Origin of the sequence: Cytobacillus oceanisediminis (genome assembly GCF_003182355.1) — a bacterium.
GTDB classification, from domain to species: Bacteria; Bacillota; Bacilli; order Bacillales; family Cytobacillaceae; genus Cytobacillus; species Cytobacillus oceanisediminis_A.
In genome coordinates this window covers 57,672-115,342 of sequence record NZ_QGTW01000016.1, presented here as the reverse complement: position 1 = coordinate 115,342, position 57,671 = coordinate 57,672, and the positions used below count along the sequence as shown (strand labels likewise).

The following is a 57,671-nucleotide window of genomic DNA, read 5'->3' as shown; positions in this document are numbered from 1 at the left end:
GCCGATCCCATCGTATAAGCTTTTAATGCTTCGGAAAGTGAGATCCTTTCATGTGGATGCCATACCGTTTTTCCGCTACTGTCGATTCTCGTTACTGCACGATAGATTTGCAGAAGTGGATTAAGGACATCAATTGGGAAGTCCGTTCCAAATGCTAATTTCGCCCCAGCTTTTTGTAATGTATGAATCGAGAAAACATGCTTTTCTCGTTCAGTACCAATTTGTTCGGTGTAAACACCTCTTTCGGACATCGCTAAGTGATCTGGCTGCATCGAAGCAGTAACACCAAGCTCTTTGAAACGATGGATATCATCAGGATGAATCACTTCAATATGTTCCACAGAATGCCGTGAATCTCTTGGACCGTTCGCCTGCTGTGCCTCCTCATAGGCATCTAGAGCAAGACGAATCGCGCCATCCCCAATCGCATGAAAACGAATGCTGAAGCCCTCTTTATCTGCATCAATGACCCATTTTTTTATCATTTCAGGAGGGAAAGACGTATCTCCGCGTGTTTCTGGTTGATCCGCATAAGGTTCAAGTAAATAGGCAGTACGTGCGGTAATGACTCCATCGATAAATTGTTTCAGTCCTGAGACACGGAGTTTATCCGATTGATACCTCTCTCGCAATTGTTTGGCATACTCAAGATCGCCATTTAAAGCAGGCCATAAATGAATACGCATTGTTAATTTATCTTTGTCTTCAAATTCTTTGAAAACATGGAGAGATTCTATTGTTTTTAAACCATGTAAGTCATGAACTGCCGTTACCCCTAAGCTTGCTGCGTATGCCAAGAAATTAGAGAAGACTTCATTCTTTTGTGTACTTGAAAAGTTAAATGCATAGCGGACAACTCCATCCATTGCTTTTTCATATAAAATACCATTTGGTTCTCCATTTTCGTCTTTTCCAATAGTTCCATAAGAAGGGTTTTCCGTATTACGAGTAATATTTGCAATCTCTAATGCTTTCGTATTTACCCATGCATAATGACCTTCAGCGTGAAACATGATTGCTGGGCGGTCAGGAAGGATATGATCCAATGACTGGCGGTTCGGTAATTGTTGTGTATCCCAATATCCTGCATCCCAGGTAAATCCGATTACCCATTGATTTTCCGGTTTTGATTCGGCGAATTCGCGAATCATTTCTAGCGCTTCCTCTTCTGAACGAGCCGCGAACAGATTGACACTATTGAGGGAAACGGCACCTTGCATAATATGAAGATGGAAATCATGGAATCCCGGCATAATTAATTGGTCATTAAATTGATAGATTTTTGTATTCTCGCCTGAATAAGGTTTAATCTGCTCCTCAGAACCAATCGCAATGATTTTGCTGCCCTTAACCGCAATAGATGCAGGCTCCGGTTGATCAGAAAGCCCTGTAAATACAGTATTACTTGCAATAATCATATCAGCTTTTTGTTGGCTCATTATTAATCCATCCTCTCATATATGTATATAAATTACGTTTGATTTCTCAACATTGGATCCCGTTAAACCCTTGGTTATCAGCATATTGAACAGGTTATACATCTGAAAATCCCTTCTCTCATTTATATAAATTAACTCCCTTATTATTGAGCCTCTTTAAAAGAAAGCTCAGGGGGCGGCTGTCTAAACACTTTCGTTAAGTTTAATAGATAGATAAATCCGATAAGCAGCCAAATTCCACCTAGTAATAGTGAATGTTTATCCAGTTCTATAAAAAACAATCCAATGAGTGCTGCACCAATAAGCGGGATAATCAAATATTGAATCGTGCCTTTAAAAGACCTTTGTTTCTTTCGGAAAAAATAGTGAGCAACAACTGAAAGGTTCACAAAGAAAAAAGCGAACAACGCCCCAAAACTAATAAGGGATACGGCTGTTGTTAGATTTAGGAAAAGGGCACTTAACGAAACTACACCAACGATTAAAATATTGACTACAGGTGTACGATATTTTGGGGATACATAGCCAAAGATTTTTTTCGGCAATACACTTTCCCTCCCCATCGCATACAAAATCCGAGATGCGCTCGTTCCGGATGCAACGGCAGAAGCAGTGGTAGTCGCTAGACCTACTACTATAAATAAACTCGAAAAAATGTTTCCACCGATATACATTGCAATCTCTAAATAGGCGGATTCAGGATTTTTGAAAGACTGAAAATCCGGAAAAATAAGTTGTGCAAAATAAGAACCTGTGATAAACAAGAATCCACCAATCAACGTTATGAGATAGATTGCTTTTGGTAACGTTCTCGCAGGATCCTTTGTCTCTTCTGACAATGTTGTTACTGCATCAAAGCCTAAAAAGCTAAAACATAGAATAGGGACAACAGATAGAAGAGCAGATACATTAACTTCAGAATCAAGGAAGGGAACGGTTGAAAATAATACTCCTGCTCCTCTTCCTGCAAGAAGCCCTTTAATCGTCAAAACAAAAAATAGTACAAACAATAAAATTTGAGAGAGAAGCATGTACGTATTAAGTTTCACTGCTAATTTAATGCCTAGAATATTGACAGCTGTAATAAACGCACTGAATCCTATGATCCAAACAAACATCGGAATGGATGGGAAATAAGCCTTCAATGCAATTCCGAGGATTAAGGAACTGATCATCGGACTTAATATATAGTCAATGATGATTGTCCAACCAACGATAAACCCAATATGTGGGCTTATTGATTTTTGCGTAAACGTATAAGCTGCCCCTGCATTCGGAAATGCTTTCACCAATTGAGCATAGCTATAAGCTGTAAATAACATGACAACTAACGCAATCGCATAAGCGGTTGGCATCATCCCGTTTGTACTGTGTACAGCAACCCCATATGTTGAGAAAAACGTTTTTGGAGCCATGAAAGCCAATCCGAAGAAGATGACAGGCATTAAAGTAAGAGAGCGCTTAAGTGTTGGTGCATTTGTTTTTTCCATTAATCAGGCCTCCTTGTAAATTGTTTGTGGCTAACGATCCGTAGTAAAAATTCATCAATGAATATCTCACACAAAATTGGACTATTCTGAATATCTTTTATGGAATTCTATTTATATCTGGTAATGGAAAAGTTATTCTTCTCTGGGCTCCTTTTGTTTTTAAGGGTAACCAACATAAAAAGCATTTAATTGAACGGCAACAGTTCCAGTTATTGCTGAATGACTTGTAACCGCTCTCAAAATTCGGTTTTTAAGTACTGAAATGGCTGTCCTCTGATCAGCCGCATCAGCAGGAGTTGGTAATGAAGAGTAAGAAAAGGTAAAGGACACCATCGTAACGACCCTGCGATTTTTCGAATTTTAACATATTGCAACAACAAACTCACTCCTTTTAACATAATGATTTCTTTTCAAATAACACCTTGCTGTTTTCCATTCAAGAAAAGCTTCACTCCACCAGTGAATGAATCTATTATAAAGTCTCGTCTAACTCCAGAGTAAACCGTTCCCATAAAAAAAACAGCCACGAAATGATAACGCTGTCATTTCGTGGCTATTTGCTAGTTTACTTTCTCTTGAATTGGAATTTGTATTTCATAATAAGCTTCATCATATTTATCAGTCAGTGAAACGTCAACCTGCATAATTCGAAGGGCGTCGCCGATAATAACGTAGCCATGAGTATCGCAATAATGGAGTAGCTTTTTAAGCTGGGGCAGCATTTTCTCCCTTACGAGTCCTCCATGGTAGGAACATATGAATAGCCCTTTTTCTATTTTTTGCGTTGGTTGCTTAGACTCTTCATCCTGCACAAGAATGAATACTTGAGATTCATATGCACTTAAGTTACGGGGAAAATCAGATGATTGACGAATTTCATCAAAGTATTCTTTCTTGATAAAATCTCCAAATTTATTGCTTGCCAATACTGGAATGGTACCACCAATCCTGTTTTCGAGATCCAAAAACCCAAAATAAAGATTTTCTTTATCCTCCCAGCTTACCGGTCTGTCAAACTGAATGTAGTCCCGTTCTTCAAAATGTTTAATCACGATATCAGCATTCCTGTAACAGTTTGTGAAATTTTCAATATTGTTTATTCGGGCCATCAAAGTATTATGGATATCTTGCAATTCCTTTATTTTTCCCTGTATATTAACCATTGACTTTTGAAGTAATTGAACCGATTTTTTGACATTGCGATTCGATAGAAATTGCTTGATTTCTTCTAAGGAAAAACCGACCCTCCTTAATTCCTTTATTGTTCCGAGAACTTCATACTGATAAATGGAATAATAACGATAGCCAGAATCCGGGTCAATGTGATACGGCTTTAGCAAACCAATTTTATCGTAATGACGCAACGTATCTACCGTTACGCTTCTTAACTTCGCCATTTCTCCTATACTCAGCTTATTTTGCATGTTTTTTCTCCTTCTAACCAACACTGATATAAAAGTAATGATTATGCACTCTTCATGTTTTTAACTACTGAGAGCATTACTAATAGTTTCAATAGTAGAATCCTACCTGACAACCTCCTTAAAAACAATAGATTTCCAGCCAGATTCCTATTAATTCAAAATGCCCCATACAGTCTTAGCATTTTATTTTTTTTATTCCCTTTTTAATAGGAGAAGGTAACGGAAGCATTTCCTTTTGTAATAGAGAGCCATATGTGTCGACACGACGGTCCCTAAAGAATTGTAGGATTTTCCTCGTATTTTCAATTTCTTTTAAATCAATCTCTTGAACGATAATTCCTTCTTCATCATCAAGTGAAGCTAGAATATTCCCTAATGTATCGCTAATAAATGACCCACCGTAAAAATTCATGTCCTTTTCCTGGCCTACTCGATTTGTCGCAGCAACAAATACACCATTAGAAATACCATGAGCTGAAATTGCCTTTTCCCAGGATGATCTTGTTGATATTTCAGGATGATCTGGCTCTGAACCAATAGCAGACGGATAGAATAATATTTCAGCCCCTTGTAGGCTCAAAATTCGAGCAACCTCAGGGAACCATTCGTCCCAACAAATTCCAATCCCTATTTTTCCATAAGTAGTTTCATAGACAGGGTATCCAGTATTGCCAGGAACAAAATAATATTTTTCATGATACTGTGGGCCGTCTGGAATATGATTTTTTCTTGTAATACCTAAACATTCCCCATCAGCATCAAATACTGCTGCACTATTAAAATAAATACCTGCACCTGCTCTTTCGTAAAAAGGAACAATCAAGACAATCCCTAATTCCTTTGCCAATTCACCCATTTCAGCTAATGTACCGCTATCTACATCTTCAGCTAAATCATAATTTTCCACATTGACCGTTTGTGGAAAATATTGCGAAGAAAATAATTCCTGTAAGCAAACGATTTGTGCCCCTTTATTTACTGTTTCTTTTATTTTCCCTATCGTTTTTTGAATATTTTGTTCAATCAATTCTCCGCAATGAATTTGAATAAGACCAACTTTTACTTTTGACATTTTCTCACTACCTGCCTTATATATTTTTTTATCTTATACAGTTGGGACGACCTGGTTTTCATATACAACCTTTCCATCCATAATCGTCATTTTCACTTCAGTCTCAAGAATTTCATCTGTTGATATGCCAAATAAATTTTTATTTAATACTACGATATCCGCTAACTTCCCTTCTTCCAATGTGCCTAATTCTTTTTCTCTAAAAGATCCAAATGCCGGAGTAGCCGTGTAGTATTTTAACGCTTGTGCTAATGTAACTCCTTCCGACTTTTGCCACGCCTTCCCAGTTAAATCTTTTCTGGTTATTGCCTGATAAATACCCATCATAGGGTTTAGAGGTACTACAGGAAAATCCGTACCAAAGGCAGCTTTTGCACCAGTATCTACTATTGTTTTAATAGGGTAATAGAGAGGTTGTTGATTTTCACTAATTCTAGCTGTATATGCATCACTTTCCATTAATTCAATATGTTTGGGTTGAAAGGAAGCGATTACACCTAATTCCTTAAAGCGATGGACATCGTCTGGATGCAATACTTCCACATGTTCAATGACATGTCTAGCATCTCTTTCCCCATTTTCGTTTCTCGCTTCTTCAAATGCATCTAATGCTAAGCGGACAGCACCGTTACCAATAGCATGGAATCGAATTTGGAATTTTTCCTTATCGGCCTTTTTTACTAATTGTTTAATACCTTCAGGTGGATAGGTGGTTTCACCTTTTGTTTCCGGACGGTCTTTATATGGATCTAGTAAAAATGCAGTATGGCTTGTTACAACTCCATCTATAAATTGTTTTAATCCAGCGAAGGTAAGCTTATCTGATTGGTAATTTATTTGTAAATCCTTTGCTTCAGCTAAATCCATTTTTAACTCTGGCGAAAAGTGGATCCTAGTTGTAAGTAACCCTTCTCTATCAAATTCCTTAAAAATTTCAAGATCGTCTAATGGATTTGGCGCAATTTTTGCTCCGTATAAATCATTAACGGATGTGATTCCTAATTTTTTTGTTTCATTAAGAAAGCCTTGGAATAGTTTTAAACGTTTTTCTTTCGGTATTTTGTATGCATGTTCTGTTGCATACCCAATTGCATGTTCAAATAGAATGCCTGTTAATTCCCCATTTTCATCTTTTCCAATTTCTCCATACTCAGGAGCTGGGGAGTCCTTCGTTAAATGAATCATTTCTATTGCTTTACTATTGATCCATGCGTAATGCACTTCTGCGTTGAATAATAAAACAGGACGATCATTAATATATTTATCTAATGTAGTTCTATGTGGCAGCGCTTTCTTTCTCCAACTGGTATGATCCCAGCCAACCCCTAATATCCATTCATCACTCGGTCTCGTTTCTGCAAAATTAGCTACTATTTTAGCTGCATCTTCTTCTGAAGCAGCATCAAATAATTTGGCACTATCCTTCTGTAAAATGCTCCCCATCATTATGTGCATATGAAAATCATGAAATCCCGGAATAATTAGTTCTTCTTCCATGTCAAACACTTTTGTTTGATCCCCAATGAATGACAATATTTCTTCTTTAGAACCGATCTCAATAATTTTATTATCTTTAATAGCGATAGTTGCTTTTATAGGCTCATCTTGTAGCCCAGTAAAAACATGTTGACTAGAAAGAACGATGTCTGCCTTTACCATTTTTTACCCTCCTTGGTAGATCTAGCTTTTATGCTTGAATTTCATTTACCTCCGCATTATCAATAGAAAGCTCTGGCGGCCGTTTACTAAACATTTTCGTAGTTGAAAGGAGCATGATGAAACCAATTCCAAGCCATCCTAGTCCGAGTAAAAGTGCCTTTAAATCAAGACTAGTCCATAACCAAATTGTGAAACTAGCACCAATCAGTGGCAAAATTAGATATTTTAATGTGCCAAATCCGTTTCTCTGTTTCTCTCTAATAAAATAATGAGAAATAACCGAAAAATTAACAAATGTAAATGCAACAAGCGCTCCAAAATTAATAAAGGATGATGCTGTCACTAAATCAACAAATAAAGCAGATAAAGCAAAAATACCCACTAAGATAATGTTGTGTGATGGAGTTCGAAATTTTGGATGAATATGACCAAATATTTTCTTAGGAAGAACTCCATCTCTCCCCATCGCATACAAAAGCCGCGAAACACTTGCGTGAGATGATAAACCAGATGCCAGTCCCCCTGTAATATATCCTGCTAGAAAAATAGATTGAAATAAATTACCCCCGACGTATATTGCAATTTCTAAGGCAGCAGAATCTGGATCTTTAAAGGCTTGAAAATTTGGGAAAACAAGGTGACTGATGTATGAGATGGTGACAAACAGAACTCCTCCTATTAATGCGACGAGGAAAATAGCCTTTGGTATTACTTTTTTAGGATTAATGGTCTCCTCTGAAAAAGTAGTAACAGCATCAAACCCTAAAAAAGATAAACATAAAATAGAAGATCCTGCTAATACTAAAGATAGTGATATTTCTTCATTCACAAATGGAGAACTCATAAATAATGTTCCGGAACCCATTCCGTTAACTAACCCTTTAATTGAGAGGAATGTAAATATAACTATTATTAAGAATTGACAGGCAACTAATAATAGATTTATCTTTGTTGCTATTTTAACTCCGATTATATTTACAATGGTAGTTAAAATTACAAAGGCAATTAACCAGACGGAAAAAGGAACAGATGGAAAATATGCGTTTAAGTAAATAGCGATTAGTAATCCATTAATCATTGGCAAAAATAAATAGTCTAGTAGGATAACCCAGCCTACTAAGAATCCAATATGAGGATTAAAAGCCTTTTGAGAATAGGTATATGCAGAACCGGCAACAGGGAAGGCTCTAACCATTTGACCATAACTATAGGCTGTAAACAACATACCAACTAAAGCAATAATATAAGCAGCTGGTACCATGCCATTTGTTATTTCTGCAACAACCCCATAAGTAGAAAAGACTGTTGTAGGTGCCATATAAGCCAATCCAAATAGCACCAAAGGAAATACTGTTAACGAACGTCTTAATTTTGCATTCTCCATGTATCACTCCACCCTTAATCGTATTTAATTAACTAATATGCAAATTTCATACCAAGTGGGGATTGATTATATAGTGATTGAATTAAAGCGTTTTTTTAATAGTTGTAAAATACAAAACTTTTAATTAATTCATAGTTTTATGCAATATTACATAAAATATGTAATATTGCATAATTAGTCGTTAGAGATGGGTTTTAGATTTTCTATACTAGTCTATTTCCTTATAAACAGCCCGTTTGCGGATGATTTTATCGACATTAATATGTTAAAAATTACTGACCCCTTCCTGAATTAGAACCTCTGTTATTTGCATAAGAAAAGGTCCAATTAAGTTGCCTCTATGGGAAATCAACAATATTTCCATTTTCAAATGCCTTCAATTCAAGTTCAATTTTGAGTAAATCTAGGTTCTTTTCCAAAAGATCACTACCTTTATAAATTAATTTTCATAATATTAAGATGCCATATATTACTCCAACAATGACAACACCGCCTAGACGACTTTTAATATTAAATTACAAGTATATTCGTCCTCTAATGGCTGCCTGAAATTAAGAAGGTAGGACTTTACACAGTTTTTTCTTCAACAAGATAAAATTGTTGAAGAAAAAACCCCAACCTCTCAGTAATATTAATGAGAAATTGGGGTTTTAATAGTAAAAATCCCTTAACTTTTTGCAAATCCGTGTTTTACTGGCGGTACCCCATTATGCGTTTAGTGCGTCAAAAAATGGGCCCGAATTAGAAGAAAGAGTACGACATCATCTTAGGCTAACAAATGATTCCTGGAGAGTATATGTAAGGTAATAAAAGTAAAAAGGTCAATGGATGTATTTATATCGTACAGTCTATTCAGAAAGGAAAACAATTGAATTTTTATCTAAATGAATCAAAAGATAAACAAGCAGCCAAGCGCTTTTTTTCAAGAAATCCTTGGCTGCTTCTTATATTTGTAACTAATAGATTATTCCGCGCTACGTTTAGGTAGGACTCCGCCTCAAAACAAGTCCAAACCTATGGATATATATTTCACTTCTAAAAACTCTTCGATCCCGTATTTGCCACCTTCACGACCGAGGCCGCTTTCTTTATAGCCGCCGAATGGAACTTGAACAGCTGAAGGCAAAGCGTCATTAAGCCCAATAATCCCGTACTCAAGCTGCTCTGTGATTCTATAGGAACGATTTAAGTTTTCTGTATAAACATACGCTGCCAACCCGTAACAAGAATCGTTAGCTCGTTCAATGACTTCCTCTTCCGTTTTGAAGATCGAGATTGGTGCCAGTGGCCCAAAAATTTCATCCTTCATACATTCCATATCGTCGTTAATATCGGTCAATATTGTAGGGGCAAAGAAATAGCCGTTTTCTTCAGCAGGTTTAAGTCCACTGTAAGTGATCCTTCCACCCTTTTTAATTGCATCATTGACAAGTCCCTCTACTTTTTTATATGCAGGTTTATCGATTAATGGACCGATATCCGTTCCCTCTTCAAGTCCGTTCCCGACCTTAAGCTTTTCTAATTCTGCTTGGAAAAGCGTTATAAATTCTTCTGCAATCCCTTCTTGTACATAAATTCGATTGGTACAAATACAGGTTTGACCGGCGTTACGAAATTTCGATTGAACAAGTCCTACAGCTGCTTTTTCTAGATTTGCATCATCCATAACGATAAATGGTGCATTTCCGCCAAGCTCAAGTGATACCTTTTTTACATTTTCAGCAGCTCCGCGCATCAGTGTTTTCCCAACCTCTGTCGAACCAGTAAAGGTAATTTTCGTTACTCTAGCATCCCTCAGCCACACTTCACCAATTTCTGATGCCCTTCCGGTAATTATATTTAACACACCCGCAGGAATCCCTGCTTCATGGGCAAGCTCCACCATTTTCAAAGCCGTAAGAGGGGTTTGGTTTGCTGGTTTCACAACAGCCGTACACCCTGCAGCAAGCGCTGGAGCTACTTTTCTAGTAATCATCGCTGCTGGGAAGTTCCACGGAGTAATCGCGGCAACCACACCAACTGGTTCTTTCCTAACTAATATTCTTTTATTAGGGTGAGAGGCTGGAATGGTTTCACCGTAAATCCGTTTGCCTTCTTCTGCATACCAAGAGATAAACCCATTCGCATACTGGACCTCTCCAAGAGCCTCATTTAATGGTTTTCCTTGCTCAATCGTCATGATCCTAGCAATGTCATGTTTGTTTTCTTCAATTAATTGGTACCAATTCATGAGGAGTTTATAGCGCTCATCCGCTGTTTTCTTGGACCAGGCTTTGAAAGCCTTGTGGGCAGCATCGACAGCCTTCTCCGCTTCATAAGCACCACCTGTTGGCACAGCACCAACAACTTCCTTTGTAGCCGGATTTATAATTTCGGTATAAACTTCATAATCATTTCCAACCCATTCTCCGTTAAGATACATGGGATAGATTTGAAACTTTTTCTCTACTTTATCCATTTCATTACCTCCCAGCAGATACGACATGATCATTCATCAAAACTGCTTCAAACGCTTCTTCAAGAATTTGCAATCCTTCTTCAAGCTGATCGTCCGATATCGTTAACGGCATTAGAATGCGAATGACGTTACCATAAAGCCCGGCACTAAGTAACATAAGCCCCCGTTCCCCTGCAGCTTTTACAATTTTCCCAACCGTCTCCTTATCAGGAGTTTTCGATTGTCCGTCTTTGACAATTTCCATCGCGCACATCGCACCTAAGCCTCGTACATCTCCAATGCATTCGAAGCGCCCCGCTAAAAACTGCATTTTTTCAATTACCCTATCTCCCAATATTCTTGCTCGATCATTGAGATTTTCACTCTCAATGATATCTAAAACAGCCAATGCTGCCCGGCAGCCGAGAGGGCTTCCTGAATAGGTTCCACCAATTTCTCCAGGCTCAACAGCATCCATAATTTCTCCCCTGCCAATCACACCACTAATTGGCACACCCGCTCCCATAGATTTTGAAATCGTAATTAAATCAGGAACGACATCAAAATGTTCAATCGCAAAATACTTTCCAGTCCGGGCAAATCCAGTTTGAATTTCATCGGCAATAAACAAGATTCCATGCTGACTGCAAATTTCTCTAACCCTTTGAACAAAGGCGATGTCAGGAACTATAAATCCGCCTTCCCCTTGAACAGGTTCCATCACGACGGCTGCTATCGTCTCTGGGGCCACTTCAGCTAGTAAAAACTGCTCAAATTGATCAATGATCATCATACTATATTGCTGTTCGGTCATTCCTTCAGGGCGTCTATATACATATGGATATGGTGCCTTATAGACCTCTGGTGCAAATGGGCCGAAACCGAACTTATATGGTTTTACTTTACTTGTCATTGTCATAGTCATTAAAGTCCGGCCATGGAAGCCCCGGGTAAATGAGACGATTCCTTGGCGTTTTGTATATTTCCTAGCAATTTTCACTGCATTTTCAACGGCTTCAGCACCACTGTTAAAAAAAGCAGCCTGTTTATCAAAGTTTCCTGGAGCAAGCTTACAAAGTCTTTCAGCTAAATTAATGTATGATTCGTACATCATGACGTTAAAGCACGTGTGAATAAATTGACTTGTTTGCTCTTGAAGCGCCCTTACTACCCGTGGATGCGTATGCCCGACGTTTAAAGTACCAATCGCACCAGCAAAATCAATGTACGAATTTCCATCTACATCCTCAACAAGGGCCCCTGCTGCTTTTTTCACAAAGGAATGGCAATTATTGCTGATTCCTTTTGGTACATATTTATTTCTCCGCTCCAACAGTTCTTTTGATATCGGACCAGGTAGATGTGTTTGTTGTTTAATAAATTTCTTTTCCACTTTCATGCTCCTCCTAGTTTTGATTCATCTTAAAAATAATCGTTATTTTTTCACCTGTGATAACACTTGTTTAAATGTGCTAACCACTTTATCTACTTCTTCATAACTAATTGTTAAAGCAGGCTCGATACGAATGGTCTTCGAGTTGATCAAGGTTCCGGCTACAAGGATACCGTGATCAAACATCCCTTTTGAAACCTCATAACCGATTTCATCTTCATGGAATTCAATCCCAATCATCAGTCCTTGTCCGCGAATTTCAAGAACCTTATCCTCTTGACCTTTAGCCGCCTCTTTTAACTCTTGAAGGAAGTATTCACCAACCTCTGCAGCCCGATCTGGTAATTTTTCCTCAAGCAAAACTCCAATCGTTGCAATCGCCGCGGCGCATGCAAGTGGATTGCCACCGAAGGTTGTTGTGTGCATAAACGGATTATCAAACCAGCTATTGAATACATTTTCTGTCGCTACAACAGCACCAGCAGGCATGACGCCGCCGCCAAATGCTTTTGCCAGACAGATAATATCCGGAACAACGTTATACAATTCCGCTGCGAACATTTTTCCAGTCCGTCCCATACCCGTTTGTACCTCATCAAAAATCAGCAAAGAACCGTATTGATCACATAGCTCCCTAACTTCTTTTAAATAGTTTTCTGGAGGAAGAATGATTCCGCCTTCACCTTGAATCGGTTCAAGAATAACGGCACCCACATCTTCGCCAACTGAAGAGCATACCTCAAAAGTTTTTTTCATCATATCGATATCCCCGAATGGGACATGGCGGAAGCCTGGAATTAACGGAAGGAAAGGTTTACGGAACATACCTTTTGCCGTTCCAGATAACGCGCCTAAGCTTTTCCCGTGGAAAGCGCGAGTAGTCGAAATAAAAGTTGTCCGCTTACTGTACATTTTGGCAAGCTTTAATGCTGCCTCAACACTTTCTGTTCCACTGTTTGTAAAAAAGGCATATTTCAAATCGCCTGGAGTAATCTCACCTAAAATTTTAGCTAGCATGGCTCGAAGCGGATCAAGTAAATCTTGACTATGAAGAGCCTGGCGTTTCAATTGATCAGTAACTGCCTTTACCACTTTGGGATTTCGGTGCCCGACATTATAAATGCCAAAACCACCCAGACAATCGATATATTCCTTGCCATTTACATCTTTAAAACATGATCCATTATCTGACCATTCCACCGCAGCAAATTGACCATCCTTTGTTACCGTTTTACGATAAGCTAGAAATCCAGGATTGACGTTCTCACGAAAGCCCTCGACCGTTTCCTTTGTAATCCATGCAGCTTCTTCTTGATTTATTTCCTCTTTTTCTATTAAACTCAAAACCTTATTAATGTATTCGCTCACGTTTTGATACTGCTTATTCTTAAATTCTTGTTTTAAATCGATACTCATGATTTTGTTCCTCCTGAAAAAATAAATTTTGAAATTTGATAATTGCCGGGCGCAAGCACCCCAACGGCTAGTGTACTTCCCTAAACAGGCGCTTCCGGTTTTCTACTTTGAAAACCATCCTATTGGCTCTACCTTCAAATTGATATTAATTTGTTTAATTTCCTGGAATTCCTCAAGACCAAATGTTCCAAGGCTGCGACCAATTCCACTTTGCTTATAGCCACCCCACGGTGCTTCATTATAAGTAGGATGATAGGAATTAATCCAAGTAATCCCGGCACGAAGCTTTTTAATGACGCGAAGACCTTTTGCACCATCATTGGTAAACACACCACCAGCAAGCCCAAAAACAGTATTATTCGCAAGCTTTACGGCTTCGCTTTCATCCTTGAACTTCTGAATGACAACGACCGGGCCAAATATTTCTTCCTGAACAATTCTCATGTCTTGTTTCACATCAACGAATACCGTTGGTTCAACAAAGTAACCATTTTCTAATCCATTTTTAACAATTCGATTTCCACCACATGCAAGCGTTGCACCTTCCTGCTTACCAATCTTAATGTAGGAGAGAACCTTTTCAAGATGCTCTGCACTTACAAGCGGGCCCATCTCGGATGAAGGATCATTTCCGGGTCCTACTTGAATTCTCTTGGCCCTTTGGACAAAACGTTCCACAAATTGATCATATATCTTTTCTTCGACAAGGATTCTTGAACCTGAGGAACAGACCTGACCTGCCCCAGAATAGATTCCAAATAAAGCATAATCTACCGCGGTTTCAAAATCAGCATCGGCAAAAATGATATTGGGTGATTTCCCGCCTAATTCTAGAGAAACCTTTTTCATTGTGTGAGCCGCAGTCTTCATGATATGCTTTCCAGTTTGCGTCCCACCCGTGAAAGAAACCATGTCTACTTCTGGGTGGGAGACGATTTCATTTCCTACAACGGAACCCGCTCCCATAACCATATTGGCTACCCCTTTTGGCAAGCCCACTTCCTCAAAAATTTCAAATAGCCTTTTCGGAGTAACTGGAGTAACCTCAGACGGTTTATAGACAACCGTATTCCCGGCTGCTAAAGCGGGCGCGAGCTTCCATACACTCATTAACAGTGGATAATTCCATGGAACAATAAGGCCACAAACTCCAACAGGCTCACGGACAACCATTGCTTGCATCGGATCTGTAACATGGTAGGTCTGGCCATCAGGTTGTGTAATCATTCCCGCATAATAGCGGAAACATGCGGCTGCATCACCCACATCATAGCCCGCTTCTCGTAAGGTTTTTCCGTTATCCATGGTTTCAAGCTGAGTCAATTCATCAGCATAATCATCAATTTTGTCAGCTATTTTTAATAAGTAGGAGGCCCTTTCCTGCGCTGAAATGCCTGACCAAACACCCTCTTCGAAAGCTCTACGGGCGGCAAAGATGGCCGTGCGGGCATCGGAAACTGTTCCTTCAGGTGCATAGCAAATGATTTCACTATTTGCGGGATTAATTACCGGACGCGTTTTATTATTTTCAGAATCTCTCCACTCGCCATCAATATACATCTTAAGGTTTGTAACAAGTTTTTTTATCTCTGCCATTTACTTATCCTCCTTATATTTCCTTACTTGCTATTAGATAATGCAAAAAGTGTGCCAAGTTTAAAAGATTGCTAACTCACCAGTTTCCCTTAATCTTTTTAACAAAAGTTATTCATTTTTGCATAACTCTATTTCTCTGTGCATAATAAAAAAAAGCTGTTTTAGGTCGAGGCGGTCCAAAACAGCTTTTTTATAAAAAGGTAGACAAGTTTTCGATTTAAATATTTTTCTCACCTAATATCTTCTGATATTTTCTACTTACTTAGCTTTTACAGCTTTTGTGATTATTTTGTATTGATTAAAAAGCCAGAAGACCTTCTCTTTGAATATAGCCTGATAGTTTGCCATGTTCATCCCTTATGATTTAAAAGGTCCCCAATGATTTGGAATAAAATAGGTATGGAGATATGCTGGCTGAGATATCTGATTCTTTCTATTGATATGGCATGTTCAAGCAAAAATTCAACCGAAAAATTTTGTTTTTCCAATCTTTTAAAGCAAATAATTATTTAAAGCAACAAAGGCAAATAATTTATCGTGTTTTTTAAAAATAAAAAGGGTTCTTCTAGATTGTTGAGGGTTAATCCTATAACTTCCTCTTTTTCAACCACTGAGACTGAAGTAATCGGTTAATTTTTTCTTCTGCGACGGAAAACATAGTTTACATTCCCTTTAAACCCTCTCACTATAGCTATTTTCGGAACCTTTTAAATAATAAAAGAAGATGGACGTTCCATCTCCTTTTCTAAGGGCTAGTCACTGCCAGTAACAAATAGGTCCTCCTTAATATATGCAAGGATCATTCCAGGAATAACGTAATCCCCTTCTTGTACTGCAAGTGATTCTACTTCTCCACTCAAACCCATTTGTATCTTTTCTAGGTTGCCTTCTTCCGTTTTAATCTGAAATAATGTTTCCCACTCATAAATTCTTGTATCACTTTTAATCGAAACCTTTTCAACCTTCCCGTAAACAGGACTTACCACTTCAAAATACATGAAATTCCCCCTCATTTTATTTTAATATTGTTCCTTAAAAGGTCGTGTTTCTAAAACAAGTCCAAAGAACTCTTGGAATTCCGGGATGTCCCCTACTTCAATTCCTAGTCGTTCGACTGCCATTATTAACACCTCATTTTTCTTGTTATTAAAGGTGATAGCAAGTTTAGTGCCAACTTTCTAAAATCGCTTCCAGTAGCTTTATTCAGGATAATTGGGCAAAACCGTTTTGGGATTATGAATAAATGACTAGAATTTTTCAATTTTGCATTATTTCGAAAAAGATAAATGCATCCTACTTTGAATTAGAATGCATTTTTCACTATATATCTTTTAAATTTCTGCTTCTTCACTTACAAATTGAGGAGGTGCTGCTCGAAAGGCCTTTGTGAGATAGACTAAGTAAACAAATCCTACAGCAAACCAAGCGATCCCCATGATGATGGAACTAACGTTAAGATTGATCCACAGGATACCAATCGAACCGGCTCCCAGTAATGGCATAATTACGTAATTAAAAAACCCCTTGGGATTCCGGTGCATTTTTTGACGGAAGGCAAAATGACCAATAACGGAAAGATTTACAAACGTAAACGCCATCAATGCGCCAAAATTAATTAATGAGGCTGCTGTCACTAAATCAAAGAACCAAGCAGATAAAGAGATGACTCCGACGATTACAACATTAATCGCAGGGGTTCTCCATTTTGGATGGACATATCCAAACCATTTCTCCGGAAATACTTTGTCACGTCCCATTACATACAACAGTCGCGAAACACTTGCATGTGAGGCAATTCCGGAGGCTAGCGTATTCACAAATGTTGTACATAAGAAAATCGATTGGAACAGCTTTCCACCGACATAAAGAGCAATTTCCGGCAGAGCTGCGTCAGGTTCCTTGAACCTTGATATATCTGGAAAAAATAATTGAATAAAAAACGATGTTGTGATAAAAATAAGCCCGCCGCATAAAGCTGTAAGCATAATTGCTTTTGGAATCGTCTTTTCTGGATTGGGTGTTTCTTCAGCTAGAGTCGTAACCGCATCAAAACCGAGGAAAGAAAAACAAAGAATCGTTGCACCTGTAATGAGAACAGGTATGTTCATCCCTTCAACAAAAAACGGCTGTAAACTTAAAACTGTGCCTGTTCCCTCACCGGCATTTAACCCTTTTACTACAAGGATAATAAAAACGATCATGATGAGAATTTGAATAAGAACAAATAATGTATTAAAATTTGCCAGAACTTTTACACTTCGCAGGTTTAAGAAGGTAACAATTCCCACAAACACTAACACCCAAATAAAATCCGGAACGGACGGAAATAAAGCATTGAGGTAAAGTTTTGTCAACAGAGCGTTAACCATTGGCAAAAGTAAATAATCAAGTAGCGAAGACCAACCAACTAGAAAACCGAGATGCCTGTTCATTGCTTTTTGAGTATACGTATAGGCTGAGCCTGCCTGAGGAAAAACCTTTACTAGCTTCCCGTAGCTAACAGCAGTGAATAGCATCCCTATTAATGCAATAATATAGGCTGTTGGAACATGACCTTCCGTTATACCAGAAACAATTCCAAATGTGTCAAATACCACCATTGGCGTCATATACGCTAACCCCATGATAACGATTTGCCACAGATTTAACGATCTTTTCAGCTTTACGCTATTCTCCACATATCATTCCTCCCCTTATTTTAAACCGCTTTCATTTCGAGACAGCCCCTTGGTCTTCTTAAAATTTTTACTCCCTCCTTTTTTGAAAATTCAGTATGTATACCTTGCAATTTTTGTGCCAAACTATAGCACTTCTAAAACTTCTGCTGTTTTGTTCAATTATCATTTGGAAAGGGCTAGGGTGAGTAGTTTATAAAATTCGGAAGGTTTCGGATTATTCATCCGCGCATACATTATTCCATATTAAATAGAATTTATAAAAAAAGCGGAAGAGCCCTTCTAGCGACGAATGGACTGGACCCTTCTACTGAGATTTAAAATCCCCGAAATGCCTACACAGAAGCCTATTTGAATTTATGCGTTCAGAAAATGAGGCAATAAAATCAAATTAACAAAAAAAAACACGATTCGGTGTTGGCTTATCTTAGGAGATGGTCGAAGTACACCAGCCGGTGGGCAATTTTCAAAATTTAATTTAAAACTTTCTTATCTACTAGCAAAGTCCTCATAAATTCATTTGGCACAAAACTTGCATTATTACTTTTGAAAATAAAAATTGGGGGAATTAAAATGCAATATCCATTATCACCAGATGTTAAACCAGAATTTTGTACGACCGGAACTTTTATGAGGTTACCATCTCAACGTGAAGATGCTAAACTGGCCATCGTCGGGGTGCCATTTGATACAGCAGCCTCCTTCCGTGTCGGAGCCCGGTTTGCACCACAAGCCATTCGTCAAGCTTCAATGACCTTATTTCCTTATCATCCGACACACAAGGTTTATCCATTTGAGGATTGTAATGCCATTGATATTGGTGATGTATCCGTCATCCCGCATAATATCCATCGAAGCTATGAAATAATTGAAAAAGTAATGATGGAATTGATGGAGAAAGGAATTATCCCGATTGGACTTGGAGGAGATCATTCCGTAACATTAGCCCATCTTCGTGCTGCTGCTAAAATACACGGGCCTGTAGCCTTAATCCATTTTGATTCCCATACTGATACATGGGATACGTATTATGAAGAAAAATATTGGCATGGTTCGCCATTCATTCGTGCATATGAAGAAAATTTACTCATACCAGATAAAGTTTTTCAGGTTGGAATTCGCGGAACACTTAATCATCCAGGTGACATTGATGCAAGCACGGATTTAGGATACCATGTGATTACAACACCGGAACTAAAAGAACGCGGTATGGATAGTGTTATTAAGGAAATGAAGGAAAAAATCGGTGATACTCCATGTTTCATAACCTTTGATATCGATTTTGTTGACCCATCATGTGCACCTGGAACAGGAACACTTGAGGTCGGTGGTTTAAATAGCTTTGAAACCTTGCAAATCATCCGCTCTTTAACAGACTTTAATTTTGTCGGCTTTGATTTGGTCGAGGTTTTACCTTCCTATGATCCAACTCAAATTACTTCCTTACTTGCAGCTACGATCATACATGACTTTGCCAGCCTTGTAGCACTTAAAATTAATAAGGATTCATTAATCAACATTTCTGATAAATGATTCCTTCTAAAAGGCAAAAAGCAGTGAATTCCGATTTTTTCAGGAATTCACTGCTTTTTTGTATAAAATCCACCTTTTTTAGCAATGGAAGTTATTAATATTGTCCTGCACAGGTGCGAAAAAATTGGATTTTCATACGAGCAATTTTTTTTTAATAGCTCCATAAGGTCATACTTATCAATTAATCCGCATAGTAGTGCTCTTGCTGACAGATAGAATTAACCCATCAACTTCTTCAAGCTGTTCTACTTTTTTATCACAACGCTTCTGCCCTGGACTACTCAATGTAGCAGGCATCTCACTTACTGCATTTTAGAACAGCTATTTTCACCAATGTTTTACTCCTTACCAGCCACGTTCCTGCATACGAGCTCCAGGAGCAAGCGTGGAAATTTCAATTCCTTTCATTGGATCACCAATGTCCTTAGAAAGGTTCGCAATCAATTCATAATCTTGATAATGAGTAGTTGCTTCTACAATTGCACGGGCAAATTTCGTTGGGTTTTCAGATTTAAAAATACCCGATCCAACAAACACACCATCAGAGCCAAGCTGCATCATTAGTGCAGCATCAGCTGGAGTGGCCACACCACCAGCAGCAAAATTAACGACTGGAAGTTTTCCAAGACGTTTAATTTCTAGTAATATTTCATAAGGAGCCCCAAGAAGCTTAGCTTCTGTCATAAGCTCGTCCTCATTCATACCAATCACTTTCCGTACTTGTCCATTTACTTGGCGAATATGACGAACCGCTTCAACAATATTACCTGTTCCCGGTTCTCCCTTTGTACGAAGCATAGATGCACCTTCTCCGATACGACGTGCAGCCTCTCCTAAGTCACGGCAGCCGCAAACAAAAGGAACTGTATAGTCTTTTTTATTTAGGTGGTACTCTTCATCAGCTGGTGTTAAAACTTCACTTTCGTCAATGTAGTCTACGCCCATAGCTTCTAAAACACGTGCTTCCACAATATGTCCAATACGAGCTTTAGCCATTACAGGGATTGAAACAGCCTTAAGTACCTCTTCAACTATACGAGGATCAGCCATTCTCGCAACCCCGCCGGCTGCACGAATATCAGAAGGCACTCGTTCTAATGCCATAACTGCTACCGCACCTGCTTCTTCAGCAATTTTAGCCTGTTCAGCATTGATAACGTCCATAATAACGCCACCTTTTTGCATTTCTGCCATTCCTCTTTTTACTCGATCTGTTCCTGTTTGCATGGAACTTTTCCCCCTTAAACCTGGCTGATTATTATTTTTGTCAATTTTGTACACCGCCCTATTACCACCCATAATTTTATTTAACTATGTTAGTAGAGCGGTGTATGCATGGTTTCCAATTACAAAACATGATATAACGAGAAAAATTAAGCTTTTACCTGTGACAAAACCTCTTTAAAGGATCTAACGACTGTATCGACTTCTTCATAACGAATTGTTAACGCTGGCTCAATACGAATCGTTTTAGAGTTTATAAGAGTTCCCGCTACAAGAATTCCCCTATCAAACATTCCCTTTGACACTTCATATCCAATTTCGTCCTGATGAAATTCTATCCCAATCATTAGCCCTTGACCACGGATTTCAAGAACTTTGTCTTCATGTCCCTTCGCAGCATCCTTTAATTCCTTCAAGAAATATTCCCCTACTTCTTCTGCTCTTTCAGGTAATTTTTCTTCAAGAAGAACACTTATCGTTGCAATGGCTGCAGCACAAGCCAATGGATTTCCCCCAAATGTCGTCGTATGCATAAATGGATTAGAGAACCAGCTTTTAAATACATCTTCTTTTGCAACAATGGCTCCTGCTGGCATAACCCCGCCTCCAAATGCTTTAGCAAGACATAATATATCTGGAACAACATCATATAAATCTGCTGCAAACATTTTTCCTGTTCGGCCCATTCCTGTTTGAACTTCATCAAAAATAAGTAAAGCACCAAATTTATCACACAATTCTCTGACTTGTTTTAAGTAGTTTTCCGGTGGAAGAATGATACCACCTTCGCCCTGGATTGGCTCTAAAATGACAGCGGCAACATCTTCACCAACTTGGGAACAAGTTTCGAACGTCTTTCTCATCATGTCAATATCCCCAAACGGCACATGGCGAAATCCAGGTATTAGAGGAAGAAATGGCTTTCGGAACATCCCTTTTGCTGTTCCTGATAAGGAACCTAAACTTTTACCATGAAAAGCGCGCGTCGTGGAAATAAAGGTTGTTCTTTCACTGTACATTTTTGCAAGTTTTAATGCTGCCTCCACACTCTCTGTTCCACTGTTTGTAAAAAAGGCATATTTCAAATCACCAGGGGTAATCTCTCCTAAAATTTTAGCCAGCATGGCTCGAAGCGGATCAAGTAAATCTTGACTATGAAGAGCCTGGCGTTTCAATTGATCGGTAACTGCCTTTACCACTTTTGGATTTCGGTGCCCGACATTATAAATGCCAAAACCGCCAAGACAATCGATATATTCCTTGCCATTTACATCTTTAAAACATGATCCATTATCTGACCATTCCACCGCAGCAAATTGGCCATCCTTTGTTACCGTTTTACGATATGAAAGGAATCCAGGATTTACATGTTCCCGAAAACCCTCCACTGTTTCTTCTGTAATCCACTTTGCATCTTCCTCAGTAATTGAATCTTTTTCTATTAAACTAAGAACCTTGTTAATATACTCATTTACATTTTGTTCCCTTTTTTGTGTAACTTCACCTTTTAAATCGATACCCATTTGTTTTCGCTCCTTTATCTGAGTTTAGTTTTCAAACCAGCCAATTGGCTCCACTTGCAGGTTAATGTTAATTTGCTTAATCTCCTGGAACTCTTCAAGTCCAAATGTCCCTAAACTGCGGCCTATTCCGCTTTGCTTATAGCCGCCCCAAGGTGCTTCATTGTACGTTGGGTGATAGGAGTTAATCCAAGTAATCCCGGCTCGAAGTTTTTTGATTACTCTTAAAGCTTTTGCTCCATCATTTGTAAATACACCGCCTGCTAGGCCATAATCCGTATGATTGGCTATCTCAATTGCTTCTTTTTCGGTGCTGAATTTTTGTATAACGACAACCGGACCAAATATCTCCTCTTGAACGATCCTCATTTCCGGTTTCACATTGGTAAATATCGTAGGTTCTACAAAATAGCCTTTTTCCAAACCATTGCTAACCATTTGTCTTCCTCCGCAAACAATAACTGCACCTTCCTCTTTTCCTAGCTCAATGTAGCTCAAAACTTTCTGTAAATGCTCCTCACTTACCAGTGGACCCATTTCCGATTTTGGGTCGTTTCCTGGGCCAACCCTAATCTCTTTAGTCCTTTCTGCAAAACGATCGACAAACTTGTCGTAAATGCTTTCTTCTACAAGTATTCTAGATCCTGCTGAACAGACTTGACCTGCGCCAGAGAAAATACCAAAAAGGGCATAATCAACTGCGGTCTCAAAATCTGAGTCAGCAAAAATGATGTTAGGCGATTTCCCCCCGAGCTCTAACGAAATCTTTTTCATAGTGTCCGCTGCTGTTTTCATGATGTGCTTACCAGTCTTTGTTCCTCCTGTAAAGGAAACCATATCGACCTTTGGGTTAGCAGCAATTTCATTTCCCACAATGGCGCCGGCTCCCAGAACCATATTGGCAACACCTTTTGGCAATCCCACTTCATCAAAAATCTCGAATAATTTCTTTGAGGTTACAGGAGTAACTTCAGATGGCTTAAATACAATCGTATTTCCTGCGGCTAAAGCAGGTGCGATTTTCCATACACCCATTAAAAGCGGATAATTCCAAGGAACAATAAGTCCGCAAACACCAACTGGTTCACGTACAACCATTGCCTGCATTGGATCTCCCACATGATAAGTTTGGCCATCCGGCTTTGTAATTAAGCCCGCATAGTAGCGAAAACACGCAGCTGCATCTCCCACATCGAAGCCTGCTTCACGAAGCGTTTTCCCGTTATCCATTGTTTCTAGACGAGTTAATTCATCCTGATATTCTTCAATTTTGTCTGCAATCTTAAATAAGTATGAAGCCCTTTCTGAAGCAGGTGTATCTGACCAAGTTCCATCATCAAATGTTTTGCGAGCGGCATTTATGGCCTCTGCAGCATCTTCAATCGTTCCTTCTGGAGCATATGCAATGATTTCTTCATTAGCAGGATTAATTATAGGCCGTTTTTCTTTGCTCTTGGATTCTTTCCATTGACCATTAATGTACATGCTTATTTCTATCACTCTAAAAACCTCCTTCATTCACATCTCATTTACTATTATTGCAAGAAGTGTGCCACCATCTAACACCTTTAAATAAGCATTTTGTTAGGTTTTTATTGATTATCTATTCAATATTGCATAGACTATTGATTTTTGCATAAAAAATAGTCGTAATCAGTTTGGGACAATTGAGGATAGGACAAAAACAAAAAAGCTGTTTCAGTAAATCCTGAAACAGCTTCAATGTTAGTTAGGTACTGTATTTTCTATATTCATATTTCTTTCATTTAATATTTTTTGATATTTTCTACTTACGGAGGATTGGCTAACTCCCAGCGCTTTTGCTGCCTTAGTGGTAGTCTTAAACTGTTTCATTGCTAAAAGGATCAGCTGTTCCTCTACATGGTCTATGGCCTCCTGTAAAGGAATCACTCTTGTAATAACTGGCTTTGATTTTTTTAAATCATACCCCAGTTTCAGAAACTGACTAACAAATTCTGCATTAATGGCCGGATCTTCGGACGAAACAATTAATCTTTCAATAATGTTTTGCAGTTCCCTTACGTTACCTGGCCACGGATAAAATTCTAAAACATTTATTGCATCAGGTGTCAGGTGAAAACTTTTATTGTATTTGTCATTTAGTTGCTGGAGGAAATGAAATGCCAGCACCGAAATATCCTCTATTCTTTCTCTTAGTGGAGGTATATGAAGAGGTATTACATTCAGGCGATAGTAAAGGTCTTCTCGAAAAGTACCGGCTTCAACCAATTTCTCTAATTGTTTATTCGTTGCTGCTATAATTTGAACATCAACTTTAATAGGTGTGGTGCTGCCTACAGGGATTACTTCTTGTTCTTGAAGTACTCTAAGAAGTTTTACTTGAAGGTGTAAGGGCATTTCGCCAATCTCGTCTAAAAAAATTATTCCTTGATCAGCCTGTTTAAAATATCCTTCTTTCCCATTTTTATCAGCACCTGTAAACGCCCCTTTGGCATAGCCAAAAAGCTCACTCTCCAATAAATTTTCAGGAATAGCCCCGCAATTTAATTTTAAGAACGGTTTTGAAGACCGATTTCCAAGCTGGTGAATGGCTTGTGCAATGACTTCTTTACCAACACCCGACTCTCCATGAAGAAGAACAGTGGAAGAAAAATCAGCTATTTTTCTTGCTTGATTAATGATTCGTTCCATTTTAGGACTGCGATAAATTAATTTTTTTATAAATCGATCCTTATTTTTAAAATCATCTAATTCCTTTTTATATTGCTCTGAAATTTTACGTATTTCCTTAAGCTCGGTTTTCAAACGTGTTGTTTCGGTAATGTCTCTTGAGGCAATAATTATCCGGTCAATTTCATTTTTCTCATTTAAGACAGGGTTTCCGACTGCTAAAATTTTCCTCCCGTTCCTTGTCTCTTGTACGATAGAAACCTTCTTCTTTTTTTCTAAAACCATTCTTGTCACAGATGGACAAAATAACCCTTGATTCTCAAGCTCTAAAATATTTTTACCAATCATTTCTTTTAAATCAACTTTCCAAAACCCGGGTATGACATTATCACTAAAACGGATGAGCTCTCCCTTTTGATTCACAACAAGAATTTCGTCATAAATACTTGATAAAATGGCGTTCATGTCTTTATTTAAATTTTTAATATATTCAATTTCCATAGCCATTTCCTCTACCATTGGAAGATCTTGAACAACAATAACAATGCCTTCTACTTCCTCTTTAAAATTAAAGATCGGGCTGTAGTCCAAAAGAACGCCTGTATCACCCGTAATTTGAACGTGATTAAGAATTGTTTTACCAGTTGCAAACACATTTTTAATATGATCGCCGCTGAAAAGCTTTTCTGCAGGCTGATTCATGACCTGTTCAGCAGTCGACTTCATCATCTTCAATCCTGAGTCATTACAATTAATGATTATCTTTTCTTTATCAAGAATAAAAATCCCCATCGGTATCGAGGTTAATATAATTTTAAGTAAATCCACACTTTTGTTTTCCTGTTTAAATAATTCAGCCAGTACATCCTCACGCCGGATATAACCATCAAAGCCCCCATTTTCCCTTTTAACAATGGCAATTGGTTCTCCAATTATTTGAAAAAGAACCGGTAAAGATATCTGCTCATTAAGGCGGCAGACGCTGTCAATAGATTTTGAACTATCCAGTAAAGCTTTTAGTTTAATTTGTTGGTTTTCTATATTTACTTGCAAAAGATTATTTAAATGAACGTAGGCAAACAATTTATTTTGTTTCTTTAAGAACAAGAAAGGTTCTTTAAAGTTAGAAACCTGAATATCACTTTCTTCTTTCAAGTTATCAATATTAAAAGTAATGATAGGCCTTACCTTTTCCCTGGCTATTGAAAACATATGTCCATCTCCCTTAAGCTGTTTATGTTATGTCTAATAGTATCACTTTTTATAGAATTTTTTAATGAATTCTAAAAATACAAAAACAACACAAAAAAGAAGATGATACCCTCATCTTCTTTTCATGACTTCATCAATCGGTTCCGGTGACATATAAATCTTCTTTAATATAGGCCAGCACCATACCTGGAATAACCGCTTCCCCCACTTGTACTTCCAGCGACTCTATTTCTCCGCTGACACCTAATTGGATTACTTCCACATTCCCTTCTGGCGTTTTAATATAAAATAAAGGATCCCATTCATATATTCTGGACTCATTTGTAATTTCAACTCTCTCAACTCTTCCTTGGCATGGACTTATAATCACTCCAAAATGCACAGCCATCATTCCTTCCTATCAATCTCTGATACATTTTCAATACTGTTCAAGGTATAAATCCGACCGTAGCACTTGCCAAAAAAAGTCCTGAAATTCAGGAATATCCTCTTGCTGAATGTCAAGTTTTGGCGCCCAATAATAATCATTATAAATATCCTCTGAACATAGTAGTACCATTCTGCCGCTTTGAAGTGATGTAACCATTGCCTTTCCAAAAAAATGCCCTGAATAAGCTATTGTAATGTCATATCTATGGTCATTCGATAAAATACAGTAGTAATGAATAGATTGTTTTTCATTTCTTTCAGAAATAATGTCTAAGTTCATTTTTATAATTCCCCCCCATTTTTCATATCAAAAGCGTACCCATCCCCGAAGGCGGGATGCCTCTGCCATTTTACGAATACCTTCAATATAAGCAGCGATTTTCATATTTACCCCCAATTTTTTGGAAGTGTTATAGACATTTAAGAAGCTAGATGTAATTTTGTCTTTTAATCTTTTATCTACCAGATCTTCCTCCCAATAATAGCCTTGATTGTTTTGACACCATTCAAAATAGGACACAATCACTCCCCCTGAATTAGCTAAAATGTCAGGAACCACCAAAATATTATGATCATCCAAAATATTGATTGCTTCTTTCGTAGTTGGGCCATTTGCAGCCTCAATAACGATTTTGCATTTTAGTTTAGAAGCATTGCTTTTGTTAATAACTCCACTAATCGCAGCAGGAATAAGAACATCACATTCTTTTTTCAGTAGTTCTTGGTTAGAAATCGAGTTTGTAAATAAATTTGAAACGATCCCAAAGGAATCCCGATTTTCCAGAAGGTATGGAATGTCTAATCCGTCAGGTTCATATAAACCTCCAAGTACATCAGCAATACCAACAACTTTTGCACCAGCCTCGTGTAGATATTGACATAAATAACTTCCTACATTGCCAAACCCCTGAACAATCACTCTCATATCTTTCACAGGAATTTTTTTTAATTCACTAACGAGTTCAAGCGTATATAGAACACCTTTTGATGTAGCTGTTTCCCTGCCCTTAGAGCCTCCTAAGGCTAGCGGTTTACCTGTAATAAAACCCGGAGAATCGAATTCCCGGATGTGATCATACTCATCCAGCATCCATGCCATGATTTGCGAATTCGTATACATATCTGGCGCTGGGATATCTTTTGTCGGTCCCACTACCTGACTAACTGCTCGCACATACCCTCTGCTTAACCGTTCTAATTCTGTCAGACTAAGCTGTCTTGGATCACAAATAATTCCCCCTTTTGCACCCCCGTAAGGAAGTCCGGTAATTCCACATTTTAAGCTCATCCATCCAGCCAAGGCTTTTACCTCTTCCGGAGTAACATCGGGATGGAAACGTATTCCTCCCTTTGTTGGACCGGCAGCATCATTATGCTGGGCTCTATATCCTTGAAAGGTTTTTGTTTCACCATTATCCATAAGAATTGGAATACTAACTTCCAAAAAACGCATGGGAGTTTTCAAGAAATCATACACCTGATGAGGGTAGCCCAAGACCTCGATCGCTTCCCTTAACGTCTCTTGAAACTCTTTAAGAGAGTTATCTTTCTCCATTTGATTCCTGCTGCCTTCTGCAGATTTAACTGCCATTTTAACACCTCATTTTTAAAGTCTTAATATTTAATAAGCAATTTCCATGCCAACTTCAAAAATTCAGGCTAAACCGCAGAATAGAAGAGAGGAACACTTTTTCTTTCAGGACTAATTGTCAGCTTCAAATTGAGGATGTATGTGTGCTTGCATGAGTTATTCAGTTTTGCATTGCTATGTGAAACTGCCGATTTTACGGAAAACTTCTATGGGTGAAACTTTCTATAACCCTTGATAAAAAGTGAAAACGCACTCTATTTTTTAGAATGCGTTTTTCTATCATTAATCTTTGAAATTTGTACTGGACCTGTTTTAAAAAGGATCTGATTTGTCTTTTGACTATTGTTTCAAAGGCTGGAGATATGCTTCACATCACCTTCAAAGGGCTTGTTCGACTCATTTTCTATCATTTCAAAACGATCGATATCTTCCTGTGAAAGTTTTTCAATTTTAAATCCTGTAAATCCATATAGGATTGCAATGAGCGGACTGATTATACATAAAAATGCGTATGGTGCATACTGGAAAGTAGACACACCTAGTGTGGCAGCCATAAATGCACCACATGTATTCCACGGTACGAGCGGAGATGTCATTGTGCCTGCATCTTCAAGTGAGCGCGATAAATTTTTCGGATGAAGTCCGCGCTTTCGATATGCTGATACATACATTCTGCCTGGAATAAGTATTGACAAATATTGATCACAAGCAACAACATTCGTGGTTATGCAAGTGGCAACAGTGGTTGCGATCAAGCTTCCGGTAGACTTCGCAAGTTTTAGCAAACTGGTTACAATTACGCCTAGAACTCCGCTCGTTTCTAATATTCCCCCAAAGCTCATTGCAATCATGACCAGGGATACTGTATACATCATGGCTTCGGTTCCACCATTATTCAACAAGTTATTAAGCACTTCATTCCCAGTTTCCTTTTCGAATCCATAAATCATTATGGCAAAAATGTCAGCGACTGCAGTGCCTTGAACAAAAACCGCTACCAATGCACCAAGGAGTGAACCAATAATGAGGCCGGGAATAGCAGGTGTTTTCATAGCTATTAGTCCTAATACAACTACCGGAACGATTAAGAGCCAAGGGCTGATAGTAAAAATATCACTCAGGTTTTGCTGAAGTCCCTCTATTTTGTCTACTCCAGCTCCTTTACTATTTAAAGACAAACCTAAGAAGAAATAAATAACAACTGAAATAATTAACGCCGGTATGGTCGTATAAAGCATATGGCGAATATGGTCAAATAAAGCTACTCCTGTAATACCTGGCGCCATGTTAGTCGTTTCCGATAGAGGGGAAATCTTGTCCCCAAAATAACAGCCTGAGATTACAGCTCCTGCGACCATTGCAGGGTTTACACCTAGTCCAACTCCGACCCCCATTATAGCAATTCCAATTGTTCCTGCCGCCGTCCATGCATTTCCTGATGCAATAGCAACAATACTGCAAATTACGGCAGCTGCAGGTAAAAAATAGGCTGGAGGCAAAATTTCAAGACCATAATAAATCATTGTTGGAACAATACCGCCGGCCAGCCATGTACCGATGATCGTACCGATAATCATTAAGATTAGCAGTGCCTGTAAAGAGAGTGATACAGCTTTGATAATACCTTTTTCAAGTTCACTCCACGTATAGCCTAAATACATAGACACGATGGCTGCTACCATGGAACTTAATATTAGCGGAACATGCGGATCGGCTTCAAACATAAAAATCCCGGCAAATAAAAATACAGCCATTGCAATGATCGGAATCAACGCAACTCCTAATGATGGTGTTTTCTTTTTTTGCATTATCATCCCTCTTCCTTTTAAAATATCTATCATCATCATAATCATTGCAATAATCGTGCCATTTATAATGTTCGAAATTTTCTATATATTAGATTTTCTAAATTAAAAATTATTATACAATACTGCATAGACTATTCATGTCTGCATAATCAAAAATAAATGCATTGATCTATTAATTCACGGTGGCTTCCCTAGATACTTTTTGCAGGAAGAGGATAGTTGTAAAAGACTTCGTTTGTGATAACCTTTTTATGGACATAACGGGACCTCGAAAAAATAAGGCGGCCAACCGCGGCCGCCTTTTATAAATTCTATTTTGTTTTATCAAAAAAACTCATTTTTGGTTTCTAGTACTGATTCGAGCTTTTTAAGTGAAAGCAGTTTGGACCGTATTTTTGCGGTTTTTTTGTTCGTTAGCTCCAATCATTTGCTCCTTTATTAAGACAGGTCATCATGAGGTATGTTTTAATACCTCTTCACACAATCCATAAATATCATGTTTTTCTTCAACTGTCACTTCCAATTTCCCACATGCTTCACAATTTTTCACCCCATACTAAGTGAACAATCAATATACGTCGGGATTATTAAAATTTGTTTATTTCCTAATACTTCATTTAGTTACTATTTCTCCTTGTTAGGAACCTATTTCCTATATACATCTATCTTGTTTAAGTCATTTAATACTTAAAATAAGAAAAAAACCATCATCCCCAAAAGTTAATTGGCAGGTTTTCTCCTTCATAACAGTGGAAAAACCCTGGGAACTGCTGATGCCCTGAATCCATGATCCGTTATTTGGATTGGTATCTGCGGTAGGCAGTAGAAAAAGAAATACATATTGTTTCATTAAAAGAAGGAAATAGGAAGTAACTTGCAATGGGTACAGAAACAATATGGAACTCGCTTCATAATTTTCTCCATATAACAGCTAACATCAAAGGTTACGTTCGTCCCGAGACTTAAATCAACTTCTTAAGTCACGAGCTGACCACTACTGCAGCAGAATTCGTGTGATTAAAAACAGTGAACTTTTTCTAATTTCATTCGTTATATATATTAAACCCTATAAAAAGGATGTGTGTATATGGACCTTGCACTCTGGCTTCCAGTTGCAATTTGTGTTTTCATAGCAGTTTATTATGATCGGTTAAAGAATTAAAAAAGTTTTACCTATTTCTAGGCGCCAATTTATGCTGTCTTTTCTTTTTGCTAGGAAACATAATACCTTCAGCCATCCTGCCCTCAATAAAAGCTCAAACTTTAATCCTACCATTAGCAGCAATACTATTTAGAAGGACCAGCCCAGCATACCTAAATTTAAGGATTCTCCCCCAGGAATATTAGACACCTATAGTTATTCTTTACATTTACAATATTAAAGAAAAAAGTTCTAAAATATAGATTGACTAATCGTAAGAAAATAGAGATGTTCCTCTTCAAGGAACATCTCTGCAATTTATTCATTATTATTAATTTACTATAAAGCTAAAGGCCCTGCTGCCTTTGCACGGATTTTTGTCGCATTCCCAGGAATATAGGCAAGAGGAATATCTTCAAAGTCTACAATAAACAGGTTTTCTGGATCAGCACCTGCAATAATCGCTTCTTGACGTGCCATTTCTTTAGCTGCTTCCAGTGTTTTCTCTCTTCCAAGCTCATCAACAGAGAAGATTTTTTCAATTTGTCCACTGACCTGAGCTATAGCAGATCCAATGGCATTTGCGACTCCAGAGTTATGAGGTTTAATTACTTCAGAAGCCCCCTTTAACTCACCTGGTAATAAAACGCTACCTCCTCCAACCAAAATAACTGGTACAGGGGTATTACTCGTCTTCATCTTATCAATTGCTTCTTCAACCATTTCGACCATCTTATTATAAATTTTTATTAGTAAACTTTTATCTAAATGAGCGACAAGCTTCATATCACCAATTTCTACATTTCCCAAAGCAACGGCAATATCTGTTGCGGTTAATGTGTCCCCGCCAAAAACAAGACTTTTTTCTCGAAGCCGATATCCAACACTATCTGGTCCAATCTGGAACTTGCCCTCATCAAGTAGTCGGATAACCGTACCACCTCCAAGTCCAATCGATATGATATCAGGCATACGGAAGTTGGTTCTTACTCCTCCAAGTTCCACAGCTAATGAAGATTGTCTTGGGAATGAATCGACTAGTACACCAACATCCGTGGTTGTTCCACCGACATCTACCACAATAGAATTCGCCCGATCTGTTAGGAAAGAGGCTCCTCGTAAACTATTTGTTGGACCACAAGCAATGGTAAGTATAGGGTATCTAACAGTATAATCTACAGACATTAAAGTTCCATCATTTTGCCCAAAGAATACTTTAGCGTAAATTCCCTCTTTTTCCAATGCGTTAATAAAGCCTTCCGCTGTTGTTCTGGCAACGTCTACTATGGCTGCATTAAGTATGGTTGCATTTTCTCTTTCCAGCAAACCAACACTTCCGATTTCGTGAGATAAAGAAAGTGGTATGTCCTCTCCGACAACCTCGCGTAGTATGGTAGATGCTCTCATTTCATGTTCACTTGATACTGGTGAAAATACAGAAGTGATTGCAATTGAGTCTACTTTCCCTTTAATTTCATTTGCAATATTATATATATACTGTTCATCTAAATCTACAATTTCACGCCCATCGAATTCATGCCCTCCGCGAACAATATACACATGCTTTCCTAGTATTTCTCTAAGGTCATCAGGAACACCTACCAATGGTTTTATTGCTAAAGTTGCTGGTGCGCCTATACGGATTACGGCTATTTTATTAAGCCTTTTCCTCTCTACAATGGCATTAGTACAATGAGTAGTACCTAACATAGCATACTTAATATTTTCAACTGGTACCTTCGAAGCACTTACGACTTCCTTCATTGCTTGGTAAATCCCACAACTGACATCATCGGTTGTAGGTGATTTTACATCTGCAACTACATTATAGTGTTCGTCTAAAAGAACCGCGTCTGTATGAGTACCACCAACATCAATTCCAATTCGATAATTCGTCATTTTTGCTCCCCCTTACCCATAAGCTGTTCAACAGGAGTAAAATCCAAATCATAACCAAAATAACGTGGACCTGCTACTTCTATTCCTTTTTTTGTACGCCATTTTACATCGCTAGGTATACCAATAATTACACAACGTGTACCATACCTTAATCCTTCTGTAGTAATCGGCATCCCAGTTTCTGAATCAAGCACTGCTATTAAGTCAGGTGTTACGCACAGAATCTCTTCGCCTGTTTCCGCAAGAAGATGTTCATTTTGAAAGTGAAGGAAGCAATCTTTTGACTTATATTCACCCAGTCCTTCAATAGTGGCCTCCCCCTTGGCAAATCCTTCCTGAGTCCTACGATTGATATCTGAAACTTTACCACTAAATAATTTATAACCTTTCGTTATTTTAAGTACCTCATCAATTGGGTTTAAATTATTGTTCTTTGCATTACGAATCGTCCTCCCAATTTGCTCTTCGTATGTTAAAGAATGATGAATGGATGACTGCTTAACAGTCTTCCCATCCATTGGATATATGGCAAGCATTACCGATCCACCCATTTCTATAGTAGCAGACCGTGCAATTCTCTCTGCCCATACACTATTAATAGTGTTAAGTAGAATATCATTTCCTTTTTCATCTGATAGAACCATAGGAGTAGCAGAGACACCATCAAGATAAAACGTTACCATTTGTAACTCAGGGAAGGCGCGGCCCATTCCATCCGCATCAATAACCGGCAGACCTAATCTTGCAGCTAAAGCAAGAGGTAGCAGCGAGTTTACCCCTCCTGCCTCAATGGGCATTGTGGCAAATACATCTTTTCCGAGATACTCCTTTATTGTCTCAAAAGAAGCAATTGCCTCCTCTCCACTTGGTACCTTTTCAACCATAACCGTTGGTGCTCCCATCATAGCTGATGGAACAATAAGAGCATCATCCGGTATCTCTTCTATACTTAGAAGTTTGATTGGACCATATTCTTCAATCGCTTGAAGGGCCATTAATTTTCCGATATAGGGATCTCCCCCACCACCAGTACCTAAGAGGGCTGCTCCGATTGCAATATTTTCGATTTCTTCCTTATCAATATACCTCATCCTAGAATCCTCCTTTGAGTTTTTCCATTGTTCTCTTTATTTTCCTTGTTTTTTTGAATACTACTTGCAATCAATTGAAGAACGAAAGCAACTAGAAAAGCATCAAAACCTGAAGCACCAGTTAACGAGAGTAATCCAAATCCATTAGGGCTTGGTGTTGTAAAAAAAGCCACCAATGATGCAATGAGCCAAATTATTATTCCTATAAGATTTACATTTGCTACATTAGATAAATTTTCATAGTTAAATTTATTACTATTTAACAAGAAACTCCCAACATATATTCCACCTATTGGCGGGATAAGTGCACTTAAAAAGACCAGAAAAGGAATGAAGCTATCATATATTCCTGCTACAGCCATCAAGGTACCAATAACCCCTGCCGTAATAGTTAAGATATATTTAGGTACCTTTTTAAAAACAACGGAAAAACCTAAAGCTGAAGAATATAAGTTGTTATCATTTGTTGTCCATTGTGCCAAGATCAGGATTAACATTGCAGAGGTGCCCCATCCCAAACCAAGCATGATTGCAACAATATCTACTTCTGCTGTAGCTTTTGCCAAGATCGCAGCAATGATCAGTACCACACTAAATCCACCGAAAAAGCCAACAAATGATGAAATTACAGCATCCTTTGTGGAGCGAGCATATCGGGATATATCTGGACCAATAATTGCTCCAGTTGCTAGTGATCCAATAATAAGTGAGATGGAAAGTCCAATTGTTAAAGGGTCGCCTTTGATTGGAGTGTCTAATACTTCTGTTAATGACCTTTCGTTGATAACTTTAATAAGTGAAGCCACTAACAAAATTCCTAGTAATGGAACCGAGATAATACTAAGTTTTTCAATAGCCTTGTAACCAATAAAGGCAGTGGAGGTCATTAATACCCCACCAATAACTACTAGAATTTTAGGATGAACACTAAGACTGAATTCATCTTTAATGACGTTATGTAAAGTAGTGCCAAATAAATCAAGTTGGACCCCGAACCATCCAAACAAAGCAATCGCAATAATGATGGAAACAGCATAGGAACCAAACCGACCTAGAGCAAACATTGAAACTAGAGATGTCGATAAACCTGTCTTAGCACCTACTACACTGCAAAGAGCACTTAAAATTGCTAGTAAAAAGCATCCAATAAGAGAAGCAATAATTGCTTCAGATAGTGAAAGTCCAGAGCCCAGAGCTCCACCCAGAGCGGTGGCAGAAAGGGCAATTATCCCACCTAGCCATACCAGGGATAAACGCCCCCATCCTTTTCGCTGGTCTAGCGGCACTGGTTCACGTTCATAGTCCTTTACTAAAGGTTGTTTATACCGATCACTCATTTTGAATACTCCCCCTTTTTAAGATACTTACAATTAAGACCCTTCAGAGTACTGTTCATCCAACTGTACTAATATGGACTTCAGTAATTCTATACCTAATTCTACTTGCTCGTTAAAATTTTCACCTTCATATAAGTTGATTCCCCAAAAAACGCCATTCCCAATGAGTACATATTTTTTCACTGTTCTATCTATATCACTTTCAGAAATGGATGGATAACTTGCTTTTAAAGCTTGTTCAAGGGATTGTGATAACCAAGTGTTGAAGTGGAGCATATGTTTTGTTAAGAAAGTATGAATTTCCGGAATAGGAGAAGTAACCAATGAAATGTAGGCATTTGTTCCTTCTTTATCTCCTTTGTGATGGTCTACAATACCATGAAGGAGAGCTGTAAAAATCTCGCTAACATGCTTGTCCCTATTATCATTAATGATGTCTTTCATTTTAGTGAAGTGACTCTCTAGCAACTGCTGAAATGCAGCTATGAATAATTCATTTTTATTTTTATAAAAGAAATAAATGGATGCCGGTTTAATCCCTACCTCATTTGCAATTTTTCTCATTGTTGCACCGTCATAACCATGCAAAGAATACTGTACAAGTGCAGCTTCGATTAATTTCTGTTTCATACCACCACCACCTAACGATTGTTAGGTTGATTATAAAAGGGTAAATGAATACTGTCAATTAATTTTTTAGAAAATTAAATTAAGTATAAAAATTCGATTAATCAGAAAGCGCTTTCATGCATTTTTATATATAGTTAGATTTTCATACAAAAACATTTCGATATCTATTTATATAAAAAAAAAGCGGCTCTCTTATCCGCTTTTTTGGCTAGTGATACTTTAATTCTTAAGGATATCTAATAGTATTATATGAAAATGTTCCCCATTAAAAATAAGTATACTTATCTAAAAAGTAAACAATGAAAGAAACAAAAAAGGAGACTGGTTAATTTGGATAATCTCGAATCAGCTTTTTTGAAGTTGTAGACTCAGCATATGGATCATTTCCTCAACTAACAAAGGCACCTCTTCAAATGCGTTTTTAATATGCAAACGTTCTGTCCGTTTATGTGCATCCTTCCCGAATGGACCAATGTTTATTACCGGTGCATTTAATCTTTTCATTTCATTAAACGGGAGGGTATAGCTATCACCCCATACAGGCGTGTTTTTTTCAAAGGTTGACCATCCTTCCCCTTCATCGGTATAGTTTACGTAACTTAAATCACATATACCATTAAAGTAGTGGATTCTTTCTACAGGCAATCTGAATTTTTCACTGGCTCTAGTTTTCATGAAACGTATGCAATCTTCTACAAGAATATCTCCTGAAGAGTTAACTGCAGGATAAAAAGGAGGTGCATACAGAATTATGATGGCTGGTGCAAGCTCTTGACATTGAATCATCAATTTGTCCGTTATTCTAAATGATTTCTCGCGGTCATCCCATTCTTCGTGAGCATGGATTTCCATCTTCACTTCCTCAACAAATTCATTTCCGAATTTATTTGCAGCATACTCCAGCAGCTCTTTATATCGAATGACTTTAACCTTCCCAATCAGATCAACTTTATGTTTTTGGCAAACTTTAATATATGAATCATTACAAGCTGCAGCTGCTTTATTAGCTACCCCTTCAAATAAATCCATGATTTCGGAAGCATTCTTCTCCATTAGAAAGACATTATAAAGTGCAGCTGAACGGTATGGTGTCTGGGTAGAATATTCTAGCCTTATATCTTTCTGCTGCAATGTGACGGGAACAGGTGTCTTTTCACCAAAAACCGTTTCTTGAAACTCGTCATTCCATTCCATCTGCTGTGTTAAAAAGGAGGCGATATAGGGTGACGTTAATCCACTGTGGGGCTCACCTGCATGTGTTTCTTTCCCGTAAAAAAGTGCCCCTGGAATGATTTTTCCAATAGTACCTGAGTAAACATAATATTTATAATCACCTGGTTTTTGAGAGAATACCGGTTCCCCATTCAAAAATAACTTATACGTTAGTCCATATTCTTTCTGCAAGTCCAAAAGCACTGGGACTGCATAGCGCATCCCTGAAGAGTTTACTTCCTCGTCGGGAACTGTCAAGAGTAATAAATTTATCGGCCACTTTTCTATGCTTGCTTTTTCAATCAACCTCATGTGCATTACAAGCCCCATTTTCATATCCATTGTTCCGCGTCCAAACAAATACTCGCCGGATTCTAAATCCTGCAAAACATCCTCTGTAACTTCCGTCCGCCTGTCAAGGAATATCTTAGTCAGTTCCTCTGGCTGGGTTGCCAGAGGTTCAAAATCCCCGTATTCTTCTGTGTTGACTGTATCAAAATGACTAATTAAACAAATGGTATCAGTCGCTTCAGGCTGCTTATAAAGTGCTGTTAAGAATTTTCTTCTCAAGTCCGCGTTATGAAGAGCTAAGTGTTCAGGAAATTCACGATAATATTCAAGATCCTGAAGCTTCGCCTGTAATTTCATGGGAAACTGCCGCTCCCCCATTGACAACGTCATGCTTTTCCAGCTTACAAGCTCGCAAAGTAAAGATCTTAAATCATCAGGAGTGCCCCATCTCATTTCATTCATCTTCCCCTTTATAATTAAGTTATAAGAAAAAAAGCCTTTACATCTCTGCAAAATGTAATAGAAGAAGCATCTGCTTCTTCTATCACGGCCATATGATTTTATATGCTTAGTAGAAGCGTATCCTCTTACCTCATAATATTTTCATATTGCTCTCAGTACTTTTATCTGACTCTACTTTTTTTCCCAGTTTAAATTTATAGAATAATATACAGCTAACGAAAAATCCTATCCCGTAAAATAATCCAATCCGTTGAGTAGGATCAAAGGCCAGGAATATTAAAATCATTAAACAAAAACCTAAACAAAATAAAGGAATGAACGGATAAAGAGGTACCTTATATTTTAATTCCCCTGTTGTCCCTCCTGATTTTAAATACCTCTTTCGAAACATATATTGTGATAAGGCAATACCCATCCACGAAATTGTGACCGATATTCCCGCAATTGACATTAATAATACAAATACAGTATCAGCAGCCATAAAACTAGTCAGTAAGGATAGAAGTGAAAATGATATTGTAAAAAGAAGGGCATTTAATGGCACTTTTCTTTTAGATAATATACCAAATAGCTTAGGTGCCATCCCGTCGTGAGCCATCGCCCAAAGTAGTCGAGTTGATGCATAAAGACATGAATTTCCAACTGAGAGAATAGCAGTAAGAATGACAAAATTCATGATACCGCCAGCATATGGGACACCAGCTATTGTCATTAACGTCACGAACGGACTTTCTAATAACCCTAATTCTGAAGCAGGAAATATTGCTGAAAGAATAATAATGGACGCGAGGTAAAACACGATTATTCTAAAAAGTACATTTCGTATTGCTCTGGGGATGTTCTTTTCAGGGTTCTCACTTTCTCCTGCCGCAATTCCTATTAGCTCTGAGCCTTGATAAGAAAAAATAACATTCATCATAGTAACAAAGACTATCGCAATACCGGCAGGAAAAAGTCCTGAAGGTGTAAGGTTTTCAAGGAAAGGAGCTGGTCGGTCAGATAAGGAGGTAAAACCAAAGATGCTAGCAATTCCAATTAGTATAAAAGCAATAACTGCAACTACTTTAATACCGGAAAACCAATATTCTGCCTCTGCAAAACCTCTAGTTGTTAACGCATTCATTGTAAACAATAGTAAGATGAACACAGCACACCATATCCAAATTGGAACATCAGGGAACCAATATTGCATCAGAATCCCTGCGGCTGTAAACTCGACTCCTGCTGTTGCTGCTGAGCCTACAAAATACATCCAACCAAGTGAAAAACCTGCAGAAGGTCCAATATATTCAGTGGCATATTTTTGGAAGGAACCTGTGACAGGCATGTGTACCGCTAATTCACCTAAACAGACCATCACCATATACAAAATAAGACCGCCGACTAAATAACCCAACAAAGCCCCGCCGGCCCCTGACTGATTTATTGTATAGCCAGCATTTAAAAAAAGACCTGTACCAATTACTCCTCCGAGCGAAAGCATAAATAGATGGCGTTTTTGCATGGAACGGTTCAATTGCTGGTGGGATTGTATGTCTTCCACTATTCTGACCTCCTAAACAATATATTTTTTTATGCTCGGTACAATTAATCTATTAAAATCGGAGAGATAGACAGCTCAATCCTCCGTCTTGCTTCTGAAATTCAGTCATTTCCAGTTCAATAATTTCATATCCAGCGTTCTGGATATTTTCTCTAGTTTTTTCAAATCCTTTCGGAATGATTACATAATCATTCACTCGAATACAGTTTGCACAGTATTCTTCTTCCGGCGGAACAATGATTTGTTCATATTGTTTAAAGTCAGGGTGGTCAATAAATTCTCCTGCAACAACAATTTGATTGTTCCCCAGATAAGCAATTCCTGTTTTCAAGTGAAAAAATTGCTTTAAAGGAATAATGGTTACTTTATAATCTGCAACTTCTAAAATGTCTTTTAGCTGGTTGGCCCCATTTTCATTCGTACGCTCAGAAATTCCAATGTAAAAATGATTTTCTATTTGAAGAACATCGCCGCCATCTAGCGTACCGGGAGCCTTAATATAGTAAATATCTTCATAATATCCTTTGATATAGCTATCCATTGCCGTAATTTCTCCATTACGGGAGCCTGCACCTGGATTTGAAATAACAGCAAACCTTGGTGTGAGCACAGCTGTATCTTCCACAAAAGTAGAATCTGGAAATTCCTCACTTTCTGGAATAGTTATTACATCTACCCCGCATCTAGCTAAGGCTTGAATATAATTCTCATGTTGCTTTAAAGCTATTGTATAATCTGGTTTTCCTAAATTACTTGTCGTTAATCCTTGTACATAACTTTTTCCTGGCTTTTTTACTATGGCATTTTTAAACATATAAATCCCCCGCTCTTTGTTTAGTTTAATGTGTGCGTTTAACAGGCGCCGTTAAACAAGTCGGTCCTCCAGTTCCTTTGTACGATATTTCTTTTCCTTTATACTCATAAACCGTTGCCCCTGCTACTTCAAGCTGCTTTTTTGTATAGTTGTTTCCGGAGACAATCATGCAAACACGCGGTGCTAATGCCAAGACATTACAGCCAAGTGTTTGATATTCATTTTCTGGAACTTCTATTAATTTAATTTTTCGTTCAAGAAGAAATTGTCTGAAAAATACAGGCATTAACCTTGAATGTACTACAGCCAAATCATGGTCAACCATACTGATGAAAGACATTAAGTGAAGACACTCTGCTTCCCCTTGATCATGGGGAAGCGGTACAACTATAAATTCATCAACTTGATGTGAAGTCAACTCTTTTAATTGCCTTATTGCTTCATCATTTGTACGGTACCCACGCCCCACTGCAATCGTCTTGTCATCCAGCCAAACAATGTCTCCTCCATCTGCCATGGCATCACCTGTGAGTTCTCCAATAATTGGAATTCCCTTGTCTTCCAAAAACTTTTTAAAAACCATGGCTTCCGGCTGACGCGGTTTTTTTCCTGATTTAAGAATAATTGCTCCTTCTTTTGTGAATTTAACAGGATCGTGCGCGTACAAGGAATCCATTCCTGTTTCATCAGAAGCTGGCAAATAGTCAATGCATTCTACATGTTCTTTCAATATACTAAGAAATTTTTCATACTCAACCAACGCCTCCTCAAAATTCGGTTCTTCAATGTAATTGTATTTTTCCCACTCTTTGGTCAAATGCTCTTGACTTTTAAAAGCCTCCCTCGGGTGTTTAACAATTACATGCTTCAATTTTTTGAACATAGAGTAATATACACCCCCTTATTTTTCCGTATATCGGAAAATGATTCCGAACAAAGGAAATATTGATTAAATTATAAATCCTCTTTCGTTGATTAGTCAATATATTTAGAAAAATCAAAATAGTGTTTTTCTTAAAGAGCGCGGTTTATAATATAAACAGAGGTGGAATCCATATGCAATCAATTGATAGAGCAATGAAAGTAATCAAAGTATTAACTAAATACGATGCCAATAAATATCTCCCTATTACAGAATTAGCTAAAGAATGTGATCTTCCCGTAAGCTCCATGCATCGTCTCCTTAAAGCCATGATGAAACATGAAATGATACAGCAAGATTCTGAAAGAAAGTTATATGGATTAGGAAACATATGGCTAGAATATGGTCTAAAGGTTTATGACACCATGGATTATGTAAGTATCATTAGGCCTGAGCTAGAGAGGCTCATGCATGAGATAGGTGAAAGTGTTTATTTAAGCAAACCAATAGGCATGGAAGCGTTAGTGATTGAACGGATTGATTGTGAACAAAATACGATCCGTGTATACGATCAACTTGGCCTTCGAATCCCGATGAATATTAGTGCTGCTAGCTTAATTATGCTTGCTTATATGCCGTCCAGCCAAAGGGAGCACATCATACATGAACTTGTAAAAGAGGAAGAACGAGTAGAATTTGAGGAATTATTAGAAAAGATCCATGCAAAAGGGTTTTGTGTCAGCCATAACGAACGTACAGAAGGGATATCTGCTGTCGCTGCACCTATTCTTAATCGATTGGGTGAGGTTGTTGGAGCTGTGAGTGTTAAGTTAATCAGCTTCCAGTTGTCCGAAGATAGACTTGAATTGATCATTAGCAAGGTTGCTAATACAGGGAGCATTATTTCAAAGAAGATGGGATATAGGAGTTAATTTTTTACAAGAAGTTTCAATTATTTATTCCAATTATTATAAGATGAATAAACTAACACGCTAGTACATTACTAAAATGAAACCAGGCTTTCATCAAAACTAATATAAGGGTGGAAGATTATTTCCAAAGATATTATTGATATTTACTTAACTAAAACAAGAAGCTACTTAGGTTTTATTTTGTGGCTTTTGGAAATAAAATAAAACATCATGAGTATACAACTATGTCGGGACTCTCCTTTGAGGGTCCTTTTTGGGAAGAAATGAGGGCTTGAGTTCGGATATGGGTCAAAATAAATAGATAAAGATAGTAAATTTTTATTCTTACTTCTTGGCCCCTTTTGATATTTTTTTTTGGAAGACTGACTGCTATTTTAGTAAACAAGATTAAGTTATTTTCAACGTTGCCGCCCGATCACTTAATACCAATTATTTTAAAACCGGCGTTTAACTCAATCTTTTTTTCGTAGAAAAAGACGCTTACCTTATTATCTATAAGCGCCATTTTATCTGATGAATGGAAAATAGGTGGGCCCCCCGATGGGGACGCCCACTAATAAATTATTCATCTTTAAATAAACACATAAAACGTCATTGAAAATCACTAGTAATATGCTCCTATACCAGAGGGGAACGTATTAAAATCCTGTTTAGTTTTTTTAGGAGGCTTTAATTCAGCAGGAATAAGGCATTCATAAGTCTCTCCATCAAGTCGTTCTAATAGTTCAGCTTTTGCTTTGGTAATTATCTCATTATTTTGCATCACTTCTATTGCTGTACAGGCCATTGCCTTTCCTGCAAGAAGCATTGCCTTATGCGCATACGACTGCTTACCCTGGGTTACTGCTTGCCATGTATGAAAAGGAGTTGAAAACGCCCAAGTCGATGTTACACACTGTGCGGTCGGTACAGTCCAACTCACATCTGCCACATCAGTTGATCCCCCCATAAACTTGAGATTATCCGAATAAGGCATGATATAATCGGCTATTGGCCTTTCTGCTAATTGGGAAGCCAATTGTTTACCAACTTGACTAGCGGCTGTTTGCTTCTCGTCACTAGAGGTAGATTCATAGATGGTTTTGGCAAATTGGATTTCTTTATCAGTAATTTCCGGGAATCCCAATTCACCCAAGTGCTTATGCATCACACGCTCCAAAGTCGCATTTGGAATCAAGTTGGCACAAGCACCTTCAATTTTATATTCTAACTTCGTTTCTGTCATTAAGGACGCACCACGAGCAATATTTTTTACCCTTTCATAAAGTGCTTTTACTTGGTTAGGCTTAGGTGCACGGATAAGGTAGGTAACTTCAGCTTTTGGTTGTACAACATTAGGGGCAAACCCTCCGGTATTAGTGATCGCATAATGAACCCGAGCCTGATCTATCATATGTTCACGCATATAGTTGACACCAACATTCATTAATTCCACTGCATCTAAAGCACTTCTTCCCAAATGGGGAGCATCCGCCGCATGCGCACTTCGACCGTAAAATTCAAAGTGTGCGTGTATGACTGCATTGGATGTCGCATGCATCACTGCATTAATAGTACCTGGGTGCCAGCAGAAAGCAACATCTACATCTTCAAACAAACCTTCTTTGGACATATATGTTTTCCCATAGCCGCTTTCCTCAGCTGGACATCCATAGTAACGAACAGTTGCTGTGAGGTTATTTTCTTTTATGTAATCTTTTACAGCAATTGCAGCTGCCAATGAGCCCGTACCAAGTAAATTATGACCGCATCCGTGACCATTCCCGTTAGGAATGATTGGATTATATGAAGAGCTATTTGCTTTTTGACTAAGACCTGCTAAAGCATCAAATTCCCCAAGAATGCCAACAACTGGATACCCTTCACCGAAACTTGCAATAAAACCTGTTTCAAGACCTGCAATCCCACGTTCAACGGTAAAACCTTCATTTTCCAAAGTAGAACATAATAAATCTGCCGAACGAAATTCTTCAAACCGCGTTTCTGCAAACTCCCATATATCATCACTGACATCAACAAATAATTGACTTTTATTGTCTATTAAATTGGAAACCTTTTCATTGATACGCATTGTTCCTCAGCTCCTTTTCTTCAGTCCCTAATAAACATTTCAGAAACAAAATAACCGCTTTAGATAATCCCTTGTGCACGTAGAATGATTTCAGCTATGATTGCAGACCCAAGAAATGTTCCAAGCAATACACACATTCCGACAACAATCGTTTTCCAGCCCAGCTTCGTAAAATCTGTCCAAGAACGACCAATTGCGATTCCAGCATACGCTAAAACTGGGGTTGTAATCGCCAGTGGATTTACTTGGTCTGTCCATTTAACAAACTTTTCAGAACCAGGCATCCCGGGAATTGCAAGAACAACAGAAAGAATGGCAATATAAACAATAACAGGTATTTTTGAGGGAAGGGCTGCTTGAATAACAAATCCTATAAGACAAATAAGGACGAGAGCGGCAATTCCAGGTAAGGCTTCAAATGGTAAAATGTTATATCCGACCCAATTCCCTAATAGTGTGACAATCCCGACAATGATGAAGACAAACGTAACTTCCCTAATCGTATTCAACATATGTTAGCCCCCCACATTATTCTTTTCCTTTATATTTGCATGGATCTGTTTACGCCTTGTAAGCAGCCCATAGAGTTTCTCTGTTAATGGCAGTGCGACAAAAATTGAGACAAATAAACCTGTGCAAATGGTAATCAAATTGCTTGCACTAGCAAAGGCTATAATATCGTTTTCAAGTTGAGGAAAAGCCCCAATTAAGGATCCGCTTGAAGCTGCCATCATACTCCCGCTCCCTATTCCAGAAGCCATGGCAAAAGACAATGGATGAAGCGGCGTAATCGTTGCTAAAAAGCCTGAAATTAATCCCATAAAGATAGATCCAAAAAAAGTCCCGAAGATATACATCGCCATAACTCCACGACCCTCTGGCGAATTCAAGCCAAATTTATCAACGATGATAGCTACCCCTCCTTCTCGACCTGTAGAGAATGTCATTCCGATACTTTCACGTTTTAAACCTAACGCAACTGCGATCGGCAGCGCCAAAAAGATGGTTCCTAGATTCCCTAGCTCTTGAAGCAATAGAGCGGGGCCAACTTCAATTAATTTTGGTAAAGATGCCCCAGCAACAACACCAAATCTAGCAATTAATAAACAAACAGCTAAAAAAACGAGAGACTCAGCACTTTTGGACTGCTTCTCTTTAATCAAAGGAGTAAAATATATTCCTATACCAACGACCATTGCATACAGCATAGGTAATAATAAAATCACTCCTGGCCCAACAGAAATATTGAAACTTCCGATACGCTCGGTTAATAAAACAATCGCTAATACAATCACATGCAAACGCCAATCTTTCCAAAGGTTCTGTGTTATATTAATCACCGTCATACCTCCTATTGTGAGAAAAAATTTTTTTACTAACCAAATATTTGAACGTACAGCTTACCTGAGTTCGGCAAGAAGTGTTTTCATTAAACACAAAATCTTTCAAATAGAGTTGCACTGCCCATAAGAAATGAACCATTTCATCAGCATGTTGCTGCAGAACTCTTTGTTCCTCGACTTCCATTTCTCATATATTTTAATGTAGCTGTTCCAAGTACTTTTGCCGCAACTAATAACGCTCGTTCATCAATATCAAATTTTGGGTGGTGATGTGGATACGTTGTTTCTCGTTCAGAAATTTCAGCTCCCGTCATAAAGAAGGTCCCTTTAACATGCTTTAAATAATAAGCAAAATCTTCGCCTCCCATTTGCAGATTGTATTCCCTTACGCTTTTCACTCCTGGAACCGAGTTGGCTAGTTCTACGACAAATTCCGTCACTTCTGGATCGTTTACTGTAGTAGGATATCCCCGCATATATTTATAAGAGTATTCGGCATCAGCGGCTAGACATGTCCCTTTCGTTACTCTTTCAATTTCTTTTTCAATATAATCTCTCACTTCCTCTTTAAACGTTCGAACAGTGCCCGTTAACAATGCCGTATCAGCAATGACATTATAGGGATTTTTTGCTTCAAAGGAACAAATGGACACGACTGCTGTATCTAAAGGATCCACCCTTCTACTTATAATTTGCTGGAGGCTACTAATAAGCTGTCCTCCAATCACGATACTATCTTTTGTCAGGTGTGGTTGAGAGCCATGTCCGCCTTTGCCTTGAATTTTAATATCAAAACGATCAGGTGCAGCTAAAAATGGTCCTGAGCGGTATCCAATTTCCCCGACAGGAGTTCCTGCAGATAAATGAGTACCAAATATCACATCTACTCCATTAAGACACCCATCTTCGACCATTGATATTGCTCCACCAGGAGGAAGCTCTTCTGCATGTTGGTGAATAAAGACGACCGTTCCTTCAAGTTCTTCCTTCATATGATTTAATGCCTTAGCAAGTCCCAATAATGTTGCTGTATGTCCATCGTGACCGCATGCATGCATCACGCCATCTACTTTCGATTTATAAGGGACATTATTCTCTTCTTGAATGGGAAGTGCATCGAAATCAGCCCTTAATGCGATAGTCGGTCCAGGTTTTCCTCCCCTAAGAACAGCGAGTACGCCACGTCCTCCTACTTTTCTTCTAACCTCATGCCCTAATTTTTCATGATAAACAGCAATATATTCAGGCGTTTCAACTTCTTCAAAAGAAAGTTCAGGATGTTGGTGGAGATAACGCCGAATTTCTACTATTTCATTGTACAGTTCATCTAATTTTCGATATAAATTTTCCATTTTATACAACTCCTTTTTGGATTCGATTTAATCTTACGTACCTATTCGCCACTGAAAACCAAAACAACTAGGATGGTAATAACTAAATTATAGAAAGATTCTAAAAATAATTGCAATGTGCTTTTACCTGATATATAGTAAATTACATTGTAAGATCACACATTGAGGTGATAGCACTTGATTATAAATTTGCCACTTATTCAATCTTTTTTGGAGAACCTTGTCTTAGACTGTTCCTATCAAATCTGGATGTATACGCACCCAAATCAACAATGGAGTTTGATTTCTGCTCATGGTAACGAAGCAAAAACGCCTCCGGATACGGTGTTTACTCTAAGCAAGTGTAAGCAATATGACATCTATCAAGGAGATATATGTACTTTTCATATCTTCTACTATTCGGAAGATTGCCAAATCGCAGTTTGTCTTGACGGTCAATTGAACGATGATGCAATGAATTATCTGTATTACCTTTTGTATCCGTGTTATGCACATTACACCATCCAATTAAAAGAAAAAGAGTTAGATAAGTTCATTGAAGGCGTTCAAGATATAACAGCTTCTCTCGATTTAGATGAATTGTTGACTAAAATTCTTGAAAATGTACTATCAGTTACGATGGCTGGAGACGCGGGAATCTTATGGCTATATGATTCTACCATCGACAGCTTGATTTGTAAGGCTTTCGTTGGTTGGAAAGACGATCTGAAACACATGCGGTTGAAAATTGGAGAAGGAATTGCCGGTAAAACGTTTCAAGACGGTAAACCGCGAATTTATCAGTCCATGACGGAAGCAGTGGCAGGAATGAACAGTATGTCAGATGAAAACCGATGCTACCTTCGGGCGTCCTTCTCTCCTTCAATGGAAACGAAGGATTGTAAAGTAACGGTGTCAGTGCCTATTTCGGTTGGTAACCAAACGAAGGGTGTCATGATGATCCATCAATTCGAACGTGAGAAACAGATCACAAAGCGGGATCTACAGCTTTTAATGGGGTTTTCTGCTCAAGTAGCGATCGCAATTGAGAATGCCTATTTATTTACCGAGGTTAAGAGGCAAAATCGACTGCTGATCAAACGAAACGAGGTACATGAAACACTAACCAAACTCTCTTTGCAAAATATGGGAGTAGAACGGATCTCACGAGAGCTTGAGAAAATGCTTGGAATGCCGTTTGTGTTCCTTGATTTTCAAGAAAACGAACATTATCCCAAGAGAAACGGTCATCCACTTGAATTTAGTATGGAGGAACTTTCGAAGTTATTTTCGAAGCGAACTGTTCCAGCCAACCTGGATAAGTTCGAAGCGGGGAGGATACAATCATATTTTTTATATCCGATACTCGTAGGAACCATATGTCTTGGTGGCCTGATTGTTTCATTAGAAAGACCGTTAACTCAACAAGATCACATCACCCTTGAACAAGGGCAATCCGTGCTTGCTTTGGAATTAGTCAAGAAGCAATCATTAACGGAAGTCTATTATAAAAATACACACGAGTTTTTTAATGAACTTCTGGAAAATAAAGAACCTAACCTGTTGTATGCAAAAGGGCTTGATTTAGGTATCAATTTGAATGCGTACATGGTAGCAGCTGTCTTTAAAATTTCTAGTTATCACGATCTTCAAGCGCTTGCAACATCTGTTCATCGACTCGTATTACACATCAAACGGATGATACCGCAAGTCAGTAAAATTGAATTCGGCTTTAATGATAAAGCAACCTTATTACTGTCTCTTTCCGATCCAGCGAAACTGCAAAATGTTCTCAAACGATTCAAATCCATTTTGGAAGAGTGGGAGTTTAATGACGGTCCCCCTTTATGCGCAGGTATCGGTACGCCATACAAAGGAATTGATTCGGTTAACAAAACTTATTCTGAAGCAAACAAGGCCCTATCCTACCTTGTCTCTCGCCATCGAACCGGAATGATTCAATATTCGGAGATCGGGGTGAATCGTCTGTTTTTAAACCAATCTACCGAGGAAATTAAAAGCTTTCGACAAGAAGTGTTTGGCCCTCTAAATACTGCTAAGGCTCAAAACAGTGACTTAGAAAATACATTGTTGAGCTATATTGAGAATGATCGATCAGTCTTACAAACCGCAAAAAAGCTTCATATTCATACAAATACACTTTATCATCGTTTGAAAAAAATTGAGGAGCTGCTTCACCTATCTCTACATGAACCCGAGGATATTTTAAAGATTCAACTGGCCTGTTATCTCCGCAGTGAGTAAAGGTAAGAAAAATCATCCACTCTTGAGCTGATGTTATAGGGTGGATGATCTTCAAAATAAGTATTATCCGAGTTATCCGAGGTTTCCTCCTCTAATACTTCGTTTTGAATGATATATAACAGTTCCCAATGTCGGATAACCAGCAAAGGGAATCTCTTCATTAGATGTAAAAAAACAAAACCCCTTCTCGAAAGGAGGGGTACTATAATCAACTTTTTTCAAAAAACACCTTTCTCAATAGAAAAAGGTGTTTTTTACTAATTAACCCAGATTCTTTTTTGATTCTCCCGAACTGTCAACTTTTTTTGATCGATTAATTCCAAAAACAGAACCAAATATTTGCGGCTAGTATTTATAACTGTTTTTGCTTCCTGAAGGCTAAATGATTCGGGGTATGCCTTTTTTAACAAGTTAGATGAAACACTTACTACTTTGTGATGGATCAGGTGCTTATCATCTAATTTCTCGGCAATCCCCTCATTTTTTAAATAATTAATAAATTCCGCAGCTAGTTTTGCAGACATTCCCGTTTGATTCATTAAATCACAAATTGGTTGGGGTTCTAAACCTTGTTCTTCCAGTTGGGAAATGACATTCGTCATTTTCTTTTCCCATTGCTTTGGAAATGAGGTCTGGAAAGTGTTTAAACTAATGTTTGGACCACGTAAACGAATAAAATTTGCTGTATTTAACTTTTGAATAACAGCACTCACTAATTTTTCAGGATAATATTCATTGAACATTTGCAATAATTCTGCTTTAGAGATTCCTGTCCGTAGTGGATACTGATTATGATATTGCTTTAATTGTTGTAATATATTATTTTCGATTTGTTTTACAATGGTTTGAGTTGTATATTGTTTAGCAATCGATACTAATTGGTCAGATGACTTTCCCTCTTCTAACAAAAGATGCAACTCCTGTTCGGTTACACCAAGTTGTTTAATGATTTCCTCACTAGATAACAGCTTATATTCTTGAAGAAGAAAAATTATCCTTTGTAAATCTGAACCTTGTTCTAATTGTTTCAAAAAGTCAATTGTGTTTTTGCCAAAACGGTACTTTCTTCCCTCTATGTTTATAATTCTCCCACCAGCAAATGTTTCTATGGGAGTAGGCCGCCTTAAAATAAAGCGATCTCCCTTTTTTCCAACAATAGGTTCGTCAAGTCTAATTTGGCAATACACTTCTACTCCAGCTTCTGCTTCCAGGGTATTTCGGTCAAAGAAAATGATTTTCCCCATTACTTCCGAAGTTCCAATATGTAGTTTCACCAATGACCTTTGTTTTAAAGGAAGTTCCATTAATTTTGTCGTACGGATTATAACATCAATACAATTTGTTAAGGCATAATGATTGGAATCTACAATGACATTTCCACGGTTTACAAGTTGGCGATCAACTCCAGAGATATTGACGGCTACTCTTTGTCCGGCAAAAGCTTTCGTAACATTTTCATTTTGTGACTGTAGTTGACGGACTTTCGCCTTATACCCTTGAGGCAAAACCGTAATCGACTGCCCCGAAGAAATTGAACCATCGAACACTGTCCCGCGTAAAATGGTTCCATGTCCTTGAAGCGAAAATACTTGATCAACTGGCATACGTAGTGCTCCGACATCATTTCTCTGTCGACATTTCTTAAGTTTCTCAATCACCTTTTCTTTAAACTTAGGGATACCTCGCTTTGAAACCCCATCCACATAAATGACATCGGCTGTTTCAAAAACGGAGCCATCGATATAATCCCGAATTTCTTCTTCAGCAAGCTCCAACTGTTCATTATCTACTAAATCTGCTTTTGTTACCGCAATTATAACTTGTTCAATTCCTAATAAGGACAGAATTTCAACATGTTCTTTTGTTTGTGGCATAAGTCCTTCATCCGCAGCTACCACAATAACAGCTAAATCAATACCCGTTACACCCGCTATCATTTGTCTAATAAATTTTTCATGTCCAGGCACATCGATAATCGAGATATGATAACCTTCTTGAATTTGAAACGGTGCATACCCTAGTTCTATCGAAATATTTCGTTCTTTCTCTTCTTTTAGCCGATCTGTATCAACATTTGTTAGTGCTTTAGTTAATGTCGTTTTGCCATGATCAATATGTCCGGCGATTCCAATAGTATAATAACTCATTTCAATTTCCTCCGATAACTAATATGATCTCTACTTATCTATTATAAGTATATCAAAATGCCACTAACTTTCTAATATGTCTAACAATTAAAAAAGTTAAAAAAACACCTTGTAAACTGTATTAAATTTGATTAAAATAAATCTATGGGGGTGGCTGAGATGCTGGTGCTCTTCCCGGTCTTCAAAACCGAGTGGGACGTCCGTGAGGCGTTCGGTGGGTTCGATTCCCATCCTCTCCCGCCAAATGATAGATCTCTTACATATTAAAATGAGGAATATGGTTAATTCCATATTCCTGTTTTTATTTATTTGATTTCAAAGCATTTAATAAGGTAGCAACTATCGCATTCTTCAGGCCTTAGCCAAGTAATCAACGACAAGTTCTTAAAGAAATCAAAGTAAGAGACGAAATGACTCCCTCCTCTTTTGATCTTCCTTATTAAACTAGCTTTTTACTCAATAAACAAGATATAAAAAATAAATAGTCCAATATCTGTCTATACGTCTTATCAATATAGAAAAACGCCGATTACTTTTGAGGAAATCGGCGTTTTCTACAGGGACATAACGTTATTTTTTGATTCTTAAATCCTCTATTATACGTTTAAAAACTTTTCCCTCGCTTGTTCAATCGCATTACAAATACTTTCTTTATCCAAGGAAAGTTCCATTAAGCCAATTTGGTCTTGATAAATTTCCTCTGGAAACTGGTCCTTGATTTCATCTTCTAGTATGTGATAAACAGAAAGACCTAATGCGATACCAGCTAGTGGCCCTGCATACGTTGGATCCCCAACGGTTACAGTTTCTGCGAAAATATCTGCACTATCTTCATCTGGAGAACCTAGAATAACTATTACATTTTCATTCCCATATTTTTCAGCAGCCTGTTTCAATTTCTCTTGGACCACCTGGTCCATTGCGCCTGCCGCCGTTCAAACGAAGCATTGAGTGTCTTTATAAATGACTTCAGCCCCGATAGAGTTTAGGCATTCTTCAATTGCCGGTGCTGGAACACCATCTCTCTCGCCTAGTACAAAAATTTTCTTATTTTTTAAATCCATTTTTTATCATCCTTTCTTCTATTTTATATTTTTATAGGTTTTCTTTTATAAGATTTTCAATATCCTCTTTTGTTAATTCTCCACCTGAAATTCGCTTTACTTCCTCACCATTTTTGAATAATAGGAAAGATGGTAATCCCATAACCCGATGATTAATACAAACTCTTCGATTCTCTACACTATTGAGTTTAACGACTTTCACTTGTTCACTGTATGTGTCCGCCAAAGCTTCTACATCTGGCATTAATTTGAGACAGGGTTGACAACTTGGACCCCAAAAATCGACTACTACTGGTTTATCTGCTTTAAGTACTTCAGTTTCAAAATTTGCTTTTCCTACCTCGATCATATTAATTCCCCCCATCATTTTTTTCTATAATAAATGACATTCCATCAGAAAGAGATGTCATTTTTCCTAAGAATAAACTTCCCTTCCCAACAAACATTGCATTATTTATTTCACCATTCATGATCATATCTCTTGCATGCCCTAAAAATGGGATAGCCGATGCAATATGACCTTGTGTAGGGGAAAAACCCAGCATTCCGTATTTGTCCTCAAAAGAGTTTATCTCAGAGCGATCCAATTCCTTTTTCATTACTGCCATAGCAGCAAGTGTGCGGTAATTTCCGCGAGGTACATTACCATTGCCATTTGGTTCTGTAACATCGGGATTGTGCAATTCTACCGCATATTTATCGATATCCGTAATCTTCTTGCCGATTGCTTCAAGTGGATCTACTACAAGAGAATTATAGATTGCCTGTGCAGATGAACCAGCAGAAATCTTGTGCTTTCCGAATGCGTCTGTACGAATTTTCGGACTTTCACCATCATCTTCTCCAATTAGAATAGCAATGGCGCCCATTTGATCTTCTGTAATTGGCATTTCTTTAGAAATGTTTCCAGCATATTTCATCCCTAATTTAGCTAAGCACCCTCCACCAATTACCAACGTCTCTTTATAAATCCCAGATTGGACAAAAGAGGCAGCTACACTTACAGCATGAGCAGGTGCACAGCAGAATGCTTTGATATCTGAGCCTGACGCATTGACACAGCCTGCATATTCCGCAATTGACTTTGCCATATTACCGCCACCACGCTGGTAGCGATCACCCACTGCTTCTTCATCACAACCGATAACATACTCTATTTGCTCAGGCTTAACATCAAAAGAACTAAGGGCGTGGCGCATGGCAACAATTCCTGATGCTTTATTGCTTAAATTCTCCAATAAAATATGTGCCGAAAGAAATTTGTCCTCATCATGGCCAGCAGTGAAAACACCAATTAGTTGATCTTTATTGACAAAAAGAGGAAGGGCAGTGCCGTCTTCTAATTTCCCTTGAATTTCATCAATATTAACACCTTTACCCAAGGCTTCTATATCCTTTGATGAAATAAGAGGATGGTTCTCTAATCTAGGCTTTACTCGGGTATTTAAAAAGTTCTCTTCTAAATAAATTAAATCATATTCATCAGCTATTTTAAGCCATCCATAAAACTCTTCTTCAGGAAGTATCTCACCCCATGAACTAAATCGGTCAGCATTGGAAAGATTTTGATTTGTCCATGGTCTTTCATATTCCTTTAATGATTCTGGCCTCATATTACCGATAAATACCTGGTTTGGCGGATAAGCTACAGCATCTTCATAACTTCTTAAATGGCTTAAAATGTCTCGAAGAACATCTGGATTTTTCTCAATTTCTCTAACTGGTTTAGAGCCATATCGGACTAAACTTGGGGTATGTGTTATTACAAATGAAACTCCTTTAATAACTGGCGTTGCCATACTGTACCTCCATTTTTGCTTCTTTAAGTTCTTCTTCTAAGTTTTCTACATATTGTTGTGCAGATAATGCTGCAACGCTTCCGTCACCAGTGGCAGTGATAATTTGGCGCAGCATTTTTTCATTGACATCGCCTGCAGAAAAGATCCCTTTTACGGATGTCTTCATATCTTCATCTACAACGATATATCCGTTTTCATTTGTAATACCCAAATCCTTTACACAATAGGAAAGAGGATCCATCCCAATATAAATAAAAATACCGCTGCAAGGAAATTCCCTTGTTTCTCCAGTAATCTTATCCTTGATTAAAACCCCAGTCACAAGTCCGTCACCAAGTACTTCTTCTACAGTGTGATTCCAGATAAAGTTAATTTTTTCATTGTCAAAAGCACGTTTTTGAATGATCTTTTGTGCACGCAGTTCATCACGCCGGTGTATGATAGTTACCTTGGATGCAAAGCGGGTCAAAAAGATCGCTTCTTCTACTGCGGAATCCCCACCACCCACTACTACTAGCTCCTGATCAGCAAAGAAAGCACCATCACAAACGGCACAATATGAAACACCGAAACCAGATAACTCACTTTCTCCTGGAATACCTATTTTCCGATGTTTTGCTCCAGTTGCGATAATAATAGATTTCGCCTTATACTCTTTATCATCAATCACAACAGTTTTAAGTGGATACCCGTCTTTTATCTCCTTTATATCACCGCGAACATAATCAGCGCCGAACTTTTTTGAATGTTCGAACATCTTATGGGATAAATCTGGGCCTAAAATCATTTCAAAACCTGGGTAATTCTCAATTTCTTCTGTTTTTGTCATTTGTCCGCCTGGAAGATCTTTTTCAACCATTAGAGTTTTCATTCTCGCTCGAGAAGTATAAACCGCTGATGTCATACCTGCAGGGCCAGCCCCAGCAATGATGACATCATAGACATTTTCAGGATTCATAGTCGTTTCTCCCTTTATAGCAATTTTTATCTAGCCTATTCAATCCACTACAAATGCTTTTTTTTATCTAAGGGCAAACACCTTTTTATCTGTAACATCAAATATCTCTTTCAAAGCCGTTATTATACTTTCACTTCAAAAATGGTTGCATCTTCAAGCTCTTTTTCCAATGCATCCAAAGCAACTCCTACACGGTGTTTGCGAAGCTTCCATTGTTCTTCCACTGAAGTGTTCGGATCCCCTAATGGATAAGGTATGGAAATAGTAGGGACAATTCGGTTTGAACCAACAGTTTTCGCAATGGATACAAGGTTTGCCATTTGTACAATAGGTATGCCAGCGCGTTCAATCTCTTTTGTCATCGTTGCACCGCAACGAGTACACGTCCCTCAGGTCGATGTGAGAATAACAGCAGAAACATTGGCATCTTTTAATTGTTGGGCTATTTCGGTTCCCATACGGCTTGCCTCAGCTTGTGTCGTTCCCGTCCCAACGGTAGAATATATATACTCATGTATTCTTCCAATTCGTTTTTCTTTTTCAAAAGATCTCAAAGCATCTAATGGGACAATCCGGTCCGGATCTGCATTAGCTGCAGCAGGGTCAAATCCAGCATGAATCGTTTCCCATTCCCTGGCCTGTAATTCATCAAGATCAGCAATATTGTATCTTCCCCATTTCGTAGCGGAAGCTGATTGAATACGATCAGGATTCCCTGCAGGTACGATTCCCCCTGAGGTAACGAGTGCAATGGTTGCTTGACTTAAGTCTTCAATAGGAGAAGCAATTGGTACCCTATCGATCACTGGCATTGGCATTTCTGTTTTAAATTCTTCTCCATTTAATTTCTTTAATAACATGTTCACAGCTCGCTCAGCACCACTAACTGTAGGCTCTTTAAATGTTTCTAAACGGATGCCACGCGGTAGATAGCCTTCGTTTTCTGCCGATGAGATCGTTTCACTTGATAGAATTTTTTTCGCGAACGCTGCCATTTTGGGCATATCCTTCCGCATTGCAACTGCACCATTTCCACCTGGAAAGATGTATATCTCTTTTTGAAACATTTCTACTCCAGGGTTTTCAATATACATACTCGTAATCACAGGAACATTAAATCGGTCTTTTACGGCTTTACATATTTCACCGCAGGCTACTCCATACCGTCCTGCCATGAAAGCTGGACCTGCAATAAAAATATCAAACTCTTTATCTTCTAAAAAATTCAAAATCCTTTCGATTGCTTCTTCTTTTCTTGAACCAAAAAAGTTATCTCCACAAATAATTGATTGAGTTACTTCAGCTACAGGAGCTAATAGATTGTTTAATAGCAAGCCAGGTCCAACAATCCCCTCGCGTATTTCTGGTTCAAAGTCAGCTTTATCTTCTCCGCCAATTTGCCCGAAAAATTGGTTAAGATAATGTATAGCCTTTTTCATGGTATCCCCCCTTTTTAGTACTCAACTACTGTTTTATAATGATTGCCTGTACTTGAATCGGCACAAAAAACACCATTGTTTTCCATTTCAATTGAACCATCTGGCAATACTGATTCAGCCCATCCACCTGAGTTTCCATCTCTTGCTAACGACTCAAGTTCTCCAATAACAATCTCCATTGGCGGCAGCTTAATAAATTGGGATACATTACCAGTTGATACAATTGCATTCGCCTTTTCGGATAAATCAACAAGTGGTTGGGATTTACCATCTCGACCTGTACACTCATTGGTAATTCCTACGACTTTAATCCCTGCATCCTCTAATTCATCTACCACCAAAATAAAATCGGAATCCGGGTTTCCGTATCCTTCTTCGGCTACGATTGCCCCTTGAGCCCCTAAAGAAGTTGCTATTTGACGCACAAAAAACGCAGATCGTTGCTTTTCCTCTAATTGAACATTTAAATTAGAAACTATGGCACCAAGAAAATTAATTGTTTTTCCATGTTCCTCCATTAACCGTTTAATGGTCGCATTGTTTGCATGCTGATAAGTTGAAATTTTTGATGATGATGGCATAAAACTTCCTGAAACAATGGCTCCATCTAGCAGTTCATTTGGATTCATCAATGTTGGTAGCATATGATTTGTATCCCATCCATAAACGAGAGCATTGTAACCGTTTTCAAGCATTTGTGACTGAAGCTGTAGAACATACACAACGCTTGGAAGCTCTCTAACCTCTTTGCTTCGTTGAACTAAAGGAAGATGTTCATAAACGTCTAGCTCTTCCGGTTCTAAATCCTTCACACAATTTCCTACATACTCAGCTAAGCGCAATGCTGCCCAGCGCAGTGCTTTATTTTTTTTCTGTTGTTGATTTTTTTCAAAATCTTCATTTGTATCGGCTACTAGACAAATATTATTTAATTGAGAAAACATAGTTTGTTTTGCGCCAGGACCGCTCATGTCTATTAAACCATCCTGAAATCCACCCCAATGTTTTCCCACTGCCAAAACACAGCTTCCTTTTAGTACATGTGTGCGTCCCTGACCAACTGGCACCAATTTGTTTGTAACTCCA

The 57,671-nt window shown here is 38.2% G+C and carries 42 protein-coding genes, 1 tRNA gene and 2 pseudogenes (2 of these 45 cut by a window edge); 5 read left to right on the top strand and 40 right to left on the bottom strand.

The genetic code is table 11. From position 1 onward, the window contains the following. The 6 genes from DFO73_RS23745 to DFO73_RS23720 all read right to left on the bottom strand — a co-directional run. Positions 1–1,439 carry the 5' portion of an amidohydrolase gene (locus tag DFO73_RS23745; RefSeq protein WP_110067179.1) on the bottom strand. It extends 178 nt beyond the left edge of the window, so only the first 1,439 of its 1,617 coding nucleotides appear in the window; the start codon lies at positions 1,437–1,439; its stop codon lies off the left edge, out of view. 143 nt (positions 1,440–1,582) lie between these two features. After that, complete coding sequence (locus DFO73_RS23740) at positions 1,583–2,929, bottom strand: APC family permease (RefSeq protein WP_110067178.1); 1,347 nt, start codon at positions 2,927–2,929, stop codon at positions 1,583–1,585. Positions 2,930–3,489: 560 nt separating this feature from the next. After that, positions 3,490–4,353 (bottom strand): MerR family transcriptional regulator, encoded by an 864-nt coding sequence (locus tag DFO73_RS23735; RefSeq protein ID WP_110067177.1) that lies wholly within the window; start codon positions 4,351–4,353, stop codon positions 3,490–3,492. Between the two features lie 175 nt (positions 4,354–4,528). After that, positions 4,529–5,425, bottom strand: a complete 897-nt coding sequence (locus DFO73_RS23730) for a carbon-nitrogen hydrolase (RefSeq protein ID WP_110067176.1) — start codon at positions 5,423–5,425, stop codon at positions 4,529–4,531. 33 nt (positions 5,426–5,458) lie between these two features. Further along, on the bottom strand, positions 5,459–7,084 hold the full coding sequence (locus DFO73_RS23725; protein WP_110067175.1) for an amidohydrolase: 1,626 nt from the start codon (positions 7,082–7,084) through the stop codon (positions 5,459–5,461). Positions 7,085–7,112: 28 nt separating this feature from the next. Further along, on the bottom strand, positions 7,113–8,468 hold the full coding sequence (locus DFO73_RS23720) for an APC family permease (RefSeq protein ID WP_110067174.1): 1,356 nt from the start codon (positions 8,466–8,468) through the stop codon (positions 7,113–7,115). 732 nt (positions 8,469–9,200) lie between these two features. Between DFO73_RS23720 and DFO73_RS29500 the strand changes: the two are divergent. Then, positions 9,201–9,419, top strand: a pseudogene (locus DFO73_RS29500) (DDE-type integrase/transposase/recombinase); the annotation flags it as partial. Positions 9,420–9,465: 46 nt separating this feature from the next. Here DFO73_RS29500 and DFO73_RS23710 read toward each other — a convergent pair. The 6 genes from DFO73_RS23710 to DFO73_RS23685 all read right to left on the bottom strand — a co-directional run bounded on the left by DFO73_RS23710 (position 9,466) and on the right by DFO73_RS23685 (position 17,988). Next, positions 9,466–10,890 carry an NAD-dependent succinate-semialdehyde dehydrogenase gene (locus tag DFO73_RS23710; RefSeq protein ID WP_142669542.1) on the bottom strand — a complete coding sequence of 475 codons (1,425 nt, stop codon included), beginning with the start codon at positions 10,888–10,890 and terminating at the stop codon, positions 9,466–9,468. Between the two features lie 40 nt (positions 10,891–10,930). Next, complete coding sequence (gene gabT / locus DFO73_RS23705; protein WP_375137345.1) at positions 10,931–12,298, bottom strand: 4-aminobutyrate--2-oxoglutarate transaminase; 1,368 nt, start codon at positions 12,296–12,298, stop codon at positions 10,931–10,933. Between the two features lie 42 nt (positions 12,299–12,340). Further along, positions 12,341–13,714 carry a putrescine aminotransferase gene (locus DFO73_RS23700; protein WP_110067171.1) on the bottom strand — a complete coding sequence of 458 codons (1,374 nt, stop codon included), beginning with the start codon at positions 13,712–13,714 and terminating at the stop codon, positions 12,341–12,343. A 102-nt stretch (positions 13,715–13,816) separates the two neighbouring features. Next, a complete protein-coding gene (locus DFO73_RS23695) occupies positions 13,817–15,310 on the bottom strand; it encodes an aldehyde dehydrogenase family protein (RefSeq protein WP_110067170.1) in 1,494 nt (497 codons plus the stop codon). Between the two features lie 752 nt (positions 15,311–16,062). After that, complete coding sequence (locus tag DFO73_RS23690) at positions 16,063–16,308, bottom strand: biotin/lipoyl-binding protein (protein WP_110067169.1); 246 nt, start codon at positions 16,306–16,308, stop codon at positions 16,063–16,065. A 333-nt stretch (positions 16,309–16,641) separates the two neighbouring features. Next, positions 16,642–17,988, bottom strand: coding sequence for an APC family permease (locus DFO73_RS23685; protein ID WP_309044224.1), 1,347 nt, complete (start codon positions 17,986–17,988; stop codon positions 16,642–16,644). Between the two features lie 570 nt (positions 17,989–18,558). Between DFO73_RS23685 and speB the strand changes: the two genes are divergently transcribed. Continuing rightward, positions 18,559–19,518, top strand: coding sequence for an agmatinase (speB, locus tag DFO73_RS23680; protein WP_110067168.1), 960 nt, complete (start codon positions 18,559–18,561; stop codon positions 19,516–19,518). A gap of 151 nt (positions 19,519–19,669) precedes the next feature. On the opposite strand, the pseudogene DFO73_RS29885 reads toward speB, so the two are convergent. The 17 genes and pseudogenes from DFO73_RS29885 to DFO73_RS23595 form a co-directional block, all read right to left on the bottom strand. Continuing rightward, positions 19,670–19,773, bottom strand: a pseudogene (locus DFO73_RS29885) (pyridoxal 5'-phosphate synthase glutaminase subunit PdxT); the annotation flags it as partial. Between the two features lie 90 nt (positions 19,774–19,863). Next, complete coding sequence (pdxS, locus tag DFO73_RS23675; protein ID WP_110067167.1) at positions 19,864–20,745, bottom strand: pyridoxal 5'-phosphate synthase lyase subunit PdxS; 882 nt, start codon at positions 20,743–20,745, stop codon at positions 19,864–19,866. Positions 20,746–20,891: 146 nt separating this feature from the next. Further along, complete coding sequence (locus tag DFO73_RS23670; protein ID WP_110067166.1) at positions 20,892–22,265, bottom strand: putrescine aminotransferase; 1,374 nt, start codon at positions 22,263–22,265, stop codon at positions 20,892–20,894. 24 nt (positions 22,266–22,289) lie between these two features. Further along, positions 22,290–23,747: an aldehyde dehydrogenase family protein gene (locus DFO73_RS23665; protein WP_375137348.1), complete on the bottom strand. Its 1,458-nt coding sequence runs from the start codon at positions 23,745–23,747 to the stop codon at positions 22,290–22,292. Positions 23,748–23,987: 240 nt separating this feature from the next. Beyond that, complete coding sequence (locus tag DFO73_RS23660) at positions 23,988–26,126, bottom strand: sigma 54-interacting transcriptional regulator (protein ID WP_110067164.1); 2,139 nt, start codon at positions 26,124–26,126, stop codon at positions 23,988–23,990. 133 nt (positions 26,127–26,259) lie between these two features. After that, positions 26,260–26,514: a hypothetical protein gene (locus DFO73_RS23655; protein WP_258309720.1), complete on the bottom strand. Its 255-nt coding sequence runs from the start codon at positions 26,512–26,514 to the stop codon at positions 26,260–26,262. 30 nt (positions 26,515–26,544) lie between these two features. Next, positions 26,545–26,835 (bottom strand): SAV0927 family protein, encoded by a 291-nt coding sequence (locus DFO73_RS23650; protein WP_110067163.1) that lies wholly within the window; start codon positions 26,833–26,835, stop codon positions 26,545–26,547. 27 nt (positions 26,836–26,862) lie between these two features. After that, positions 26,863–28,146 carry a Glu/Leu/Phe/Val family dehydrogenase gene (locus DFO73_RS23645; protein ID WP_110067162.1) on the bottom strand — a complete coding sequence of 428 codons (1,284 nt, stop codon included), beginning with the start codon at positions 28,144–28,146 and terminating at the stop codon, positions 26,863–26,865. A 347-nt stretch (positions 28,147–28,493) separates the two neighbouring features. Then, on the bottom strand, positions 28,494–29,954 hold the full coding sequence (gene nhaC, locus DFO73_RS23640) for a Na+/H+ antiporter NhaC (RefSeq protein WP_181396115.1): 1,461 nt from the start codon (positions 29,952–29,954) through the stop codon (positions 28,494–28,496). A 1,480-nt stretch (positions 29,955–31,434) separates the two neighbouring features. Next, on the bottom strand, positions 31,435–32,994 hold the full coding sequence (locus DFO73_RS23630) for a hydantoinase/oxoprolinase N-terminal domain-containing protein (RefSeq protein WP_110067159.1): 1,560 nt from the start codon (positions 32,992–32,994) through the stop codon (positions 31,435–31,437). Further along, positions 32,991–34,085, bottom strand: a complete 1,095-nt coding sequence (locus DFO73_RS23625; RefSeq protein WP_110067158.1) for a DUF917 domain-containing protein — start codon at positions 34,083–34,085, stop codon at positions 32,991–32,993. The genes DFO73_RS23630 and DFO73_RS23625 overlap by 4 nt, the downstream gene beginning before the upstream one ends. Beyond that, the gene (locus tag DFO73_RS23620) at positions 34,082–35,422 is read right to left on the bottom strand and encodes a purine-cytosine permease family protein (protein WP_110067157.1); all 1,341 of its coding nucleotides are present in this window, start codon (positions 35,420–35,422) and stop codon (positions 34,082–34,084) included. Before DFO73_RS23620 ends, DFO73_RS23625 begins: the two co-directional genes overlap by 4 nt. A gap of 33 nt (positions 35,423–35,455) precedes the next feature. Further along, a complete protein-coding gene (locus DFO73_RS23615) occupies positions 35,456–36,052 on the bottom strand; it encodes a TetR/AcrR family transcriptional regulator (protein ID WP_110067156.1) in 597 nt (198 codons plus the stop codon). 345 nt (positions 36,053–36,397) lie between these two features. Further along, positions 36,398–38,017, bottom strand: coding sequence for a M20/M25/M40 family metallo-hydrolase (locus DFO73_RS23610; protein WP_110067155.1), 1,620 nt, complete (start codon positions 38,015–38,017; stop codon positions 36,398–36,400). A gap of 130 nt (positions 38,018–38,147) precedes the next feature. Beyond that, the gene (locus DFO73_RS23605; RefSeq protein WP_110067198.1) at positions 38,148–39,521 is read right to left on the bottom strand and encodes an amino acid permease; all 1,374 of its coding nucleotides are present in this window, start codon (positions 39,519–39,521) and stop codon (positions 38,148–38,150) included. Positions 39,522–39,612: 91 nt separating this feature from the next. Beyond that, positions 39,613–40,374 carry a dimethylarginine dimethylaminohydrolase family protein gene (locus DFO73_RS23600; RefSeq protein WP_110067154.1) on the bottom strand — a complete coding sequence of 254 codons (762 nt, stop codon included), beginning with the start codon at positions 40,372–40,374 and terminating at the stop codon, positions 39,613–39,615. A 25-nt stretch (positions 40,375–40,399) separates the two neighbouring features. Then, positions 40,400–41,257 carry a dimethylarginine dimethylaminohydrolase family protein gene (locus DFO73_RS23595; RefSeq protein ID WP_110067153.1) on the bottom strand — a complete coding sequence of 286 codons (858 nt, stop codon included), beginning with the start codon at positions 41,255–41,257 and terminating at the stop codon, positions 40,400–40,402. A 173-nt stretch (positions 41,258–41,430) separates the two neighbouring features. On the opposite strand from DFO73_RS23595, the gene DFO73_RS23590 reads away from it, so the two are divergent. Beyond that, positions 41,431–42,168, top strand: a complete 738-nt coding sequence (locus DFO73_RS23590; RefSeq protein WP_110067152.1) for an IclR family transcriptional regulator — start codon at positions 41,431–41,433, stop codon at positions 42,166–42,168. 604 nt (positions 42,169–42,772) lie between these two features. On the opposite strand, the gene DFO73_RS23585 is transcribed toward DFO73_RS23590, so the two are convergent. The 4 genes from DFO73_RS23585 to DFO73_RS23570 all read right to left on the bottom strand — a co-directional run bounded on the left by DFO73_RS23585 (position 42,773) and on the right by DFO73_RS23570 (position 46,934). Then, positions 42,773–44,239 carry a M20 family metallopeptidase gene (locus tag DFO73_RS23585; protein WP_110067151.1) on the bottom strand — a complete coding sequence of 489 codons (1,467 nt, stop codon included), beginning with the start codon at positions 44,237–44,239 and terminating at the stop codon, positions 42,773–42,775. 59 nt (positions 44,240–44,298) lie between these two features. Then, positions 44,299–44,751 (bottom strand): hypothetical protein, encoded by a 453-nt coding sequence (locus DFO73_RS23580; RefSeq protein ID WP_110067150.1) that lies wholly within the window; start codon positions 44,749–44,751, stop codon positions 44,299–44,301. A 3-nt stretch (positions 44,752–44,754) separates the two neighbouring features. Continuing rightward, entirely contained in the window at positions 44,755–45,576 is an 822-nt protein-coding gene (locus tag DFO73_RS23575) for a DUF3100 domain-containing protein (protein ID WP_375137347.1), read from the bottom strand. Positions 45,577–45,725: 149 nt separating this feature from the next. Then, on the bottom strand, positions 45,726–46,934 hold the full coding sequence (locus tag DFO73_RS23570; RefSeq protein ID WP_110067148.1) for a M20 family metallopeptidase: 1,209 nt from the start codon (positions 46,932–46,934) through the stop codon (positions 45,726–45,728). A gap of 177 nt (positions 46,935–47,111) precedes the next feature. Here DFO73_RS23570 and DFO73_RS23565 point away from each other — a divergent pair, with 177 nt between their 5' ends. Continuing rightward, entirely contained in the window at positions 47,112–49,178 is a 2,067-nt protein-coding gene (locus tag DFO73_RS23565) for a helix-turn-helix domain-containing protein (RefSeq protein WP_110067147.1), read from the top strand. A gap of 257 nt (positions 49,179–49,435) precedes the next feature. Here the strand turns inward: DFO73_RS23565 and selB are convergent, their stop codons facing one another. After that, positions 49,436–51,325, bottom strand: a complete 1,890-nt coding sequence (gene selB, locus DFO73_RS23560) for a selenocysteine-specific translation elongation factor (RefSeq protein ID WP_110067146.1) — start codon at positions 51,323–51,325, stop codon at positions 49,436–49,438. Between the two features lie 146 nt (positions 51,326–51,471). Between selB and DFO73_RS28885 the strand changes: the two genes are divergently transcribed. Then, a tRNA-Sec gene (locus tag DFO73_RS28885) sits at positions 51,472–51,568 on the top strand. Positions 51,569–51,921: 353 nt separating this feature from the next. Here DFO73_RS28885 and grdA read toward each other — a convergent pair. The 6 genes from grdA to DFO73_RS23530 all read right to left on the bottom strand — a co-directional run. Continuing rightward, positions 51,922–52,389 (bottom strand): glycine/sarcosine/betaine reductase complex selenoprotein A, encoded by a 468-nt coding sequence (gene grdA / locus DFO73_RS29495; protein WP_110067145.1) that lies wholly within the window; start codon positions 52,387–52,389, stop codon positions 51,922–51,924. A gap of 31 nt (positions 52,390–52,420) precedes the next feature. After that, positions 52,421–52,738, bottom strand: a complete 318-nt coding sequence (locus tag DFO73_RS23550; protein ID WP_110067144.1) for a thioredoxin family protein — start codon at positions 52,736–52,738, stop codon at positions 52,421–52,423. Position 52,739: 1 nt separating this feature from the next. Further along, the gene (grdC, locus tag DFO73_RS23545; RefSeq protein ID WP_110067143.1) at positions 52,740–54,188 is read right to left on the bottom strand and encodes a glycine/sarcosine/betaine reductase complex component C subunit beta; all 1,449 of its coding nucleotides are present in this window, start codon (positions 54,186–54,188) and stop codon (positions 52,740–52,742) included. Beyond that, complete coding sequence (trxB, locus tag DFO73_RS23540; RefSeq protein WP_110067142.1) at positions 54,169–55,146, bottom strand: thioredoxin-disulfide reductase; 978 nt, start codon at positions 55,144–55,146, stop codon at positions 54,169–54,171. Before trxB ends, grdC begins: the two co-directional genes overlap by 20 nt. Before the next feature lie 122 nt (positions 55,147–55,268). Further along, positions 55,269–56,585 carry a glycine/betaine/sarcosine/D-proline family reductase selenoprotein B gene (locus DFO73_RS23535; protein ID WP_110067141.1) on the bottom strand — a complete coding sequence of 439 codons (1,317 nt, stop codon included), beginning with the start codon at positions 56,583–56,585 and terminating at the stop codon, positions 55,269–55,271. A 14-nt stretch (positions 56,586–56,599) separates the two neighbouring features. Next, positions 56,600–57,671, bottom strand: partial view of a glycine/sarcosine/betaine reductase component B subunit gene (locus DFO73_RS23530; RefSeq protein WP_110067140.1) — the 3' portion only. The gene runs 236 nt beyond the window's last position; 1,072 of the gene's 1,308 nt are visible here — the last part of the coding sequence; its start codon lies beyond the right edge, outside the window; it ends in the stop codon at positions 56,600–56,602.

What these genes read in the sequence shown, in the direction of transcription:
- DFO73_RS23740 (WP_110067178.1), bottom strand. Translation starts at nt 2,929, where the DNA reads ATGGAAAAAACAAATGCACCAACACTTAAGCGCTCTCTTACTTTAATG.
- DFO73_RS23735 (WP_110067177.1), bottom strand. Translation starts at nt 4,353, where the DNA reads ATGCAAAATAAGCTGAGTATAGGAGAAATGGCGAAGTTAAGAAGCGTA.
- DFO73_RS23730 (WP_110067176.1), bottom strand. Translation starts at nt 5,425, where the DNA reads ATGTCAAAAGTAAAAGTTGGTCTTATTCAAATTCATTGCGGAGAATTG.
- DFO73_RS23725 (WP_110067175.1), bottom strand. Translation starts at nt 7,084, where the DNA reads ATGGTAAAGGCAGACATCGTTCTTTCTAGTCAACATGTTTTTACTGGG.
- DFO73_RS23720 (WP_110067174.1), bottom strand. Translation starts at nt 8,468, where the DNA reads ATGGAGAATGCAAAATTAAGACGTTCGTTAACAGTATTTCCTTTGGTG.
- DFO73_RS23710 (WP_142669542.1), bottom strand. Translation starts at nt 10,890, where the DNA reads ATGTATCTTAACGGAGAATGGGTTGGAAATGATTATGAAGTTTATACC.
- DFO73_RS23700 (WP_110067171.1), bottom strand. Translation starts at nt 13,714, where the DNA reads ATGAGTATCGATTTAAAACAAGAATTTAAGAATAAGCAGTATCAAAAC.
- DFO73_RS23695 (WP_110067170.1), bottom strand. Translation starts at nt 15,310, where the DNA reads ATGGCAGAGATAAAAAAACTTGTTACAAACCTTAAGATGTATATTGAT.
- DFO73_RS23690 (WP_110067169.1), bottom strand. Translation starts at nt 16,308, where the DNA reads ATGTATTTTGAAGTGGTAAGTCCTGTTTACGGGAAGGTTGAAAAGGTT.
- speB (WP_110067168.1), top strand. Translation starts at nt 18,559, where the DNA reads ATGCAATATCCATTATCACCAGATGTTAAACCAGAATTTTGTACGACC.
- pdxS (WP_110067167.1), bottom strand. Translation starts at nt 20,745, where the DNA reads ATGCAAACAGGAACAGATCGAGTAAAAAGAGGAATGGCAGAAATGCAA.
- DFO73_RS23670 (WP_110067166.1), bottom strand. Translation starts at nt 22,265, where the DNA reads ATGGGTATCGATTTAAAAGGTGAAGTTACACAAAAAAGGGAACAAAAT.
- DFO73_RS23665 (WP_375137348.1), bottom strand. Translation starts at nt 23,747, where the DNA reads ATGTACATTAATGGTCAATGGAAAGAATCCAAGAGCAAAGAAAAACGG.
- DFO73_RS23660 (WP_110067164.1), bottom strand. Translation starts at nt 26,126, where the DNA reads ATGTTTTCAATAGCCAGGGAAAAGGTAAGGCCTATCATTACTTTTAAT.
- DFO73_RS23655 (WP_258309720.1), bottom strand. Translation starts at nt 26,514, where the DNA reads ATGGCTGTGCATTTTGGAGTGATTATAAGTCCATGCCAAGGAAGAGTT.
- DFO73_RS23650 (WP_110067163.1), bottom strand. Translation starts at nt 26,835, where the DNA reads ATGAACTTAGACATTATTTCTGAAAGAAATGAAAAACAATCTATTCAT.
- DFO73_RS23645 (WP_110067162.1), bottom strand. Translation starts at nt 28,146, where the DNA reads ATGGCAGTTAAATCTGCAGAAGGCAGCAGGAATCAAATGGAGAAAGAT.
- nhaC (WP_181396115.1), bottom strand. Translation starts at nt 29,954, where the DNA reads ATGCAAAAAAAGAAAACACCATCATTAGGAGTTGCGTTGATTCCGATC.
- DFO73_RS23630 (WP_110067159.1), bottom strand. Translation starts at nt 32,994, where the DNA reads ATGACGAATTATCGAATTGGAATTGATGTTGGTGGTACTCATACAGAC.
- DFO73_RS23625 (WP_110067158.1), bottom strand. Translation starts at nt 34,085, where the DNA reads ATGAGGTATATTGATAAGGAAGAAATCGAAAATATTGCAATCGGAGCA.
- DFO73_RS23620 (WP_110067157.1), bottom strand. Translation starts at nt 35,422, where the DNA reads ATGAGTGATCGGTATAAACAACCTTTAGTAAAGGACTATGAACGTGAA.
- DFO73_RS23615 (WP_110067156.1), bottom strand. Translation starts at nt 36,052, where the DNA reads ATGAAACAGAAATTAATCGAAGCTGCACTTGTACAGTATTCTTTGCAT.
- DFO73_RS23610 (WP_110067155.1), bottom strand. Translation starts at nt 38,017, where the DNA reads ATGAATGAAATGAGATGGGGCACTCCTGATGATTTAAGATCTTTACTT.
- DFO73_RS23605 (WP_110067198.1), bottom strand. Translation starts at nt 39,521, where the DNA reads ATGCAAAAACGCCATCTATTTATGCTTTCGCTCGGAGGAGTAATTGGT.
- DFO73_RS23600 (WP_110067154.1), bottom strand. Translation starts at nt 40,374, where the DNA reads ATGTTTAAAAATGCCATAGTAAAAAAGCCAGGAAAAAGTTATGTACAA.
- DFO73_RS23595 (WP_110067153.1), bottom strand. Translation starts at nt 41,257, where the DNA reads ATGTTCAAAAAATTGAAGCATGTAATTGTTAAACACCCGAGGGAGGCT.
- DFO73_RS23590 (WP_110067152.1), top strand. Translation starts at nt 41,431, where the DNA reads ATGCAATCAATTGATAGAGCAATGAAAGTAATCAAAGTATTAACTAAA.
- DFO73_RS23585 (WP_110067151.1), bottom strand. Translation starts at nt 44,239, where the DNA reads ATGCGTATCAATGAAAAGGTTTCCAATTTAATAGACAATAAAAGTCAA.
- DFO73_RS23580 (WP_110067150.1), bottom strand. Translation starts at nt 44,751, where the DNA reads ATGTTGAATACGATTAGGGAAGTTACGTTTGTCTTCATCATTGTCGGG.
- DFO73_RS23570 (WP_110067148.1), bottom strand. Translation starts at nt 46,934, where the DNA reads ATGGAAAATTTATATCGAAAATTAGATGAACTGTACAATGAAATAGTA.
- selB (WP_110067146.1), bottom strand. Translation starts at nt 51,325, where the DNA reads ATGAGTTATTATACTATTGGAATCGCCGGACATATTGATCATGGCAAA.
- DFO73_RS23550 (WP_110067144.1), bottom strand. Translation starts at nt 52,738, where the DNA reads ATGATCGAGGTAGGAAAAGCAAATTTTGAAACTGAAGTACTTAAAGCA.
- grdC (WP_110067143.1), bottom strand. Translation starts at nt 54,188, where the DNA reads ATGGCAACGCCAGTTATTAAAGGAGTTTCATTTGTAATAACACATACC.
- trxB (WP_110067142.1), bottom strand. Translation starts at nt 55,146, where the DNA reads ATGAATCCTGAAAATGTCTATGATGTCATCATTGCTGGGGCTGGCCCT.